The sequence below is a fragment of the Streptomyces sp. SS8 genome, from assembly GCF_054072955.1.
On record NZ_JBSVCZ010000032.1, the window covers coordinates 1 to 56931 of the forward strand.

Consider the following 56931-nt stretch of genomic DNA (forward strand, 5'->3'; position numbering starts at 1 on the left):
AGTGTCTGGAGTTCCGACGTGTGCTCTGCCGCTCGGGGGGCGGGGGGGCGCGCGCGGGCGACGGCGGGCCGGCCCCCGGCTGGGCGCGCGCGGGTCGGGGGGGGGCGGGGGCCGCCCGGGTGGTCGGCCCCGGGGGGGGGGGGGGCGGGACCCCGGGCACCCGCGGGCGGGGACGGGGGGGCCCGGCCCCCCCCCACGGGGGGCGGCAGCGCCGCCGCGCCCGCGGGCGTACCGGCCCGGGAGGCACCGGCGCGCGGCCGGCCGCGGTCGGCCTCCGCGCCGGCCGCGCCCGCCGCCCCGCCCGGCCCCGGCAGGGGCACGGCCCGTCCCCACGGGGCGCCGCAGGACCCCGGCCTCGACCTGGACGACCTGGCGCGCCGTCTGCTCGACCCGGTGGCCCGGCTGCTCCGTGCCGAGCTGCGGCGCGGCCGGGACCGCGCGGGCCGCCCCTACGACGGACGCCGCTGAAGGCACGGAACGAAGGACGGACGACGGACCGATGACGGACAGCATCTTCGCGACGAGCGTGTTCTTCCGGCTCTCGATCGGCGGTGACGACCTGGGCGCCTTCCACACCTGCTCCGGCATGGGTGCCGAGGTCGAGATCGAGAGTTACGCCGAGGGCGGCAACAACGGCTTCACCTGGAACCTGCCCGGGCGCGTGACCTGGTCGAACATCACGCTCACCCGGCCGGTCACCGCGGACACGGTGAAGATCGGCCGCTGGCTCGACGAGACGCTGCGGCGGGTGGAGCCCAAGGAAGGCGAGATCGTGGCGCTGAGACCGGACCTGACCCCGATCGTCGGCTGGCAGGTGTTCGGGATCGTCCCGGTGCGCTGGCAGGGCCCGTCCTTCGATCCCTCCAGCTCCCAGGCGGCGGTGGAGACCCTGGAGATCGCCCACGAGGGGTTGCGCCCCTCCTGACATCCGCTCACCCACACCTCCCCGGACACTCCCGCCCCGCTCCCGCTACCGGAAAGGAGACCCCCGCATGCCCCCAGCGGTCCGTACCGGCCGGGCCAGGGCCCAGCTGACCCTGAAGGAGCCCCCCGCGTCGGTCGGTGCGAAGCCCGGCGGGACGATCGCCCGGCTCGACCTCCAGTTCAACCCCTCCACCCTGCAGTTGCAGAAGACCACCGAGTGGCGCCGTTCCCCGTCCCGGATGGCGGGTCAGTCGGCACTGCCCGAGTTCGTCGGCAGCGGCCCGCGCACACTGAGCCTGGAGGTGTTCCTGGACGCGACCGCCACCCACGACGACTCCGTGGAGCAGGCCGTGGAGAAGCTGATGAAGGCGTGCGTGCCGACCCCGGCCAGCCTGAGCCGCGAGAAGCCGGCCAGCCCGTGGGTGCGGTTCGAGTGGGGCACCGCGCGGACGACCTCGTTCGACGGGGTGCTCTCCAGCCTGGCGGTGACGTACACGCTGTTCGACGTCGACGGCAGGCCGCTGCGGGCCACCTGCGCGCTGTCGATCGAGGAGGCGAGCGTCGACCCGCCGGGCCAGAACCCGACGTCCGGCTCACGCACCGCCCGCAGCACGCACACCGTGGTGGCGGGCGACAGCCTGGCCCTGCTGGCCTGGCGCGAGTACGGCGACGCGACGGCCTGGCGGACGATCGCCGAGGCGAACGGAATCGACGACCCGATGGCGCTCGTGCCCGGCACCGAGCTGGTGGTGCCGGGGCTGCGGGACGCGGGGGGCGGGGAGGAGCGGTGACCACACCCGAGGCACGGGGCGGCCGGTCCTTCGCGGCGGACCCCGTCGTGGAGACGCCCGCCCCCCTTCCGCCCGTCTGGGCCGCCCAGCTGGTGAGCTGTGTGGTGGACGAGAACGTGGGGCTGCCCGACGCGGCGCAGCTCACCTTCCGCGATCCCGACCACGAGTTCCTGAGGGCGACCGGCATCACCATCGGCACCCCGCTGCGGGTGTCGGTGGTGACCGTGTCCGGGCAGACGCGCGAGCGGCTGTTCGACGGCGAGGTGACGGCCCTGGAGGTGGACCGCGACCGCACGGGCTCGTTCACGGTGGTGCGCGCCTACTCCAGGGCGCACCGCCTCCAGCGGGGCCGGAAGGTGGTGGCCTACCGGAACATGACGGCCGCGGCGATCGTCCGCAAGGTGGCCGCCGGGGCCGGACTGGCCTGCGGAACCGTGCAGGCCGCACCGGTCACCTACCGGCAGCTGTCGCAGGCGAACGTCTCCGACTGGGACTTCCTGCAGTACCTGGCGGGCGAGAGCGGCGCACAGGTGCGCGTCGACGACCAGGGGCTGCTCCAGTTCACCCGGCCGCGGCCGGCCTCCGGCGCGCCCTCCCCCTCGACCCCGGCCACGCGGAACCCGATGGTGCTGGAGTACGGCCGGAACCTGCTGACGCTGCGGGCCTCGCTCTCGGCCGCGGACGGGGCCTCGTCGGTGGAGGTGCGCGGCTGGGACGTCACCACGAAGCGGCCGCTGGTGTCCCGGCATCCGTCGGTGGACAGCGAGACGGCGGTCCCGGGCCTGAGTCCGGCGATGGGCGCCCGGTTCGGCAAGGCGGCGAAACTGACCGTCACGGACACCCCGTACCGCACCCAGGCCGAGGCGACGGCGGTCGCGGGCGCCACGGCCGCCCAGGTCAGCGCGGGCTTCGCCGAACTGGAGGCGGTGGCCGAGGGCAACCCCCTGCTGCGGGCGGGCAGGCCCGTGGCGCTCGGCAACGTCGGGCAGGCGTTCTCCGGCCGCTACACGGCCACGGCGGTGCAGCACGTCCTGGACCCGCACGGCGGGTACCGGACGACGGTGTGGGTCGGTGCCGGCCCGGACCGCTCCCTGACCGGCCTGGTGACCGGTGCCAACGCGCCGTCCCGCGGCCCGCGCATGCCGGGTCTGGCGATCGGCGTGGTGACGGACGTGCGCGAACCGGACGGCGCCGAAAGCGGCGCGGTGCGGCTGAGGTTCCCCTGGCTGGACGACACCTACGTCACCGACTGGGTGCGTACCGTGCAGTGGGGCGGCAGGGGCGGCGGGGGCGTGGTCAGCCCGGAGGTCAACGACGAGGTCCTGGTCGGCTTCGAGCAGGGCCTGCTGGACAGCCCGTACGTCATCGGCGGGCTCTACAACGGTGTGGACCGGCCCTCGCCCCACGACGTACCGCTGGTCGACGGCACCAGCGGAAAGGTCAACCGCCGCTCCGTGGTGTCGCGTTCCGGCCACCGGGTGGAACTGCTGGACGTAAGCGCCCCGGGCCCGTCCGGACTGCGGCTCACCACCGGTGACGGACGCCTGGAAGTCTTCCTCGACGACCGGCGGGGCCGGATCGAGCTGGCGGTGCGCTCCGGCACGGGCCGGCCTCCCCTCACCTCCGTCCGGCTCGACGACAAGGGCATCGCCCTGGACGCGGGGCAGGGCGACGTGAGCGTGTCGGGCCGGAACGTGAACATCAACGGCAGCGCCGGGGTCAAGGTCGCCGGCCGTTCGGTCGACGTCACCGGCAGCTCGGACGTCACCGTCGACGGCGGTCTGCTCGGCGTCCTCAAGGCCCGGCTCATCCGGATCAACTGACCCCCCGCCCGCCCCCATCCGACACTCCCCGAGGAGCACCGCATGCCAGCCGCAGCCCGCACCGGCGACCCCACCGACCACGGTGGCCGGATCACCACCCCGCCGCCCGGCGCCGCCGCGGCGGTGGCGCGCGTGCTGATCGGCGGCCGCCCCGCCGCGGTCGTGGGCAGCCTGGTCGTCTGCCCGATCCCCCAGCACGCGGCCCTGGGACCGACCAACGTGATCAAGCCCGACCCGGCCGCACTCGCCACTGGAACGGTGCTCGTCGGCGGTCTGCCGGCCGCGTGGGCGCGCGGGCGGAGCGTGTGCGGCGCGATGGTCCTGACCGGCGAGCCGAACGTCCTGATCGGGGGCGCGTGATGAGCGAGCGGTTCATCGGCCGCGGCTGGGCGTTCCCGCTGCGGGTCGGGCCGACCGGCGGTATCGGCATGGTCGACAAGGACCGGGAGATCGAGGAGGCGATCCGCCTGGTGCTCGGCACCGCTCCCGGCGAGCGCCCCATGCGTCCCGAGTTCGGCTGCGGCATCCACGACTACGTCTTCGCCCCCGGCGACGGCGCCACCGCCGGGCGCGTCGCCCAGCAGGTGCGCGAGGCCCTCCGGCGGTGGGAGCCGCGCATCGCGGTGGACGAGGTGGTGGTCGCCTTCGACACCGTCGAGGCCGGCACCCTCTACATCGACGTGCGCTACACCGTGCGCTCCACCAACGACCGGCGCAACCTGGTCTTCCCCTTCTACACGATCCCCTCCGACGAGGAGACCGGGGAGAGGAGCGCCGGCTGATGGCCCTGCCCTCCCCCAACCTGGACGACCGGCGGTTCCAGCAGCTCGTCGACGAGGCGAAGCGGTACGTGCGGCAGCGCGCGCCGGAGTGGACCGACCACAACGTCTCCGACCCGGGCGTCACCCTGATCGAGACGTTCGCCTACCTCGTGGACCAGTTGCTGTACCGGCTGAACCGGGTCCCGGACAGGAACTACACCGCGTTCCTCGACCTGCTGGGCATCCGCCTGTTCCCGCCGACCGCGGCCGTGGCGGAGGTCGACTTCCACCTGTCGGCGCCGCAGCCCGACACGGTGGCGCTGCCCGCGGGCACCGAGGTGACCACCGCCCGCGGCGAGACGGACGAGGCCGTGGTGTTCACGACCACGGACGAACTGCGCATCGCGCCGAGCGAACTGACGCGCCTGGTGACCGCGCCCCGGGCCGGTGACCAGACCGACCGGACCGGTGCGCTCGCCGAGGGCCGGGACGTGCCCTGCTTCCAGGCGGCACCGGAGCCGGGCGACGCGCTGCTGTTCGGCCTGCCGACGGCGGTGCCGCGCTGCATCGTCGCGGTGCGGCTGGACAGCCGTGTGGAGGGCGTCGGCGTGGACCCGCGCCAGCCCCCGCTGGTGTGGGAGGCGTGGAACGGCGGCGGCTGGCAGCCGTGCGAGACCGGCCCGGACACCACCGGCGGGCTGAACCGGCCCGGCGAGGTCATCGTGTACGTACCGGCCGGACACACCGCTTCGGTGATCGGCGGGACGCGGGCCGGCTGGCTCCGCTGCCGCGTCACCGAGGCGGAGCCGGGCCAGCCGTTCTACTCCCGGTCCCCGACGGTGCGCGAGGCGGCCGTGTTCACCGTGGGCGGCACCATGTCCGTCGAACACGCCGAGACCGTGACGGATGTGCCGCTCGGCGTCTCGGAGGGGGTCGCCGGACAGACGTTCCGGCTCGGCCGCCCGCCGGTCCTCCTCGACGGCGAGCCCCCCGTGGTGGAGGTGTCCTCGGGCGAGGGGTGGCAGCGCTGGGAGGTGGTGGAGCACTTCGGCCGTTCCGGGCCCGCCGACCGGCACGTCCGCGTGGACGCCACCACCGGCGAGTTCGCCTTCCCGCCCGTGCTGCGCGAACCGGACGGCACGCTGCGGCAGTGCGGCGCCGTGCCGCCCAAGGGCGCCCGGGTGCGGGTGGCCCGCTACCGCACCGGCGGCGGCCCGGCGGGCAACGTCGCCCGCGGCGCGATCTCCGTGCTGCGCAGCTCCGTTCCGTACGTCGCGCGGGTGGTCAACCGGGAGGCGGCGCGCGGCGGAGTCGCCGGCGAGACCGTCGACAACGCCAAGCTGCGCGCGCCGGACGCGCTGCGGATGCAGGAGCGGGCGGTGACCGCCGAGGACTACGAGATCATCAGCCGCCAGGCGGCGCCCTCGGTGCGCCGGGTCCGCTGCCTGCCCGCCGGCGGCGCGGGCGCGGTACGGGTCCTGGTGGTGCCGGACGCGGTCGCCGACGAGGACGGCCGGCTCCGTTTCGAGCAGCTGATCCCCTCCGAGCAGGTGCTCCGGACGGTCACCGCGAGCCTGGACGAGCGGCGCCTGGTCGGCACCCGCCTCGTCGTGGAGCCGCCGGTCTACCAGGGCGTCACCGTGGTGGCCCGGCTCGCGGCGGCGCCGGACGACACCGACGGGGTGCGCGACGCGGCACTCACCGCGCTGTTCGGGTACCTCGACCCGCTGCGGGGTGGCCCCGACGGCACCGGGTGGCCGTTCGGGCGGCCGGTGCAGTACGGGGAGATCTTCGGCGTGCTGCAGCGCGCCACCGGTAACGCGCTGGTGGAGGACATCCGGCTGTTCCCCGCCGACCCGGTCACCGGGCGGCGCGGCGCGCCGGCGGACCGCATCGACGTGGCCGCGGGCGCGCTGGTCTTCTCCCACCAGCACCAGGTGGCCGTCACGGCCGTCACGGCCGTCGGGCCGGAGGCGCGGGGATGAGCCGCGCCTCCGTGCCCGGACTGCCGAGCAGGTACCCGATCGGCGGGCAGCTGCCCGCCCTGTACTCCGAGGACGACTTCGCGCAGCGGTTCACCGCCGGCCTCGACACCGTCCTCGCGCCGGTCTTCGCCACTCTCGACAACCTGCCCGCCTACCTCGACCCCCGGGTGGCTCCGGCCGACTTCCTGGCCTGGCTGGCGTCCTGGGTGGGGGCCGACGACGACCCGCGGTGGCCGGTGGAGCAGCGCCGCGAGGCGGTCGTCCGCGCGGTGGAACTGCACCGGTGGCGCGGCACCAGGCGCGGCCTGGTCGAGGGCCTGCGGCTCGCGCTCGGCGTACACGCCGAGGTGACCGGGGACGGCGGCGCGGCCTGGTCGAGCACCGCCGGCGCCGAACTCCCGCCCGAACCACCGCCCGAGACCCTGGTCCGGGTGTGGCCGGACCGCGGGAGGAGGGTGGACCCGGACCGGGTCCGCGAGATCGTCCGGGCCATGTGCCCGGTGCACACCGTCTGCCGGGTGGAGGTCCTGCCCGGCCCACCCGCCGACGAAGGGAGGTGACGTCATGCACGTGTGTCCCGCATGCGGGGCGTCCAACGGCCCCGGGGACGACTTCTGCGGCAACTGCGGCTCCTACCTGGGCTGGTCGGACACCCCACCCGCTCCGGGCAGGCGCTCGGAGCAGGCGGCACCGCCGGAGCCCCCACCCGCGCCGCCTCCCGCGCCCACGCCCGCGCCCGCGCCGCCTCCGGCGGACGCGTCCGCCGCGCCTCCCCGCACCCCGCCGTCGCGTATCCGGCCGGCGGGCCGTGGCCGCGGAGAGGCGAGCAAAACGGGCGCCGCGGGCTCACCCTCCGGCGACGACACGGGCCCCGGCACCGCGCCCGGCCGGGAGGAGAGCACGAACCCTCCCCCGCAGGCCGGCCGGGACCGCACCGAGCCCCCCGTCCCCGCCCCTGCCTCCGCTCCCGAGGCGGCGGCGCCGGCCCCTGTGGCGCCCGTACGCCCCGCGAAGCCGGTGGCTCCGCGCCCCGTCGTACGCCCCGCGGCGGTGCCGGAGGAGGCGACGGGGGCGCCCTGCCGCGCCTGCGGCACGCCCAACCCGCCGGGCCGCCGGTTCTGCCGGCGCTGCGCGACGGCGCTGGACCCCGCCCCCGAGCCCGCCCGGCCGCCGTGGTGGCGGACCGTGTGGCCGCCGCGCCGCCGGGTGCGGGCGGGCTCGGGCCGGGCGGTGCGGTTCCTGGTGACCCTGGCCGCGGTGGCGGCCGTGTGCGCGGGCGCTCTCCTGCTGCTGCCGGCCGGGCGCACCCTTTTCGAGGACGCCCGGGACAAGATGAGCAAGCCCAGGCCCGTGACCCCGGCGGACATCGAGGCGAGCGCCGAGATCCCCCGGCATCCGGCGGCGAACACCACGGACGGGCTGAGCAACCGCTACTGGGGCGCACCCGCACCGGGCGCCTCGGTGACCTACACCTTCCGCGAGCCGTTCCGGCTGGTCGATCTGATCATCGTCAACGGTCCCTCCAAGTCCCCCGAGGACTACGCCCGCCAGGCACGCGCGCTCCGTCTGGACCTGGAGGTGACGGAGCAGGACGGCACGAGACACCGCGAGGAACTCACCCTCAGTGACAAACCGGGCCCGCAGACGTTCCCCGTCGGGATCAGCGACGCGAAGACGGTGCGTCTGGTCCTGCGCTCGGCCGTCGACCTGACCCCGGGCCGTCATCTGGCCCTGGCGGAGGTGGAGTTCTTCCGAAGAGGCTGATCCCGCGCCGGCGCGTCGTCGGCGTCCGGGCCGAGGCGGGAAGCCGGGGCGAGGCGGCCGGGTCAGCCGCGCGGAGTCAGGCGGACGACGGACAGTCCGTGGCGCACCACCGCTTCCCTGAGTTCGCCGATGGTCGGCTGACGATCCACGTTGACGGTGATTCCGAGCCGGTCGGCCTTGCGGTGGCCGGTCTCGGCCAGCTTCTCGGCGTACTGCGCGGCGACGGAGTCGGGGTCCTCGTCGAGGACGGCGCGCATGGGGATGCGCTCGCCGTCGAGGGTGACCTCGATGTCGGCGCCCTCCCGGAAGTTGACTCGCCAGCCGCTGTCGGTGAACACGCAGAGGCGGCCGCCGACGTCCTGCCGGGCAGCGGGCACGTCGAACGCCCTGCCGGTCCTCCGGCCGGTGAAGTGCAGCAGCAGAAGGCGCTTCGCGACTCCTCCGCGGCCACGTTCGATCTGGGCCCGGACGACCGGGTTGACCAGCTTCATCAGTGCCTTGGGCGGGTGCCTGCGGGTGACGGCGGGCTGCTGGACCGGGGACATGGTTCGGCCTTTCCGACAGGGGTGGACCGGCAGGGAGCCGACCTGCCCGGGGTGGACCGGCACGGGGGCGGACCGCCGGGAGACGGAGCGGCCCGGCCGGGGCGAACCCCGTGCACGGTGAACGGCTGCCCGCGCGAGCGGGACGGACGGGTGGTCTAGGACGGCGCGGCGCCGGGCCGGGCGGCCCACGCCTCCCGCTCGTCGTGGGCGAACCGCTCGAAGGCGATGGGTGGCCGCCCCAGAATCCGTTCGACGTCGTCGGTGATGCCCGCGGCCAGGTTGAACCGGCAGGCGCTGTAGAGCGCGAGCATGACGGCGGCTTCGGCCCGCGCGGTCCCGAGGGCCCGGGTGTGGCGCCAGAACGCCACCGGGCCGGGCTTCGCGTAGCGCACCGGGCGCCCGAGCTCGCGAGAGAGGATGCTGGCGACCTCGGCGTAGGTGAGTGCCTGCGCCCCGGTGGGTGTCACCGCCTGCCCGACCAGGTCCCCCTGCACGAGCGAGCGGGCCGCCACGGCGGCGACGTCCCGGACGTCGACGAACGAGGTCCTGCCGTTCCCGGCCGGCACGATGATCTCTCCCCGCTCCCGGATCTCCCGAGCGTGGGTCGTGGACAGGTTCTGCATGAAGAACCCCGCCCGTACGAACGTCCACCCCACTCCGGAGGTCCTGAGCCAGTCCTCCAGCGCCCGGTGGGGGACGACGCGGTTGCGTTCGGCGCCCTGCAGGGACAGCAGGACCATGCGCCGTACCCCCATGTCGCGGGCGGCCTCCAGAGCGGGCAGCATGTCGCGCCTGACCTTGCTGATCTGCGGAGGACGCATCACGAACACCGACTCGACGCCGTTCAGCGCCTCGTGCCACGTGGCCGGGTCGGTGTAGGAGAACCACGTCGTCTCCACGGCCGGGTCCGTCGGGTGGGCGCCGCGCCGCGCCGCGCGGCGCGGACCGCGACGCCCCGGCGGAGCAGTTCGTCCACCACATGGCGGCCCACACGACCGCTCGCCCCTGTCACCAGTACCGTCATCTGCGCCTCCGAGCCGGGTCGTTCCTTCTTCGAGCCCCACCGGCCTGCCGGGCGCCGGCGGAGGCGTACGCGGTCACGAGGTCTCCGTCTCCTGCGACGGCAGCAGCGCCCCGTTCAGCAGTACGTCGACGAGGAAGCGCGGTTCGGCCAGGTCCGCGCCGCCCGGGCGTGCGAGCCCGAAGACGAAGTTGAAGAGGACGCCCGCCACCTGGTGGGCGGGCAGGCGAAGAAGACCGGCGTCCTGGCCGAGGACGTCGGCCAGTGCGGCGGTGATGGCCCCGACCGCGTCGTCCCGGCCCGGCCCGCCTCCGTCCGGGGGCGGCTGCCCGCAGGCGGTGGCGAACCGGTGGCCGGTCGCCTGGAGAGCGCCCACGACCGCGCCCATGCGCCCCAGGTGGGCGTACACCGCGTCGACCGAGCTCTCCAGGCGCGCGGACAGGGGCTGGTCCCTCGGTATCGCCGCGAGTTCGTCCAGCACCTGATCGGGCCTGGCGGCCTCGGCGAGGCAGGCTTCCATCAGGTCGTCCTTGTCGGCGAAGACCCGGAAGATCGTGGCCTCGCCGATGCCCGCCGCGCGGGCCACCTTCGCCGTGGTCACGGCGGTGCCGTACTCGGCGATCAGCGGGATGGCGGTACGGATGATCATCTCCCTGCGCTGCTCCGGGCTCATTCCGGGAGCTCTGCGCCGGGCGGAAGGCGTTGCGGACACGGTCGAACCCTACGGTGTGAGTACTCACTCCGGCAAGTGGACGTACGGCGGCTCTCCGCACGGGCCCGCTCGCGCCACCGCGGGCGGCGCACTCGCCCCCTCCCGCGCGGCCGCGGCCCCGCCCCTCCCCCCGCGCCTCAGGAGTCGTAAGCCACGCCCAGCACCGCGCAAGCGGCCCTGGACACGAGCTCGGACGCACCCGCGGTCAGGGTGGAGGGCAGCAGCATGTGGCTGATCGCCAGCCGCACGGCGAGGTCGGCCGCCTCCACGCGCCGCTCCTCCGCCACGTCCGGCACCACCTCGCCCAGCCAGTGCGCCAGCAGATGCCAGGCGCTCGTGAAGACGGGGTCGGGCCTGCTCGTCAGGAACGGCAGCAGCGCGTCCGTGCCACCGCGCACCGCGGTCAGTACCGCGCCGACGAAGGGGTTGGCTCCGGCTTCGGCCAGAGCGTGGGCGACCGCGGCCTCCAGCGCGGCGGCGACGTCGTCCCGGTGCTCGTCCAGCACCGCTGCGAGGCCCAGGAGGAACGCCTCGGTCTCGAGCCGCACCAGTGCCTGCCCTATGCCCGCCCGGTCGCCGAACTCCTTGTAGATGGAGGGCCGCGACACCTCCGCCCGCAGCGCGAGATCGGCCACCCGGACACGGTCCCAGCCGCCCTCGGCGGTCAGCGCACGGGCCTCGGCCAGCACCCGTTCCCGCATCTGCTTGCGCCATGCCACCCGGGGCGGATCGGCACGGGGCCCGGGCGGGGAGGGCGGACGGCGGTTGCGCACACCGGCAGTGTGCCACCGCGCCCGTGTCCGGTCACGGCCTCCGCGGCCGCCCTGCGATCTGACGGAGAGTCAGAACGTTTACACAGCGCACCTCTTTGTCAGCACTCCCGTGCCGTGACACTTTCGGCCCACCCCTCATGCGCACCTGCGCCGCTTCGCAGCCGGTGCGCGAAAACGCGTCCCATCGTCAGGGAGCCCCCATGAAGCCAGCGCCGTGTGACACCCGCACCTGGCGGGACCCCAAACGCCGCCTGTGGCCGCTCGCCCTCGCCGTCCCGACCCTGCCCTTCCAGGCAGGCGGTCTCGTCTCCCTCACGGGGGTGGACTCGTTCTGGTGGTGGGGGCCGTTCTTCGCCTTCGTCATCGTTCCGCTCGTCGACCGGCTGACCGGGGCGGACGGCGCCAACCCGCCGGAGGCGGCCGTACCGCGCCTGGAGGCCGACCACTACTACCGCTGGTGCACCTACCTGTACCTGCCGATCCAGTTCGGCGCCCTGGTGTGGGCGTGCGGCCAGTGGGCGAGCGGCCGCCTGTCGGTCGCCGACAGCCTGGGACTCGCCGCGACCACGGGGGTCGTGGCGGGCGTCGCCATCAACACCGCCCATGAGCTCGGCCACAAACGCGAACTGCTGGAGCGCCGTCTGAGCCGCATCGCGCTCGCGCAGACGTGGTACGGGCACTTCTACGTGGAACACAACCACGGCCACCACGTGCGGGTCGCCACACCGGAGGACCCCGCGAGCAGCCGCATGGGCGAGAGCTTCTGGCGCTTCCTGCCACGCACCGTCCTGGGCAGCCTGCGTTCGGCGTGGCACCTGGAACGGCGCCGGCTGAGCCGCCGCAGGCGCCCGGTGCTCGGCCCGCACAACGACGTGCTGACGGCGTGGGCGCTCTCGGCCGTGCTGTTCGCCGCGCTCACCGCGGTGTTCGGCCTGCGGGTCCTGCCCTATCTGGCGCTGCAGGCCGTGCTCGGCTTCTGCCTGCTGGAGACGGTCAACTACCTGGAGCACTACGGCCTGCTGCGGTAGCGGCGGCCGGACGGCCGTTACGAGCGGGTGGCTCCCCGTCACAGCTGGAACAGCAACAGCACGGTCAGCAACCTGCTCCTCTTCCAGTTGCAGCGGCACTCCGACCACCACGCCAACCCGCTGCGCCGCTACCAGACCCTGCGGCACTTCGACGAGGCACCCCAACTCCCCTCGGGCTACGCCACCATGATCGTCCTGGCCTGGTTCCCGCCCCTGTGGCGGAAGGTGATGGACCACCGGCTCCTGGCGCACTACGGCGGCGACCTGACCCGGGCGAACGTCCATCCGCCCCTGCGACGCCGTCTCCCCGGCGATGCGGACACCGGCCGGGAGGCCCGGGCGGACGTCCGCCGGGACATCCGGAAGGGCGGCTGACCGCCTCCCCGGAAACGCCCCGTCCCGTCCCGCTCCCGGACAGGAGGGGACGGGGCGGCGGCCGTACAAGACTGTCGTCGTGGTCGGTCCACACCGGCAGCGCCGCCGCGTCGGCCAGGGGCACGGGCCGCGCCCCAGTAGGCGTGGCACACGGTGCCCGCCGCGGTGTCGACGCGCAGGACGTGGCCGGAGGCGGGGGTGCGCGGTACGACGGTTCCGCCGGCCTCGTCGATCTCCACTCCCCCGTGGGACGGCCGTGAAGCGCTCCGGGCGGGCGGGGGCGGACTCCTCGGGGGTGCTGGGCGGGGCGGGGAAGCGGCGGGGTGCGGCGGAGCCGGCCGCACGGGTCGTCAGGGCCGGTGCGCGCGCCTCTCCTCGCGTACGACGACCACTCCTCCGGCCGGGATCTCCACACGGGAGCCGTCGCCCGCGGCGTCCAGGAGCGCGGTCCCCTCGACGGCGGCCCGGACGCTGTCGCCGGTGTGGTTGACGAGGAAGAGGTAGGAGCCGTCCGGGCCGGTGCGGCGCACCGCCTCGACCCCCTCGGGCACGACGGCGGCGGGACGCAGCCCGGCCTCCTCCGCGAGGCCCCGGACCAGTTCCCGCAGGGTCGCGGCGGACGCGCGGGTGGCCACGTACCGGGCCGTTCCCTCACCGTGGGCGTGCCGGGTGGCGGCGGGCCCGCCGCGGGCCGGGCCGCCGTCGGGGGCGTCGGCGAAGCGGAGCACCGGGTCGCAGCCGCGCGGCTCGACGCGTTCGGCCCACTGCCGGGCCGTCGAGCCGTCGCTCAGGCGGACCGTCTCCTCCGGTCGCAGCGGCAGGTACTCGTCCACGCGCAGTCCGAGCACGTCGCGCAGGGCGCCGGGGTAGCCGCCCGGGCGCACCCGGTCGCAGGAGTCCACCACGCCGCTGAAGCAGCCGACCGCGAGGTGTCCGCCCCGGCTCACGTACCGGGTGAGGTCGTCGGCGTGCTCGTCGGCGAGGAGGTAGAGGTTGGGCGCGACGACCGCCTTGTACGGCGCCAGGTCGGTGCCGGGCGGGACGATGTCGCAGGTGATGTTCGAGGTCCACAGCGCCTCGTACCAGTCGCGCACCGTGTCGAGGTAGCGCAGGCCGCAGGGGCGGGCCTCCAGTTCCAGCGCCCACCAGTTGTGCCAGTCGAAGAGCAGCGCGACGTCCGCCCGGACCCGTGTCCCGGTCACCTCGCCGAGCGCCGCCAGCTCCGCGCCCAGCACGCGCACCTCGCCCCAGATCCGGGTGTCCGTGCCGCCGTGCGGGAGCATCGCGCTGTGCCACTTCTCCGCGCCCGCCCGTGACTGCCGCCACTGGAAGAACATGATGCCGTCCGCGCCGCGCGCCAGGTGCGTCAGGCTGTTGCGGCGCATCTCCCCCGGTCTCTTGGCCACGTTGACGGGCTGCCAGTTGACGGCGGAGGTGGAGTGCTCCATGAGCAGCCAGGGGCGGCCGGCGGCCATGCCGCGGGCGAGGTCCGCGTTCAGGGCCAGGTCGATGTGGCCGTCCGGGTCGGCGGCGGGCAGGTAGTGGTCCAGGGAGACCAGATCGCACTCGCCGGCGAAGGCGTGGGCGTCGACCTTCTTCTCCAGCGTCCCCAGGTGGTTGGTGGTCAAAGGTGTGCCGGGCGCGATGCGGCGCAGCAGGGCCGCCTCGGCGCGGTGGCGGGCCAGGAGGGCGTCGGAGGAGAAGCGGCGGTAGTCCAGGTCCTGTCCCGGGTTGCGGAAGGCCGTGGTGTCGCGGGGCGGGTCGATCTCCTCCCAGTCGCCGTAGCGCTGGCCCCAGAAGTCGGTTCCCCACGCTTCGTTGAGGGTGTCCAGTGTGGTGTGGCGGTCCCTGAGCCACCGGCGGAACGCTGCGGCGCTGGTGTCGCAGTAGCACAGCGCGTTGTGGTTGCCCCACTCGTTGTGGACGTGCCACAGCACGACCGCGGGGTGGTCGGCGTAGCGGGTGGCCAGTGCGGTGACGACGGCGTCGGCGGCCTCGGCGTAGGCGGGATGGCTGGGGCAGAAGACCTGCCGGCTGCCGTGGGCCAGCCGGGTGCCCGCGGCGGTGACCGGCCGGGCGTCGGGGTGCAGCCGGGTGAACCAGGGCGGCGGTGCGGCGGTGGGCGTGGCGAGGTCCACTGCGATGCCGTTGCCGTGGAGCAGGTCGAGCACCTCGTCCAGCAGGCTCCAGTCGTAGGTGTCCGGGCGCGGCTGGATCCGGGACCAGGAGAACACGCCGACGGTGACGAGGTTGACGCCCGCTTCACGCATCAGGCGGACGTCCTCCCGCCACACCTGCCGCGGCCACTGCTCGGGGTTGTAGTCGCCGCCGTAGGCGATACCGCCGAGCCGGCGGTTCAGGGCGGCCAGGGCATGGGGCAGGGCATGGGTCACGACTTCACCGCCCCGGCGGTGAGTCCGGCGCGCCAGTAGCGCTGGAGGATGAGGAAGGTGAGCACGATGGGCACGACGGAGACCAGGGCTCCCACGATGGTGAGGGTCTGCAGCTCGGGCAGGCGGCTGGTCTGCGACTGCCAGGTGAACAGGCCGAGGGTGACGGGGTAGAGGGTGTCGTCCTGGAGCATGACCAGGGGCAGCAGGAAGTTGTTCCAGATGACGACGAACTGGAACAGGAAGACGGTCACCAGCGCCGGGGACATCATGCGCAGCGCGATGCCGCAGAAGATGCGCAGCTCCCCCGCGCCGTCCATCCGGGCGGCCTCGACCATCTCGTCGGGGACCGACGCCGCGGCGAAGATGCGCGAGAGGTAGACGCCGAAGGGGCTGACGATGCTGGGCAGGAAGACCGACCAGAACGTGTTGGTCGCGTCCATCTCGGCGAAGAGCAGGAACAGAGGCAGGGCCAGGGCGGTCGCCGGCACCAGGACACCGCCGAGGATGACGGAGAACAGCGCTTCGCGCCCGGTGAAGGTGTACTTGGCCAGGGCGTATCCGGCGGCCGCGGCCAGGAGGGTGGCGACGGCCGCGCCCACCCCGGCGTAGAGGAGGCTGTTGAGGAGCCACCGGCCGAAGACGCCTTCCTGCTGCTCGAAGAGCGCGGCGAGGTTGTCGCCGAGATGCCACTGGGCGGGCAGCAGCCCGGGCGTGGAGACCAGGTCGCTCTGGCTCTTGGTGGCGGAGACGAGCAGCCAGTAGACCGGCAGCAGCATGTAGCAGGCCGCCAGCGTCATGAAGGCCACGGCGGCGGCCACGGAGAGCCTGCCGGGCCCGCGCCGCCCCGGGGCCGTGGCGTGGGCGCCTTCGGTACGGGTGAGGAAGCTCATCCCTGTCTCCTGGAGGTGAAGTGCAAAAAGGCGAACGACAGCAGGAACGTCACGGCGGCCAGCAGGACCGACAGGGCCGCCGCTTCGCTGTAGTTGTCGCCGGAGGCCAGGGAGTACGCCGCCAGGTTGGGTGTGTAGGTGCTGGTCACGCTGGTGGAGATGGACCGGAAGACCTGCGGTTCGGTGAACAGCTGGAAGGTGCCGATGATGGAGAAGACACCGGTGAGGACGAGCGCCGGGCGGATCAGCGGCAGCTTGATCCGCAGCGCGATGGTCCAGTCGCCGGCTCCGTCGACGCGCGCCGCCTCCCCGATGTCGGCCGGGACGGCCTGCAGGGCGGCGTAGAGGATCAGCATGTTGTAGCCGGTGTACGTCCAGGTGACGACGTTGCCGATGGAGAACAGGATGGCGTCCGCGCCCAGCAGGTCGACCTGCACTCCGGCCGATCCGAGCAGTTCCACGACCGGCGAGAGCCGTGGGTCGTACAGGAAGGCCCACATCAGCGCCGCGACCACGCCCGGGATGCCGTACGGGACGAAGTACACCAGGCGGAAGAAGCGCTTGAGCCTGGCCACGGCGGAGTCCAGCAGCAGGGCGAGCGCCAGGGCGAACAGGAGCATCACCGGGATCTGCACCAGGGCGAACAGGCCGACGCGGACGACGCTGTCGGCGAAGAACGGCTCGCGTACGACGTCGGCGTACTGCTCGAATCCGGCGAACACCGAGTGGGTGCTCCCGAAGGTGCCCCCCACCCGCTCGGTCCTGTGCAGGCTCTGCCAGAAGGCGTAGCCGACCGGGACGAGGGTGAACAGGACGAAGGGGATGAGGAAGGGGGCGAGGAACGCGTAGGGGGCGAGGACCCGGCGGGGGCGTGTGCGGCGTGTGCCGGGCGGGGCGGCGGTGGATGTCACGGGAGGGCCTTCGGCGGGGTGCGGTCCCCGCCGCGGGTGCGGCGGGGACGCGGGGCGAGGGGCGATCGGTCAGTCGGTCACGTCGAGGGACTGCTTGCGCAGCGAGTCCACGCTCTGGGACTGGGTCCGCTCCAGGACGCCGCCGAGGGTTCCCTCGCCGCCGACGGCGCCGGCCGTGCCGTCGCTGAGGAAGCGGTAGGTGTCGGTCATGGTCGGCCCCCAGGTGAAATCGGTGTCCACACTGGCGGAGGCCTGCGCGAAGACGTCGAAGATCTTCTGCCCGCCGTAGAAGTCCACCGGCTGCTTCAGGGCCGGCAGGTCCAGGCCCGCCGTGGCCGCCGGGTAGAGGCCGCCTTCGCGGTTGAGGATCTCCAGCGCCTCGGGGTCGGTGTTGAGCCACAGCGCGAACTCGGCGGCTTTGGCCGGGTGTTCGGTGCCGGAGAGCACCGCCGTGGTGGAACCGCCCCAGTTCCCGGCCCGCTGGTCGCCGGCCTTCCACTGCGGCATGGGGGCCACCGCCCACTTGCCCTCGGTCGACTTGGCGTTGTCCCGGATGGTGCTGTAGCCCCAGGCGGCGCTGATCCAGGTGACGACCTCGCCGGAGTTCCAGGCCTTGTAGAGGGCGGGGGAGAAGCCCTGGAGGTCGGTGGCCACGAGCTTGTCGTCGATCAGCTTCTGCCAGTAGTCGGCCACCTGGCGGCTCTCCGGCCGGTCGACGGTGACCTTCCAGGCGTCGCCGTCCCGTTCGAACATGGTGGCCCGGTTCTGCCACAGCAGGCCGGTGAACCAGTTCGGGTCGGTCTGTGAGAAGTGGGTGATGTACTTGCCGTCCTGCCTGACCTCGCGGGCGGCTGCGGCGTACTCCTCCCAGGTGGTGGGGGCCTTGAGACCGAGCCTGTCGAAGACGTCCTTGCGGTAGAACATCGCCATGGGGCCGGTGTCCTGCGGGATGGCCCAGATGCCGTCCTCACCCCCGGCGCCGAAGTCCACCTGGGACCGGGTCCAGTCGACGAACTTCTCCTGGGCCTCGCCCACCCCGGGGCACTGGGCTATGTCGCGCAGGCCGCCCTTGAGGCGGAAGCTGGCCAGGGAGTCGTACTCGATCTGGCCGAGGTCCGGTGCCCTGTCGGCCTTCAGGGCGTTGGACATGTTCTGGTAGGTGCCCGCGTTGCCGGCGGGGGTCGTCTTCAGCTTCACCTGAACGTCGGGGTTCTGACCGTTCCACAGGTCCACCGCTTCCTGCATGCCCGGCACCCAGGACCAGTACTGCAGCGTGACCTTGCCCGAGGAGGGCTCGCAGGAGGCGTCGGCCGCGGCATCGTCCTTGCCGCCGCCGCAACCGGTGGCCGCCGTGAGGGCCACGACCACCGCGCCGATCATGCAGCGTCTGGCCATGGGTGAGGGGTGAGCGCGCATCGCCATGAGGTTGCTCCTTGGGCTGAGAGTCCGCTCCGACGAAGCGGTGGGCGCAACCTTCACGACAGGAACCGGCAGAAGTCAATACGCCGGAGAAGGTAAATCGACTTCGAGTTCGCTTCGTGACCACCTCGAACGGCGGAGAAGAGCTCTCCATACCCATGATGAACTGCTGTTTTTCTTCGCACACCAGCCTCGCGCAGGTCGGGGCCTCGTCATGCGGAATCGATTACGCTACGGTGTCCGCCAGGCCGTGGCGATGCCGTCCGAGGGGGTTTCCGAGGGGGCTTCCGAAGGGGTGGAGCCCCGGTGGGAAGGGAGACCGGTCAGGCCGAGGCGCGCGCGACGAACTCCGCCTTCACCCGGATGGTCCGGTGCACGCTGCGTCCGTCGAGCCTCCCCCTGAGCAGCCTGGCGGCGGCCCGGCCGACGTCCTCGGCCGGGTAGCGGATGGTCGTCAGCCGCGGATGCACCAGGGAGGCGAAGGAGGCGTCGTCGTGGCCCACCAGCGCCACATCGCCCGGTATGTCGACGCCCAGTTCTCGCGCCTTGTCCATGGCGCCGACCGCGATGACGTCGTTGGCGCAGAACACCGCGTCCGGCCGGTAGCGCCGGCGCATCAGCTCGGCGAATCCCTCGGCTCCCGCCTCACGCGTGTGCTCGCCCCTGATCACCAGCTCCCGCGGCAGGGAGGTGCCGAACTGCCGGGCGAGCCCCCTGAGGAGCTCCAGACGCGGGTCGCCCCCCGTCGCGTCCCGCGGCCCCGCGATCATCGCGATACGGCGCCGCTGCGCCGCGGTGACCCTCTCCAGTGCCTGCCGGGTCGCGGCTCGCGCGTCGGGGGTCACCAGGTCGACGGGGCCGAAGGGGACGTCCGCGCTCACGACGGCGGGGATCCCGGCGTCGGTGAGCGTCCGGATGTCCCGGGGCAGCAGCCGGAACGGTGTGATCACGACACCGGCGAAGCGCTGCTGCACCGCCTCGGCCAGCAGCGCGCGCTCCTCCTCGCGGCGGGCGCGGGTGTCGCAGACGACCACGTGGATGCCCAGGCCCCGCAGTTCCTCCTGGAGGATGGCGGCGAGCTGCGCGAAGAACGGGTTGGCGATGTCGGGCACGATCAGCGCCACCAGGCTGGACCGGCCCGTCCGCAGACTGCGGGCCGCCGTGTTCACGGTGAACCCCAGCTCGTCGATGGCGCTCTCCACCGCCGCCCGGGTCGCGGGGGCGACGGGCCTCTTGCCGGACAGGACGTAGGAGACCGTGGCGGAGGAGACTCCCGCCACACGGGCGACGTCCGCCATGGTGACCCGTTCTCGCACTGCTCACGCTCCCTTCGCGCCGTCACCCTACTTCAAGGGATCCATTCGGACGGATCCGTTCTCACCTGGCGGTTTCCGTCCCTGCCCGGCGATGAACGGTCACCGTGCGGTGCGTTCGGCAGCCCCGCTCCGCCGGTCAGCGCCGCGCGGCCTCGTCCAGGCCGCAGCGGCGCTGGAAGGCGGCGGCGACGGCCATCAGCGCGGCGGGGAGGACGGTGAAGCCCAGGAGCAGTGCCGTGAGCGCGGAGTCCGGCTGCGTCACGGTGTGCCCTTGCGTCGTGGCGACGAAGCCGCCGACGGCGAGGGCCGCGGAGTACACGTAGGGGCCGAGGGCCGTCCCCGTCGCCTCGGTGGCCGTCCAGACTCCGGTGTACGCGCCGGCGCGGGCCGTGCCCCGGCTCTCCGCGGCGGCCACCGCGTCCGGCACCATCGAGAATGCCAGCAACTGCAGCCCGGCGAAGGCGGTGCCGAGGGCCACCACCACCACGACCGTGAGGGTCACGCCGGCCGTCCCGCCCAGCAGCAGGGCCAGCGAACCGGCGATGAACACCCCCTGTGCCAGCAGCAGTCCGCGCTGCTTGCCCGTCCGCCGCGACAGCCACAGCCAGCCGGGCCCGGCGATCACGGCCGGGGCGAGGAAGGCGCCCATGAAGACGGTGGTGAGGCCGCCGTCCCCGAAGACGTACCGGGTGTAGAAGGGCAGCGCCGCCAGGAAGAGGTGCGTGGTGGTCCCGGTGAAGAGGTAGGAGAGCACCAGCGCCCGGAAGTCGCGGTCCCGTCCGGCCAGACGCAGGTCCGCCAGGACGGAGTGCGCGTGCCCGTCGGGCGGGCGGAAGCCGCAGCGGCCGGTGAGCCGCCGGACGCCGGCGAGGCCGATCACTCCGGAGGCCACCATGCCCGCCGCCAGCAGCGCCGCCATCCGGGAGTAGTCCCCGCGGCCACCGGAGGCGACCAGGGCCGGTGCGGCGACTCCGGACGCGAGCAGCCCCAGGGTCAGGAAGAGCATCCGGAACATGAAGACCCGGGTGCGCTCGTGGTAGCCGATCCGCAGATCGGAGGGCGTCGTCAGATACGGCACCTGGAAGCACGCGAAGAGCAGGTTGCCGGCAATGAACCAGCCGCCGACCCACAGCGCGGCCCCCGGCCCGGTGAGACCGGCGGGCACGGTGAACAGGGCCGCCAGGGACAGCGGCAGCAGCAGTCCCCCGCGGAGCATGCCCCGCCGGTGCCCGGCGCTGCGGGCCTGCCGGTCGGAGAGCGTGCCCAGCAGCGGGTGGACCACCGCGTCGACGATCTTCGGCACCAGGAGCGTCAGCCCGGCCAGGAACGGCGAGACGCCCAGCGTGTGGGTGAGGAAGTACAGCAGGAGCAGCCCGGGGACGGTGACCCACACGCCCATGCCGACCGAGCCGGTGGCGTACGCCACGAGGTCTCCGGTCCGCGCACGCCGCGGAGGACCGGCCCGCTCGTCGGCCTCCCGCGCCGGCACGTCGGAGGCGTCGGGCCCGGGAACGGCGGGAACGGCGGTCACGGCCGGTCTCCGTGGCGCCGGACGACACCGGCGGCCGGCCCCGCGCCCTCGAAGGCGCCGGACCGGACGCGGCCGGCCAGGGTGCGTGCGACGATCCGGTCGGTCAGCCACGGCAGATGGCGGGCCAGGAAGATCTCCACCGCTCCCCGCCGGGTGGTGGCCAGATCGCGGCGGGCCCGGCGGCCGAGCCCGGCTCGGAGCACCGTCTCCACCACTCCCTCCAGCGGCTCGTACCGGCTCATCCCCTCCAGCGACAGCCCGGCCGCGGCGGTCGAGTCGTGGATGGGGCTGCGCACCGCCGAGGGGTAGACGCAGCTGACGCCGACATGGGTGCCGATCTCCATGCGGAGCGCGTCGGCGTACGCCACCAGCGCGCGTTTGGAGGCGCCGTACGCGGCCGCCAGGGGCAGCTGCAGGACGGCCATCCGCGAGGAGACCATCACCACCCGGCCGCGGGAGGCCACGAGGGCGTCCACGCAGGCGGCCGTCACGCGCCAGGTGCCGAGCAGGTTGATGTCGAGCTGGCGGCGGACCTCGGGACCGGGTGGGAGTTCGGCGGGAGCGGGCCCGCCGATTCCCGCGTTGTTGATCAGCAGGTCCAGACCGCCGAGCCGGGCGAGGGCGTCGGCCACCGCGTCGGAAACGGCGTCGTCGTCGGTGATGTCGCAGGCCAGGACCTCGACCGGGTCGTCCGGCCCGGGGGCGAGGTCCAGACCGACGACGTGCGCGCCGAGCTCCGCGAGCCGGGCGGAGAGCGCCCGGCCGAAGGTTCCGGAGGCGCCCGTGACGAGAACGCGCAGGCCGCGCGCGTCACGCCGACCGCCGCCCAGCAGAGCGGCGAGAGCGGCCCCGACAGGGGTGCGGGCGGCCGCGGCGGCGTGGGGGCCGGTGTTCATACGGTGCTCTCCTCGGTGTTCTGCGCGCGGGACGCCGGTGCGGTCCGGCGGCCGGCGGCACGGCGTGCGCGGGCGCGTCCGGCCTTCGTCTCCCGGGACAGGTCGGCCAGGTAGCGGTCGAAGTCGATCCGCATCCGCGGTCTGCGGTCGCTCCCCCAGCGCGCGGTGGCGTCGCGCAGATCGCGGTCGGTGGAGCGCCGCTGCTCCGCCGCCGGGGGAAGGGCGTAGGCGCCGGACAGACGGGCGGCGGCCAGTTTGGCCTGCGCCTCGACGACGGGGAGGGCGGCGCCGGTCGACTGCATCAGCCCGACGAAGGCGAGATCGGGGTCGTCCAGGTGGAACACCCTTTTGTACAGCGGCAGTCGCTCGGGGTCCCCGCCCGTCCAGCGGGCGGGGAGGAAGGGGATGGTGACGCGGTATCCGGTGGCCCAGACGATGACGTCGACCGGGTCGGAACGGCCGTCGGTGAAGACGACCCGGTCCCCGTCGAAGCGGTCGATACCGGGCCGTGCGGCCACCTCGCCGTGGGTGAGGCGGTGCAGGATGGTGTCGCTGACGGTGGGGTGGTTCTGGAGGAGACCGCCGGCGGGGGCGGGGAGCCCGTAGCGCTGCGGGGGACCCACGGCCAGACCGAGGAGGGTCTCGGCGATCCGCTGGCGGATCCGCCAGGGCAGGAAGGCCAGGGCGCCGCCGGTCGCGTCGGCCGGACGGCCGAACAGGTACTTGGGGACGACGTGCACCCCGCGGCGGGCCGAGAGCAGCACCGGGCCGCGAGCGATGTGGGAGGCGTCGACGGCGATGTCCATGGCGGAGTTGCCCATGCCGACGACGAGCACCCGGCGGTCCCGGAAGATCTCGGCGGTGCGGTATTCGTGCGCGTGGATGCGGGTGCCGGAGAAGCTGCCGGGGTAGCCCGGTTCGGGCAGCCGGGGGTCCCAGTTGTGGCCGTTGGCGACCACGACGGCGTCGTAGCGGGCGGTGTCGCCGGTGTCGGTGGTGACGCGCCAGGCGCGCCCGGTGCCAGGCGCTTCCCCGGCCGCTGGACGGGCCGGCCGCGGATGCCCGGCGGTGCTTCCTGCCTCGTCCTCGCGTTCGACGCGGGCGACCGTGGTGGCGTAGCGGATGTGCGGGACGAGGCCGAAGGTCTGCGCGTAGTCGGCGAGGTAGCCGGCCACGAGGTCGGCCGACGGGTAGTCCGGCCACGAGTGCGGCATGGGGAAGTCCGCGAACTGGGTGCGGCCCTTGCTGGTGTTGAGGTGGAGCGAGGCGTAGGCCGGGGACAGACCGCTGCTGTTGTCGCGTGCCCACAGCCCTCCGGGCCGGTCGCCCTTCTCGTAGGTGACGGTGTCGAGGCCGGCGTCGAGGAGTGCCTTGGTGGCGGCGAGGCCGGCCGCTCCGGCGCCGATCACGGCGACACGGCGGGGAGGGGGCATGGTGGCGTCTCCTGGGGCGGTACGGGGGGCGGTGAGGGCGAGCGCGGTCACCGAGTGCGGGCAGGGCGCCGGCGGGGCCCAGGACGCGCCCGGGTCCGCTGGGGCGGTGGTGGCGGTCGGTCTGTGGTGGGACCCAACCGTAGGTGCGTCCCACCGGCCGGGACATGGCGTGCGTCACCCGTTTCGGCCCCCGCGTTGTTGCCGGTCACAAGGGCGGGCAGGATGGCGGAATGCACGCGCACGACGGCTGGCCCCCGGTGGTCGACCTCATCGAGCGGGTCGTCGGCGAGGACGACCTGCTGCCCTCGGTCGTGGCCGCCGTCCGCACGATGGTGCAGGAGATCGCGGCCCTGCCCGCCGCCGACATCGCCGGGCACACCCGCGCGCTGCTGGCCGCGGCCACCCGGGCCCTGGCGGCCCGCCGGGGGCCGACGGAGGCGGAGCTGTCGTTCGTGGAGGAACTGGCGGTGACCCGCGCCCGCCAGGGCGTGTCCATCGAGGCCGTGCTCGCGGCCGTGCACGTGGCCGAACGGGCGATCTGGTCCCGCGCCCGGGAACTGTCGGGCTCGGCGGGGGTCGCGCCCGAGCGGCTGCTGGACGCACGGGAGCTGTACGACGACTGGGCCGAGGCCGTACGGGTCCGGCTGATCACCGCCCATCGCGCCACCGGCACCGGCCAGGGCCCGCCGAGCGGTGAGCGGGAGGCGGCGCTGCTGCGGCGGCTGTTCGCCGGCGGTTCGGCGGCGGCGCTGGCGGCCGCCGAGGCGGGCCTGCCGGCGGCGGGCGGGCTGTGGGTGCTGGTCGCCCGGCCGGAGGACGCCCGGGCCGCGGCCGTCCCGGACCGCACACCCCGCGACCCGGGTGCCCGGTCGCTGTCCGCGCCGGTGGACGGCCTGCTGGTCGCCGTGCACGCCCGGCGGCCCCCGGACCGCACCGCCCGCACCGTGGTCCGACCGGGAGCGGCGGCCGGACTCGCCGGCCCCGGCGACCCGGAGGGGCTGGCCCTCGTACGGCGTCTCGCGGTGGACGCCCTCACGGCGGCCGAGTCGGTGGGACGGCCCGGCGTGGTGCACGTCGCCGAGGTGGCGGCCCTGGCCGCAGTGGTGGACCGGGCCGATCTGGCGGCGGCCCTCCTGGACCGCCACGGGGCGGCGCTGGCCGGGCTGGGCGCGAACGCCGAGCCGGTCACCCTGGCCGTCCGTGCCTGGCTGGAGGCCGACCGGGATGTGCGGGCGGCGGCCGAGCGGCTGTTCGTCCACCCCAACACGGTGCGCAACCGGGTCCAGCGCTTCTCCTGTGTCACCGGGATCGACCCGGCCGGGACCTTCGGGGCCGTCGACGCCTGGTGGCTGTGCCGGGCCTGGCTCGACCGGTCCTGACGGCCACCGGTCCCGCCGGGTCGCCGGTGGCCTGCGCCGGCGTCCGCGAGCGGCGCGCCCGGGGTCGCTGTCATGGGTCAGGAGGGCGGGGCGGAAGTCCACACCGTTCCGCGGGCTTCGTACTCCAGCATGCTCTCCAGCCCCAGTGCGGCGTCGGCGCCCAGCTCCCGGCGGACCAGCCACAGGGCGAGGTCGAGACCGGAGGTGACACCGCCGGCGGTCACCAGGTCACCGTCGTCGACGACCCTCGCGCTCTTCAGCAGCCCTCCCTGCTGTTCGAGGTCGGCACGGGCACGGTGGTGGGTGGTGCAGGGCCGGCCGCGGGTGATGCCGGCGGCGGAGAGCAGCATCACGCCGGTACACAGGGCGGCGATGGTCAGCCCCGGCCTGCGAGCCTCGGCGAGGGCGCGGGGCAGTTCACCGCGCCGGATCTCCGCCCAGACCCCGGGATCCTCTCTGCGGGCGTACCCGCCGCCGGGGACCACCAGGAGGTCCGCCTCCTGCGGGGCCCAGCGCTGGTCGGTGCGGAGCCTGGTGCCGAAGGCGGCGGTGATCGCCCGGGGGCTGTCGAGGGCGACGTAGCGGACCTCCACGTCGCGGTCGGTGAAGTGGTCGGAGGCGCTGAGCACTTCGTAGGGGGCGGCGAGATCGAGTTCCTCCACGCCCTGGAACAGCACGACGTGCACGCGGAGCGGGTCACCGGGCCCGGAGGTCGCGGTGGCCGCGGTGGCCGCGGTGGCCGCGGTGGCCGCGTCGAGGGGGACACCGGTCGCCAGGCCCGCGGCGCCCAGGGCCGTGGTGGTGCGCAGCAGAGTACGTCGGTTCACAGGATGACCTCTTCTCAAGGTGGGGTACATGGCCCGGGGCGCCTGCCCCGTCAGCGGGCGAGCGGCTCGTCCGCGAGGTACGGGGGCGCCGGCTGGTACTGGAGGACACGCCGTACCGCACGCGCGTGGTCGCGGCCGTGCAGGTGTCCGACGAGCCAGAGGGCGCCGTCGATACCGGCGGAGACGCCCTGGCTGGTGAGCAGCCGGCCGTCGACGACATAGCGGGCGTCGGGGACGACGGTGACGTCGCCGCGTGCCGCGAGCGCCGCCTCGTACTGCCAGTGGGTGGCGACGCGGCGGCCGCGGGCCGGTCCGGCGGCGTGCAGGAGGAAGGCACCGGTGCAGACGCCGACGGTCCAGTGGGCCCGTGCGGCCCGGTCGGCGACCCAGTCGGTCACGCGCGCGTTGTGCGGCTCGACTTCCCGGGCCCCGAAGCCGCCCGGGACGAGCAGCACGTCCAGCGGCGGGTGGTCGTCCAGGGTGTGGTCCGGCAGGACGCGCATGCCGTTGGCACAGCGGACCGGGTCGCCGCGCTCGGCGATGAGCAGGGTGGTATCGGCGCCGTCGCGCAGGTCGGCGGAGGTGGCGAAGACTTCGAAGGGGCCGGTGAAGTCGAGTTCCTCGGCGGTGGGGAAGAGCAGGATGCCGTACGCGGTCATGGGCGGGCCCCTCGGGTCGTGCGGCAGGCCGGGCGGATTCCGGACGGGCGGGCACCGTCGGCGGTGACGGAGGACTGCGTGATCCGCTCCTCCCCCACGATGCCGAACACCCCGACACGACCGGCGAGGTCCTGCTCCCCGACGCCGTCGTAGAGCACGGTGTGAACGCTCAGTGGCCGCGCGGGCCGGGAGGCGGACGGCGGAGGTGACGCGGTGGCTTCGGGCGGGGGCGGCATGAAGGGGCTCCGGGAGGACGTGGGCGGCGCGCTCCCGGGCGGATCCGGGGCGCGGAGGCGCCTTCAGTCTTCCGGCGGCCGGTGGCCGGCGGCACCGGCGTGCGTGCCCATGGGACGCAAGATACGGCCACGCCGTCCCGGGGGCGTGCCCCGCTCACGTGCGGAAGGCCGCCCGGTAGGCGGAGGGGGTCGTGCCGACCTGGCGGGCGAAGTGGTGGCGGAGGGTCTCCAGGGATCCGAACCCGGCCGCTTCCGCCACCCTCGTCAGCGGCAACGACGTCGTCTCCAGTAACTCCCGGGCGCGCTGCACGCGTTGGGTGAGCAGCCAGCGCAGCGGCGTGGTGCCCGTCTGCGCGCGGAAGTGCCGCGCCAGGCTGCGCCGGCTCATCATGGCGTGGGCGGCGATGTCGGCGAGGCTGAGAGGCTCACTCAGCTTGCCGCGCATCCACTGGAGCGTGGGGCCGAGGTCCGAGGAGTCGTCCCGGGGCGTGCGGTACTCGATGAACTGCGCCTGGCCGCCGGTGCGCTGCGGCGGCATCACCAGCATCCGCGCGGCATGGGCGGCGGCGGCCGCACCGTGGTCGGCGCGGACCATGTGCAGACACAGATCAAGGCCGGCGGCGACCCCGGCGGAGGTGAGCACCTGACCTTCGTCGACGTAGAGCACGGACGGGTCGACGTCCGTCCCCGGGTACCGTTCGGCCAGCGCTCCGGCGAACCTCCAGTGCGTGGTGGCGCGCCGGCCCTCGAGGAGCCCGGTGTGTGCGAGGACGAAGGCCCCCGTACAGATGGACGCGACCCGGGCCCCGCGGGCCGCGGCCTCCCTCAGAACACGGACCACGCGCGGATGCGGGACATGGTCGGCGGGGACTCCGGGGACGATGACGGTGTCCGCGGCGCGGGCGTCGTCCCAGCCGTACGCCGAGGAGACCCGGAACGGCTGTGACGGGCCGGCCGTCGCGGTCACCGGCCGGTCGGCGCAGACCCGCACCTCGTAGGCCGGTGAGCCGTCCGGGCGAGTCACGAAGGCGAACACCTGGCAGGGGATGGAGAGATCGAAGGCCGACACCCCGTCGAGCGCGAGGACCGCGACTACATGCATGCCAACGGAGCCTAGGAGAAGGCCTGTTCGGCGGGAACAGCGGACGGCGCCACCTCCCCCGCCCCGCCGGGCGACACGCGGTCCGGAAACGTCCCGATCGGCCCTCGGGAGTGGTCGCCGAAGGCCACCTCGGAGGTGTCGAGGTCCTGGTACAGCGAAGTGTCCGGGCGGCGTTGCGGTCCTCCGGCCAGTCGAGGGCGTCGACCGTGTAGTCGCCACTGCTGGAGGAGCCCCCGCTGTGGACAACGGATCCGTGTGAGGCCCACAGGCACGGCGTGTACTCGTAGTCGGCCGGGTCGGGCCCTCGCACCCGGGCCCCAGACGAGAACCGGATGGTCCATTCCGTCACCGCCGGGGCCGGCCGACCTGTCGGCGGTCACCGCGTAGGGACCGGCATCGGTGACGTCATCCACCGGAGGCAGCGCCCGGCCGGGGGATCGGTCGGGCCTCCCTCGCTCTCGGCCTCGACGAGCACGTCGTCGACGTCGGCTTCTCCAGAACGCTGTTGGCGTCCAGCGAGCACGGCAGCCGCAGGGTGCGGCCGCCGACCGACGCGGGCAGGCGGAACGACACAGCGCCCGAGCGGTGCGGGCCGGACGGTGGGCGATGTTGCCGAGGCAGGGTCCAGCAGCCCGCTGTTAGCCCTCCCGCGTGGTCTCGGACCGGATACACACGCCGGTGCCCCTCATAAGACCGGAGGACCGACGAGGAGAGCAGCCGGGGCCGCGGTGCGGCTCGGTCACCCTCCACGGCAGTAAGTGACTTCACCGCCTTCCGCCCGCTCCACACCCTCGGAGTAACCTGACCGCCGGGTGCGGCCGTCGGCGTCCGGCGTTCGGTGCGGGTCCGCTCCGCGACGGCGAGAAGTGGTTCAAGCATGGAGGCAAAGGACGTAGTGGACGGGTATGGCTGGGACGTCGACCTGACGTTGCGTCCGGTACCACTCGGCACGGGGGGCACGCACCCCGTGTCCGTGGTCACGGCGGAACTCCGAACCATGCTCGAGTCCTACGGTTTCGACGAGTTCGACGCTCCTGTCGTAGTGTCCGCGGAGTTCAACTTCGACCGGCTCGGCGTGCCGGCGGGTGCGGCCGTCCGTGATGAGCGCCGCAACTTCTGGCTGGACGACGGACATCTTCTGCGCAGCCACACCTCCGCCGGTGTCGCCCAGCTGATCGCGCACACCGAAACGGACGATTTGCGTGCGTTCGTGGTGGGTCCGTGTTTCCGGCACGAACGGCGGTCGGCCCGGAGCGCCTGGCAGTTCACCCAGATGGATGCGGTACTGGCGGGACGTGAGGTGCGCCCGGCGCATCTCACGCACCTGTTGACGCTCCTGGGGCAGGAGGCTCTCGGCACCGACTGGCCGATTCAGATCCGCCCGGTGATGCGGGGCGGCCGGCTCAGCGGATGGAGTCTCCACGCCGGATGCCGCTGCGCACCCGATGGCGAGTGTGCCCTGTGCCGCGGATCCCGCTGGCTGGAGCTGGCCCAGGGCAGCGTTCTACCGGCGCCCGTCCTCGACAGGTCCGCACTGCCCCTCGACGAGGGGCAGGCGGTGGCGTGTGGGCTGTCGCTCGACCGGGTGGTCCTGCTGCGCTGGGGGCTGGACGACATCGGCCTGCTGATGACCCCGGAACCCGCTGTGATCCAGAGTTGGGGGGCACCGTGAGGACAACACTGATCCCGTACCCGTCCCGGATCTCCCGCAGCCTGGTCTCAGCTGCCGAGACAACCTCCCTGCTGCGCGAGCGCGGTGTGGAGGCACTCGCCCTTGACGGAGGTATCAGGGTGAAGGCTCCAGCGGAGTGGGCCATGGTCCACCACGCCTGGGGACTGGACGGCATAGTCGAAGCAGCGGCCGCAGAGGCGTCGCCGCCCCTGCCTCCCGTCCCCTCGGAAGGTCCCGGAGCCGAACCCCGTACCTGGACCGACATCCCGGAAGGGGCGGTCGCCGCGCGTGTGCCACTCGGAACCGGCCGACGCGAGAAGCCGGGATCCGGGTGGGGCGTGACCCCGGCGGAAGCTCGTGTGGTCTGGGGCGCCGAGATCGCGGTGACTACCGTCGGCGGCCGTGAGCACCTTCAGGTGACCCTTGAGACCCCTTCCGTCGAGGAAGCGGCCGGCGAACACGTTCCCCGGCGTCTGGAGGCGGCGCTCCGCGCCGTCCTCGGCGAGTCCGCGGCGGAGGACCTCATGCCGGCCCGCCTGACGTGGGGCCGTGGAGCGAAACGGCCGTCCCGGGTGCTGAACGGCCTGTGGGAGAAGTGGGGGGACGTGTGGGGATCGGAGCCCGACCACTCCCTGCTGGTCCGGGTGGCACGGGCATGGGGCGGCCTGCTGACCGACGGAGGTCGGCTCGAACTGCCCTGGTGGCGCGGCGTCCCGGAGGATGTGGAGTGTGTTGCCGACCTGGCCCGGTGTCTGGGTGCCAGGGACTGCGGAGCCCGATCCCTGCCGGCTTTCCGCCGCCATTCGCCTCCCAGACGCCCGGCGGTCCGGCGGGTGGCGCCCGCTCTCGCCGCGCTCGGCCTGTTCGAGGTCCGGACGCCCTGTCTTCAAGAATCCGAAGCCCCCGGCGAGGGCAGGGGCCACCACCCGGGCGGACCACCGGCGGGCCCGCGGGTCCGCGCCCCTGGGGTGTTCCTGCGCACCGACCTGGTCACCGGGATGCTGGCTCCGAGGCAGGGGCTGCCGGGTCCCGCGCACGGCGATGGACAGCCCTGGGGCGCGTTCGAGATCGGGACCGTCTTCTCGGCGTCCGAGAGTGCGGGTCCGCCCGCCGAGCGGCTGCATCTCGGTATCGTCGTACGTCTCGGAGGGCGAGTCGGCCGGTCGGTTCCGGCGGCACTGGCGATGGTGCGGCGGGCGGTCGACGCGGCGGCCGACGCGCTCCGGGTTGACCTGCGCGTCGAGAGCGTCCCCAGCGGCGCCACCGAGGCCCCGCTGCTCGGCGCGGAGGGAGAGGTGGTCGGCCGGCTTCGGCTGCATCCGCCGGCCGGCGGGCGGCGGGCGGGATGGCAGGGGGCGGTCTCCGCGGAGCTGGCCTTGGACCAGGTGTGCGCGGCCGCACGGAAGTGGCCCCCGCGTACCGGGCGACCGCGCGGGGCCAGGGTGATCGACCGCACGTTCGTGGTCGGCTCGGGCATCAACGCCGCCCAGGTGCTGTCGGTGGCGCTGTCGGTCGAGGGGATCCGGGACGCCCGGACCGTGGAGGACTTCCCCGGCGCACCCTACGGGCCTCTTCGGCACAGCCTGACGGTGCGGCTCTACCTCGGTGCCGGCGCCCGGCCGTCCGAACGACCGGAGGTACTTGAGGTCACCAAGCGGCTGAAGCGTGAGCTCGGGGCCTGTCCACGCGAGGAGTGGCGTCCCGGCTCCAGGGCGGGGCGATGACGCGGAACACGGCGCGGCTCGCACACGATCTTCGGGATTGATCGCTGAACAGCGATGTTGCCAGTGGTATTTGACGGTTATCATCACGCGGGTGACCTGGAATGAACAGACCTATGGCGCCCGTTGGGCGAGTGCCTATGACGAGCAGCCCTGGCCCGATCCGAAGGAAGCCGTGGACTTCCTCGCCGAACTGGCCGGGGAGGAACCGCTGCTGGAACTGGCCATTGGCACCGGCCGCATAGCACTGCCGCTCAGCGAGCGGGGCGTCGAGGTCCATGGCATCGACATTTCCGAAGCCATGATCGCGCGTCTGCGTGAGAAGCCCGGCGGCAAGGACATACCTGTCGAGATGGCCGACCTGCGCGACTTCACGACCTCGCGCTCCTACCAGACCGTCGTTCTGGTGCTCAACACGATCTACGCCCTGGCCAACCAGGAGGAGCAGATCGCGTGCTTCCGCCGCGCGGCGAAGGCCCTGAAGCCCGGTGGCCGGTTCGTCGTCGAGGCGTTCGTCCCCGACGTCACACGTTTCCACCGGGGGTCGCGAGCCCACGTCTATGACGTGGGGGTGGGACACGTGACCATCGAGGCCGACGTCCACGACCGCGCGCAGCAGACCGTGCTCGAGCAGCATGTGCGCATCAGCGAACAGGGCATCAAGCTGCTCCCGGCCTTCCTCCGCTACATATATCCCAGCGAGATGGACCTCATGGCCAACCTCGCCGGCCTCGAACTCGAGCACCGCTACGGCGGGTGGCGATGTGAGCCGTACAACGCCGAGTCGGAGAACCAGATCTCCGTCTACCGCGCGCCGTCGGCCTCGTGATGAGCCCCGGTTCTCCCGTCCCGCCGGACATGCCGCCGAGCCACCCGGTGTGGCGCAGCGGCGAGATCGTTCCCTGGGATCAGGCGACGGTGCACGTCAGCTCGGTCGGTCACGCCTCGGTGTCCGCCTCCTTCGAGGGCATCCACGCCTATCGCGGGTCGGACGGCGGCCTCGCGGTGTTCCGGCTGCACGACCACCTGCGGCGGATGCTCAACTCGATCTCCTGGGCGGACATGGTGTCACCGTGGTCGCTCGAGGAGCTGGCCGAGGCCGTCGTCGAGCTCTGCCGCCGCAACGAACGCCATGAGGACACATACATCAGGCCGTGGTGCTTCGCCGCCGGAGTGCACCGCGAGCAGATGGTGCCCGCCGGTACCGAGGTGGAGATCGTCATCGACGTCTGGCCCTTCCGTTCCAAACTGGGCATCGACGTCACGGCGAAGGCCGCGGTGTCCTCCTGGACGCGTTTCGGGGCCAACTCGATGCCCCCTCAGCTCAAGGCCTTCTCGAACTACCACAACGGACGGCTCGGCACCAACGAGGCGAGGGCGCGGGGGGCGGACTGGCCGATCTTCGTCAACCAGGAGGGGCACCTGACGGAGAGTTCGGGGGCGAACCTGGCGATCGTACGCGACGGTGTCCTCATCACGCCCTCCCTCGCTTCGGGAGTACTCGACGGGATCACCCGCGCAACGGTCCTCCAGCTGTGCCGGGAGTCGGGGATGCCGAGCGAGGTCCGGGCGATCGGCCGCGCCGAGCTGCTGCAGGCCGAGGAGGTACTGTTCCTCGGCACGGCGGCGGAAGTGCTGCCCATCGTCGAAGTGGACGGACGACCGGTGGGAGACGGGACGGCAGGCCCCGTCACGACCCGGGTGGCCGAGCTCTACCACGACACGGTGCGCGGGAGGGGCGGTACGGGCGACGGAAGGCCGTCGCATCCCGAATGGCGGGTTCCGGTCTGGTGATTCCCTGCCCGGCGGACCGGAACGGGCGCCGCGGACCCGGAAGGGCCTGGAGCCCTTCTCCGGCCCCCTGGCCGGTCCGCGTCCGCCCGGCCCGCCACGGCGACCGGGGGCCGTCTGCGTGTGGCGGGCTCCCCCACCGGACCGGCGGCTTCGGACGACGGCGCGGCGGCTCCCGCTTCAGGCCTCCCCCCCGTCCTCCCGGTAAGGCCGGACGGCTCCCCGGATGAGCCGCGGGTAGTTCTCCTCGTCGATTCCGAACACCCGGGCCGTGGCAAGCCGGACCAGGAGGACGGGGTGGACGCCGATCCCGTAGAGCCTGCGCACGTCTCCGGCCAGCAGGGCCCGGCGGTGATCAGAGGGAAGCGGGATGCCGGCCAGCGCCGCGGCCGGGTCGGTCCGCAGTCTCCGCGCGAAGTCCGGGTCGGTCCCCAGGCGCCGGCAGAGGCGGTTGAGTTCGGCCGCCCGGGCAACGGTGTCGATGTCAGTTGTGCCATCCGGCGAAGGCATGCCCCTCCCCTGGTCTGTACGACATGGACGCCAGTCGCAGATGGTCGGTGGCCCCCCGCACGACCAGCCAGGCCAGGATCTCACCGGCCACCGTACCCGCCCCGGCCAACACGTCGGGGGTGATGGCGGCGGCCAGTTCGTCGGTCGCCGCCGCTGTCAGGTGGTCCACCACCACGGCCGCCCACCCGGGATCGGGCACGGCCCACATACGATCGTGTCCGAGGGCGGGCCCGCCCACTTCGAGGGAGAAACTGCCGCTCGCGATCACTGCGACGCGCCCCACGTCGGAGGTCCGGACGGCGGCCCGCAGTTCCTGTCCCAGGCGCAGGCACCGGCCTGGTGACGGAAGTGGCGCGAGCAGGGTGTTGACGTGAACCGCGACCACTGGAACGCGGCCTGCGGGATCGAGGAACCACCAGGGCACGACGACCCCGTGGTCGACGGACGCGCCGATGCTCACCGCCGGATCGAAGTCCCGGGACAGCAGGTGCCGGTGCACGTGCCGCGCGAGAGCGCACGCGCCGGGCATCGGGCGCGGGGGCAGGCCTGGCACCGGGTCGGCCGGTCCCGTCATGTCTCCGACGTGCACGGCGAGGGTGGGGACGGCGTCGAGTCCGTAGGTGGTGAAGTGGTCCCCGCTCACGATGAGCAGTGCGTCTGGCCGTGCGCCCTCGACGATGTCGCGGAGCACCGCGTACCGCTTCGCCACGGGTCCCCCCGGGTCGTCCATGGCGACCCGGGGGAACACGGGTGTGTGCGGCATCCCCGCTGCCGCGACGACCTCACCCATCGGTACCGGGACGAGGGAGCGAGGCAGCGCGGTAGACGCCGTCCAGCAGAGCCGCCATCTCCACCCCGTCCTCCGGCGGGGCTATGAGTGGGCGTCCCTGCTCCACCGCCGCCGCGAAGTCGGCCACCTGCCGCCGGTGTGAGATGCCGTAGTAATCGATGCCGGGCGTGGGTGCCGCGGCCTCCTCCAGATCGGCCGCCGCAGCCGCCGCGGTCAGCGCGGCACCACCGGAAACACGGTGCAGCCGAGCGGGGTGGTCGACGTCGAACTCGACCGTTCCCCGCGAGCCCACCAGTTCGATGCGTGTACGCCACCGGGTGGAACTGCCCGTGGTGGCCGAGAAGACGACGGGCAGCCCGTCCGCGCTGAGCAGCGCAGCGATGGTCGACTCGGTCTCCTGCACTTCCCCCGTCCTCGGCACCACGGCACGGGCGGAGTCCACACTCAGCGGGCCGACCAGGCTGCGTACGACGTCGAGGCAGTGGTAGCCCTGGTTGATCAGAGCCGACCCGCCCTCCAGGGACCAGGTGCCGTGCCAGTAACTGGAGGTGTAGTACTCGGCCGGGCGTGAGGCCTCCAGGGAACCGCGCACCAACACGAGTTCGCCCAGCAGGCCTTCGCCCAGCCACTCGCGTACGAGCCGTACCACCGGGTCGTACAGATGCTGGGACACGGTCGCCAGCACGAGGTTCGACTCCGCGGCCAGCTTCACCAGGCTCCGGGCCTCATCGGCCGTGAACGCCAGGGGTTTCTCCACGAGCACGTGCTTCCCCGCGCGCAGGGCCGCCTCCACCCAGCGAGGGTGGGTGGCGTGCTCGGTGAGGACGGACACCGAGGTCAGGTCGGGACGCCGGAGCAGAGCTTCCGCCGACGACTCCACCTCGGCGACGCCGTGCCGCGCGGCCAGGGCTGCGGCCGGCCCCGCCCGGAGGTCGCAGGCGACCGCGAGTTCCCAGCCGGGCCCGAGCGCCCGCACCGCGTCGGCGTGGTTGTCGGCCACCCGCCCGCACCCGAGCAGGCCGTGCCGTCGTGGGCGGCTCATGACACGTATCCGTTCACCAGCCAGCCTCCGTCGACCACCAGCGCATGACCGTGCACGTAGTCGCTGTCGGGCCCGGCCAGGAAGAGTACGGCGCCGACGACGTCCTGGGGGCTGCCCCGCCGTCCCGCGGGGATCCGCCCCACGATGTCGTCGTGCGCGAGCTGGCCGCTCTCGATCGCCGGGTGAGGGGTCTCGATCTGGATCATCCCGGGTGTCACGGCGTTGACGTTGATTCCGTGGCCGGCCCATTCGAGCGCCAGGGAGCGGGTGAGTCCCAGGACCGCGGCCTTGCTCGCGGAGTAGGCCGCACGGCCGGGAAAAGCCGTATGGGACAGCAGTGAGGTGAAGTTGACGATCTTCCCTCGTCCCTCGGCGATCATAGACGGCGCGACGAGACGCGACATCGTCATCGTGCCCACCGCGTTGGTGTCCAAGAGCCGGCGTGTCCGCTGGGCGTCGAATCCGGTCGTCTCACCGAGGTCGAAGACTCCCGCGGCGTTGACGAGGATGTCGACGCCGCCCAGGTCGGCGAGCAGCTCGTCGACCACCGCCCGCGAGGCGTCCTCGTCACCGACGTCGAGCGTGTACGCGTGGGCGTCGGCGCCGAGGGACCGGAGTTCCCCGCGCACCGCGTCGATCTGTGCGGAAGTGCGCGCCGCGACCGCCACGGACCCGGCACCCTCACGGGCGAAGGCCAGTGCCACCTCGCGGCCGATGCCCCGGCCGCCGCCGGTGACCACGACACGTGCGCCTTCGAACCTTCGTTGTGCCATCGTGTTCGTCATCGTCCTCACCGCCGGGTCAGCAGAGCGAACCAGTGCCACTGGTCGGGTTTTTCCGCCGTGGGGAAGTTCCGGAAACGGCGCAGCTCGTCGACGGCGAACAGCGGCATGAAGGTCGACAGGATGTCGTCGGAGGTCAGCCGGATCGGTCCGGTGCCGGGCACCATGCGGTCCGAGAAACCGACGATGGCCATCCGGCCTCCGGGCCTGAGCACACGCGCCGCCTCCGCCGCGTACGCGGCACGGGCCTCGGGGCGGATGTTGTGGAAGATGAACGAGTCGTGCACGAAGTCCGCCTCGCCGTCCGGCAGACCGCTCTCCAGGATGTCGGCCTCGACCCAGTCGACATGTATTCCGTAGAAGCCCGCCAGGGTCCGGGCAGCGTGCAGGGCCCGTGGTGAGTTGTCCACACCGGTGACGCGGTAACCGTGCTGAGCGAAGAAGACCGACTGCACTCCGGCGCCGCACCCCAGGTCGACCACGCGTGATCCGGGCTCGATCGTGAGCGAGGTGACCAGTTCGGCGACGGGCGGGCTCACCGCGCCCGTGACCCAGGTGATCTCCCCCAGCGTCTCGTCATCGTACTTGCTGGAGAAGTTCTCGATCCAGCGGTCGGTGAATGCCTTCACTGGCGACTGCCTTTCATCGTGCCGGGCGGAACCGGGCGCTCGGTGATCCGGACGTGTGCCGTCGCCGCCGTGGACGGCGGGGTGGCCAGGACCAGATTTCTGACACCGTTCCGCTCGTCGTGCTCACGGAATCCCGCGAATCGGTAGGTGACGTACATGGGACGGTTGACTTCGGTGCCGACGAAGTCCGCGGTGAGCGGTACTCCCCGGCGAGAGGCGGTTTCCGCCAGTTCGGCGACGATCGCGGGCACGAGGTTGCGGCCCATCACACGGCAGGACAGCAGGAACAGGCGCAGCCGCATCTCCCGGTCGGTGACGCGTACGACCACCACACCGATCGTGCCGTAGTCGCCGAAGTCGTCCACGAGGTCGAGAACGAGCACCAAGTGTCCGGGGTCCGCGGCGAGCGCACCGAGTTCCTCCCGGCTGAAGGCGATGCCCGTGGTGTTGAGCTGGTTGGTGCGTGCGGTGAGTTCCGCCGCCCGGGCGAGGTCTGCGGGACGCGCGTCCCGGATGGCCAGTCGCAGGTTCAGCGAGGCGAGGAACTCGCTCTTGGTGCCGGCGAAGGACGACTCCCGTGCCCGGCGCCGCTCCTCGCGCCGGTAGAGCTCGCGGCGTGAGGCGGATCCGGCCGGAAGGGAGTCCGCCGCGGGGATGTCGTCCCGGGTGAGCAGGGTGCCGACGTCGCGGCTGTCCAGGCACCGCACCTCGGGGTGCCTGGAGGCCACCTCGGCCCGCTCGAAGGGATCGTCGTCGACGAACAGCATGGTGTCGGTCGCAACGTTCAGGGAGGCGGCGATACGTTCCATCGCATCGGACTTCGGGCTCCACGAGATCTCGGGACAGAGGAAGAAACCGGCGAGCCCCGCGGCCTCCAGGACGGGCATGGCCACGGCCTCGTCGTTCTTGCTCGCCACCGACTGGAGCACCCCGCGCCGGTCTAGGTCGTGGATCACCCGTACCGCCGAGGGGCGCGGCGTTCCGTCCGAGCCCTCGACCAGCGCGCCGTCCCAGAGGGTGTTGTCGAGGTCCCACACGACCACTTTCACCTGGGGGGTGGTTCGTGACCGGCTCATGCCGTCCCTCCCGACCGGCTCCCGCCGTCTCTTCGGGCCGCGGCCCGGTCGTGACGGCGCTGCCGCCACTCGGCGAGGCTCTGTGTCATGAAGGCGTCCGTCAGGAGCTCGGTGTTGCCCTCGATGATCTCCATGGCGCGCGCGTCCTGGACGCGGCGGTCGACGACGGTGCCGGCCAGCAGGCCGCGGGCGCCGTGGACCTGCGCCGCCGCCCGTGCGGCCTTGGTGGCCGCCGCTGTCGCGGTGAGCTTCGCGGCGATCACCAGACGCTCGATGTCGGGGTCGTCGCGCTCCAGCGCCTCGGCCGCGTCCCTCACGCAGTGCCGGGCCGCCACCGTGGCGAGCGCCGCGTCCGCGGTCATGGACCGGACAGCGCCGAGATCGCTCAGCGGCTTGCCGAACTGCCGTCGGGCCGTGGCGTGGGCCATCAGGGCGTCGCAGCACGACTCGGCCAGCCCCAGCGCGCCGGCGGCCACGCACAGTCGTCCCAGACGCAGTACCCGGGTCGCCACCTGGGCGACGGCGAAGCCCGGCCGTGCGACCATCCGGTCGGCGGGAACGAGTGCCCCGTCCAGATGTACTTTCGCCAGGTGCGACGTGGCGAGGCCGCGCATGGGTTCCTCCCGCTCGATGCGCACCCCGGGGTCGGAGGCGAGCACCGCGAAGGCGACGTCGCCTCGTTCGGCCCTGGCGAAGACGAGCAGGAGGGAGGCGTACCGGCCGAAGCACACCCACCGCTTGGTCCCGTCCAGACGCCAGCCGCCCGCTTCCTCCACGGCTGAGGCGCCGAGCGCGCGGGCGTCGCTGCCGGCCGCCTCGTCGGTGAGCGCGAACGCGCCGAGGGCCTCTCCCCTGGCCAGCGGGCCCAGATGTTCGCGCAGGGGCGCGGAGCCCCACCGTTCCACGGCTCGGCAGACCATGGCGTGAGCGGTCAGCAGGGTCTGCGCCGAGGGGGAGTGACCGGCCAGTTCACGGCATGCCTCGGCGTACTCGGGAACGGTCCACGAGGTTCCGCCCGCTTCCCGCGGAAGCATGGCGCCCAGCACCCCCGTCGAGGCGAGGGCGTCGACGAAACGGCGCGGCACGCCTTCCGCGGAGTCCCAGACCGCGAGGTCGTCCGCGTGGTCGCGCAGCAGCCTGGAGAACGCTCCGAGCCGGTCTTCCGTCATGGCAGCCGCGTCCCCAGCTTGCGCTCGACGAAGTGCTGGATGCCGTCCAGCGTGTCGAAGTTCGCGATGTCGAGGTCCTCGTCCCCCACCTCGACGCCGTACTCGCGCTGGATCATGTCTATGAGCTGCACGGCGACCATCGAGTCGAACATCCCGCTGCTGATGAGGGGTTCGTCATGCGCGATGTCGTGGACGGACTCGACGTACCTGCTGAGGAAGCCGAGCACATCGGCACGGACGTCGGGGTGCGCGACGGCGTCACGCATGGCTGCCTCCTGGCGTGGTGTAGTCGTAGAATCCGGCGCCGCTCTTGCGTCCGAGACGGCCCTGCGCGACCAGGCGCTCCAGCAGCGGTGCGGGGGCGAACCTGTCCCCGTAGTGCTCGCACAGCACCAGCAGGGTGTCGCGCACGGTGTCGAGACCGATCAGGTCGGCGGTCTGCAGGGGGCCGGACCGGTGGCCCAGGCAGCCCCGGAACAACTGGTCGACCTTCCGCGCGTCCGCGACCCCGTCGTCCAGTGTCGCGATGGCCTCGTTGACGAAGAGCATCAGACTGCGGTTGATGACGAAACCGGCGTGGTCGGCGACCACGACCGGCTTCTTGCCCATGTGCCGTAGCAGATCCATCACCACTGCGAGTTCCCCGGCTCCGCTGGAGGGCGTGCCGACCACCTCGACGGTGTCGATGAGAGCCACCGGGTTCATGAAGTGAACGCCGACGGCCCGGCGCGGGTCGCCCAGTGCCTTGCCGAGCGTCTCGATGGGCACGGCGGAGGTGTTGACGGCCACCACCGTCGACGGAGGGAGCACCCGGCCGAGTTCGGTGTGCACCTCGATCTTCGTGGCGGGGTCCTCCACGACGTTCTCCACGACCAGCGATGTCCCGGCCAGGTCCGAAAGGTCCCGGGTCACCGAGACCTCGGCCAGGGCACGCCTGCCGCGGCGGAGGGTCGCCAGCCGTTCGAGGGCCTCGATCCCGGCCGGCGCCCGGTCCAGGGCCGCGGAGTCGATGTCGTGGACGACGGCCGGGACGCCGGAGCGGGCAAGGGCGTGGGCCACGCTCACTCCGATGGTGCCGGCGCCGACGACGCCCACGGGCTGGTTCGTCCACGAGGTCATACGGCCTCCTCCGGTCCTTCGCACGGCTTCCGCGGCTCTTCGCCCGTGCGCATCCACTGCTCGATCGAGGCCACCATGTCGTCCAGCCGTGCCCGGTGGAAGACGACTGCGGGCGGAACACGGCGGCCGAGGGATTCCGTGAGCCCGGAGATCAGCCGAAGACCCATCAGGGAGTCGCCTCCGAGGTCGAAGAAATGGTCGTCATCGGCGGGTTCGACGCCCAGGATCGCCGCCCACGCCTCTCGCACCACCGCGCCGACGTGCCCGGCGGTGGCGGTAGCGGTGTCAAGCGGTGCGCTGCCCGCGGCGGCGCGGTCCGCGGCAGGGTCGTCCGACCGACCGGCCTGAACCGGGGGGACACGCACCTCGGGCGGCGCTATCGCGTCCTCCGAGACGATGATGCGCTGCGGGCGTGAGGCGGTGGGCGGCAGTGCCACGGGCCGGGCTCCCAGGTCGCACACGGCTTCCCAGTCGAGTGGCGCGCCCGCCTCCCAGCAGCGGGCCAGAGCTGTGAGGTAGACCGCGACATCGTCGCGGTCCTCGAAGTCCCGGCGCACCGTCGCGACCGCGACGGCGGGGTCGAGTCCGGACTGCCGGGCGATGGTCCGCAGCTGTCCCGGGCCCACCTCCACCAGGATGTCGCAGCGTTCGGCCAGTGTGCGGATGCCGTCCCCGACCTGGAGCGTCCTGGACAACTGGTCCGCCCAGTACCCCGGCGTGGCCATCTGCCCGGTGTCCCAGGTGCCCGTGGTGTCGACGACGATGGGTCGCTCCGGCGGCCGTACGGCGCCTTTGGCCAGATCTTCCACCGCCGGGCGGAGGGAGTCCATGACGGGCGTGTGCAGGGCCAGGCCGTCGGCCACAGTCCGGTGGCCGATCCGCCGGTCGTCCAGCGTCTTCCGGAACAGGTCGATACCGGCCGGCTCCCCGGCCACCACGCACGAGTGCGGCGACGTACGGATGGCCACGTGCACGGCGGGCGGGAGTTCGGGCAGGTCCCGGGCCGCCGCCAGGACTCCCAGCATGGCGCCTTCCGGTGCGCGGGAGAGCAGAGCGGCCCTCTCCAGCACGATGCGGTAGGCGTCGTCCTCGCCGACGGCGCCGGCGGCGTAGGCGGCGGCGACCTGGCCCAGACTGTGGCCGAAGACCGCGGCCGGCCGCAGTCCCGCGTCCCTGAGGGAGTGGAACAGCGACATCTGCAGCGTGAAGAGTGCGGCGTGCGCGGCGACCGGCCCGCCGAAGGTGCCCGCGGCGCCGTCCCGGCGCAGCATGGCCCGCAGGTCGATCCCGCTTCCCGGTTCGGGCCGGCGGCGTGCGGGGGCGAGCAGTACGGAGAGGTCTGCGTCGGTCAGTTCCTGCGCGCGCGCGACCGCCCGGTCATGATGGTCCCCGAACCCCGGCACCCGGTCCCGCAGACCGTGGCCCATGCCCGGGTAGTGGTCGCCTATGCCCGAGAAGACCAATCCGACGCGGGGGCCCCGCCGGGCCCGGCGGGGTGTGGCGTTCCGCAGAGCGCGTACCGCCTCGCCGGATGTGGCGGCGACCACGGCCCGTCGCCAACGGCGGGCCTCACGGCCGGTGCACAGCGTCCGGGCGACTCCGGCGAGGTGCTCACCGGTGGCCACCGCGTCCGCGATCGCACCGGCGGTCTCGGAACACGTCTCGGAACCGGCTGCGGAGACGGGCAGGACATAGGGGCCCTTTGCGGCCGGTTTCTCCGGGGCCTTTGGAGTTCCCGGAGGCTGCTCGAGCACCACGCTCACGTTGGTGCCCCCCAGACCGAAGGAGTTGACCACCGCACGCCGCGGCTCGTCTTCCCACGCCTTCGGCGAGGTGACCAGGAAAGGCCCGCGGTCCGTCACGTACTCGGCTGCCGCTCCCTGGTGCAGGCTGGGGTACTGGACACCTCGTTCGACGGAGAGGACGGCCTTGATCAGGCCCGCGATACCGGCCGCCTCACGCAGGTGCCCCATCTGGGACTTGACGGAGCCGACCCCGGAACGGGGCAGGACACGGGTCAACGCGTCCCATTCCACGGCGTCGCCCAGCGCGGTGGCGGTGCCGTGGGCCTCCACGTAACCGATGTCCTCGGCCCGGAGTTCGGCGATCTCGAGCACCTCGCGGACCAGGGCCTGCTGACGGCTGCTGCTGACGGAGGAGAACGCCTCCTTGCGGCCGTCGTTGTTGACCGCCGTGCCACTGATCACGGCGCGGACCGGCCAGCCGCGGTCCCGCGCGTCCTCCAGCCGCGCGAGCACCACCACGCCGGCTCCGTCGCCGGGCACGGTGCCGTCGGCGTGGGCGGAGAACGGCCGGCAGGCGCCGCTGGGGGAACCGATGCCTCCCGGGTGGACGGGGTAGCCGCTTTCCAGGGGGACCCGGATCGCGGCCGCACCGGCCAGAGCCACCTCGCACTCGTAGGACTCCAGTGCCTGCGCGGCCAGATGGACCGCCAGCAGCCCGGTCGAGCAGGCGGACTGCACCGTCATGCTGGGACCACGGCAGTCCAGCCGGTAACTGACCTTGGCGGCGAAGTAGTCCTTGTGGTTACCGGTCTCCAGCAGGTTCCCGTCGGTTGCCTCGGTGATCCCGTTCTGCTCCAGCAGCCGCTCGTGCCGGTTCGTCCCGCATCCCGCGTAGACCCCGATCTCCGTGTGCGGCCCGCTGCGGACACCGGCGCCTTCCATCGCCCGACGCGCCAGGTCCAGGAAGATCCGGTGCTGGGGGTCGGTCAGCAGCGCCTCGCGGGGGGACATCCCGTAGAGGCCGGGATCGAAGTCGAACGGCTCGGCCGGCGTGGCGGAGGCGTTCACCCAGACCGCTCCTGCCGGAAGCGCCCGCACCGGCGCCGACGGCTTCCGCTCGACGGCGTCGCTCCCCGAAAGGAGGAGCGCATCCAGAGCGTCCTCGTCCGAAGCGCCCGGGAAGGCGAACGCGAGCCCGATGACCGCGATCTCAGTCACGCCTGCTCCTCCCCCGCGCGGCGCGACGACGGAGCCGGGCCTCCTCGCGCGCCGCACGGCGCCGTTCCGCTTCGGCGCCAAGGCCGGAGGCACCCTCGTCGCCGTGCGCGGCGCGGTCAGGGCCCGGCACGGCCCGCGCGGCGCGCACCATGTCGGCCTGCTCCTGGACGGTGGCCCGCCCCATCAGGTCGCCCAGCGGCACGACGATGCCGAACGCGTCCTCGATCGCCGCTCGCAGCACCAGGACGCGGAGTGAGTCACCGCCGGCCTCCGTGAAGGGCAGATCCGTACCGACCTGTTCGACCCCCAGTACGGAGCTCCAGAGAGAGACGAGCCCGGCCTCCACCTCGTCCACCGGTGAGGCCCCCTCGAACGTGCCGCCCGACGGGGGTTTCAGGGCCGACCGGTCGATCTTGCCGCTCAGCAGCAGGGGCAGATGCCGGACGAACACGATCAGTCGCGGCACGCAGTGGGCCGGGAGCCGTTCGGCCAGCTCCGCGCGCAGTTCCGTGACCGTGGTGCCCGCGCCGTCGTCCGGCTGGACGAAGGCGACGAGCTGAGCCCCCTGGTCCTTGTCCGGCTGGCCCACGACCGCGGCCTGCCTCACGCCGGGGAGGGCCTTCAGGACGGACTCGACCTCACCGGGGTCCACGCGCAGGCCGCGGATCTTGACCTGGAGGTCGCGCCGGCCGCCGTACTCGAGGTGGCCGTCGGGCAGGAAACGGGCGAGATCACCCGTGCGGAACATGCGCCGGCCGTCGACCTCGACGAAGCGCAGCTCCGTCGCGGCAGGATCGCCCAGGTATCCGGTGGCCAGTCCGGGGCCGCCGGCGTACACCTCGGCCCAGCATCCGGGCGGGACCCTGCGGCCGTCGGGGTCGAGCAGGCGGATGGTCGTGTCCAGCGGAACGCCGATCGAGCAGACGTCACCGTCACGGGGCCCACTGCGGTGGGTGGCGTAGTCGTACTCGGTGAGTGTGTAGGTGTTGTGCACCTGCGGCCCCGCCTCGCGTATCCGCGCCTCGAGCGCGGTGTCCAGTGCCTCGCCGCCGACAAAGACGTGGCGCAGTTCCCCGAGCCGTGAGAACTCGGGCGAAGAGCTGAGGATGCGGAGCATCGACGGCACGAAGCTGACCACGTTCACCCGTTCCCGGGCGAGGAGTTCAAGCAGGTAGCGATCGTCCTTCTCACCGCCTGGCCGGGCGATGACGGCCGTCCCCCCGCTCGCCAGCGGCCACAGGAACTCACGGAAGCTGATCGGTGACTTGAGCAGGTGGCGATCGCCGTCGCCGAAGGCGTAGAGCGACTGTTCCAGTGCGATCCGCGAGGTGTGCATGCGGTGTGGTCTCACCACGCCGCGCGGAGTACCGGTGGTGCCCGAGGTGAAGATCACGTAAGCGGGGTCCTCCGCACCGACACCGCCGTCGTCCACGGCTGTCACGGACGGAGCGGCTTCCGCGGCCTCCACCTCGACGATCCTCCGGATCGCGTTCGGTACCTGGTCGCGGCCGGCGCGAGTCGTCACCGCGGTGTCGAGCCCGGCCCGGTCGGCCACCGCTTCCCGGTACGCGGCGGGGAAGACCGGATCGAGGTAGCAGACCGCGCCGCCCGCCATCAGGATCCCGAGCAAGCCGGCGAAGAGCTCGGTGGACCGGGGTCCGACGAGGCCCACGATGCTCCGGGGCTGGACGCCCGCACCGGCAAGTCCCCGTGCCACCGCCGTCGCCCGGGCCCGCAGCTCCGCGTAGGTGGTGGTCCGGTCGCCGTCGACGAGGGCGATCCCCCCGGGGCGGCGCTCGGCGGTTTCCAGGAAGAGCCGGTGGAGGGTGGTGTCGGGGTAAGTGGCCGCACGACCCTGATGACCCTCGAGAAAGACGACTTCCTCGCGGGTCAGGATGTCGACCGACTCCACGCTCGCGTCGGGTCGGGCTTCGAGGGCGCCGAGCGCCTGGCCCACGTGTGCCAGGAGTCCGGCCAGCCGGGCACGGTCGACGGTGGCGTCGATGGGCGCGAACGTCACGGAGCCGGGGGTGACCCGGCAGTGCAGTTGCGCACCCGCGGGCGACAGATCCGCGGATGTCACCCGGACCCTGACGGGGCCGGCCTGCGCACCGGGTTCCGGGTCGCGGGCGAGTCCGAGCAGTGCCGCATGCGGGTCCCAGCCGCTCGGCGACCAGACCCTGTCCTCCGTCTCGGTCGTCCATCCGCACCCGTAGCGCCGGGCAACGAGCCCGGCCAGCACCGCGAGCAGATGCGCCGGGGGAACACCGTGCCGTTCGGCCAGCGCGTGCAGCCCGGCCGCCCAGGACGCGGTCATCGGGGCACAGGGCGTGCCCGGTTTCGGGGAAGCGGGGGGCGCCGGGAGGACGCCGGCCGACGCCGTCATCGTGACATCGCCGCCTCCGCGGCCACGCGGCCCGTGACGGCGCCGTAGGTGACACCGATGATCTTCGACGAGCTGTCGCCCACGAAGAACAGACCTGGGACGGTGCTCTCGAGGTCGTGGCTCAGGTCGAGGGCCGGGAAGACGCGTTCGACGACCGGTGCGGCGATCACGGCGTGCGGGCCGACCATACCGGGGGCGAGTGCGTTGAGCCGGGTGATCATGCCCTCGACGTCAGAGCTCAGCGACGGGCCGAGGAGGTCCCTCAGATCCGTCCCCGTGGTCTCGAGCAGGGTCGGCGGCACGGGTGGCTCCGGGATCGGCACTCCGAGGAAGTCGCCGACATGCTGCACCACCGGACGTCCCCGGCCCGCTTCCATCGCCGCCCGGGAGAAGGCGAGCGCGTACTCGGTGCCGTCTACGCCGTCGGGCACGGTCACACTGGTGACGACGCCGAAGTTCGACTTCGTGGTGGGTGTGGTCAGGCAGTGCTGGCCGTCCAGCGCGAGGCCGCCCGCGAAGTCGTAGACCATCAGGCGTCCGCTCGGGCACACGCAGAAGGTGCGCACGGAATCACCCTGGTCGTTGAGGAAGGTGTGCTTGGGGTTGTGGCAGGCCTCGGTGAGCGGTGCGAGGTCTTCGCGCCAGGACTCGATACGGACGCCGAGATCGACCTTGCGTGGGGACGAGTGTCCGACGCCGAGGGTGCCGACCACCTCGCGTACCCACTGGAGGCTGAGCTTGCCGGCTCCGACGATGACGTTGCGGCCGGTCACACGGGTCTTCTCCCCGGCTGCGACGACGAAACGTCCCCGGTCGTCGCGCTCGATACCGGTGACCCGTGTGCCCAGCAGGAGCCGACCTCCCATTCGATCCAGTTCCCGGAGGAGTTCACCCACCACGGTGAGTGACTCGTCCACCGTGATCTCCTGAGAGGGTGCGGCGTCGGTGTGCTGGAAGACGGTGTGCGCCACGCGGTTGCGCGTGCCCGCTCCGGCGGGGTCGGCTGCCGGGGACTCCTGTTCCTCCGGCAGGGTCACACGGGTCAGTCCCCAGGAGTAGAACTGCTCGTAGACCGAGGCTATGAGGCGGCGGGCCCTGTCGAAGTCGCCCAGAGTCCGTTCCAGGCCGCTGTAGGCCCGTGTCGTACCGTCGGAGGCCTTCTCGATCTTGGAGCGTGTGAGGCCGTTGATGTACCCGAGGTTGGTGTCGAAGTGGAAGGCGGCGCCCCCGACTCCGGTCAGACACGTGCAGCGCCGGCACTGCATACGGAACTTCTCCAGGTCACGGATCGGCCGGCCGGAGGCGGCCGCGCGGATGCGGGGGCACAGGCTGGCGTGCATGCCCTGCCCCGCCTCGACGACCAGCACCCGGCCGCCCAGTGTCGCCGCCCTGTGGCCTGCGAAGAGGCCCGCGGGACCGGCGCCGACGACGATGACGTCGTAGACATCCCCGAGATCCGGTTCCCGGAGGCCGTCGGAACCCGGGTGTGCTTCAGTTCGGCTCATCGTCCCAGCTCCATCGCCCATGCCCGGCCCTCCTGGAGGAAACGAGCGTGCAGCGGCCGGTAGAAGAGGTGGTCCGTGGCACGGCCCTGCCGCCGTATCCGCTCCTCCATCCACAGACAGAAGAGGGGGACGAGCGAGCCCACTTCCCGGACGCACTGGTCCGTGGCCGCCGCGTAGTTCCGCAGCGCCTCGACGATCGCCGCGCCCATCGGCGACGCCGGGTCGAGCATCTCACCCACCAGCGAGGCCATGTCGCGGCTCCGGTAGCCGGAGTCGGCGGCGAGCACGGACGTCATGGCGAGGTTGAGCACGTCGATGGCCTGCACGCCGCGCTCCTGGCAGTCCTCCCAGTCGACCAGTCCGAGCCTTCCCCCGTCTCCGGCGCGGAGGTTCCAGGGGCCGAGGTCACCGTGGAACAGGCCGATCCTTGTGTGGGACAGCGTCTTCACCAGCGACGCCGGCAGTTCGCGGTACCTCGCACCGAGGTACTCCTCGACCAGCGGCCGCGCATCGCCGTCGAAGGGGTGGCCGTGCTCGTGCAGCGCGGCCACCGCGTCCGCGGCACGGATCAGCAGTCCGGGGGCCTCGGCGCCGGCGGCGGACAGCACCTCCGGGAAGTCGACGCGCGGCACCCACGACATCACGAAGCCGCTGTCCAGCCGCTCCACCGGCGTCGGTGTCTCGAAGACGGGACGCGTCCACGCCTGGCGGGAAAGCACCTCCCACTCCCGGTCGACCATCGCGTCGGACGGGTTCAGGGGAACCTTCGCGATCCATGTGGGACCGCCGTCGATGTCCAGCTCGACGAACAACCGGCGTGAGACGGTGCGCGCCCCACGGGGCACGAAGTGACGTGTGGTCCACGCAACGCCAGGACGCAGACGGGCGACCAGGCCGGCAAGCTGCTCCAGTACCCGGCCGAGGACACGGTCGACGGGTGCGTCCTCGGCCACGGCACCGTTCCCGATCAGATCAAGCACATGCGACCTCCGACAACGTCCGGCTCAACCCCTGGAGGACGGTGGTGACGGGCGGGCCGTCGAGGACACGCCGCAACTCCACGAGGCCCTGGGCACGGTCGTCCTCGGCGAGATCGAAGAAACCCTGGACCGCCTCGCCCATGGTCCTGCGGAATTCGCTCAGACCGTGTGGGTCCTCCAACAGCCGCCGTGCCTGGGCGACGATGCAGCGGGTCCCCTCGAAGTCGTCCTCCGTCAGGGGGTATTCCATGCCGGGCACGGCGAGCGAGGTGCCGACGCGGGAGAACGTGGTGCCCTCCAGCATGCGCATGTTGACCACATGCCCGTAGTGCTGTTCGGGGAGGGCCAGGGGGAGCTGCTTCAACGCCATCGACTCATGGAGGGCCGTGAGCCCCGGAGTCATCATGTACTGCGAGGCGGAGGCCACTTCGCGCAGGAAGGGACGCTGTGAGAGACAGGTGAACACAGCGGTACGCCCGTTGACCGTGATCGACTTCTGCCGGGGGCCCCGGAAGGCTCCGCCGCACACGAGGACGTTGTCGAGGTGGTGCCAGTCCGTGAGCAGGTCCCGCACCCACAGGTCGGCCAGTTCGAGGTAGTCGTTGTTCTCCTCGAAGTCCAGGAAGAAGTTCTTGAAGCCACCGAGGTTGATCACCAGATCGTGCCGTTCGCCGGTGTCCGGCGACGCGGCGTCGTGAAGTCCCTCGCTGTCAATGATCGACCCGGTCACGTGAAAGGCGGTACCGCACAGACCCTGTACTTCCTGGACCCGGTCACGCACTCCCGGGAAGTTCTGCAGGATCGAGTGATCGGCCAGCACATGGGCGGCCAGGATCTGCTCGTGCGGGCTGAGCCGCCTGAGGTGGGCCGTGAGGTCGCCGTAACCGGACACCGGGGCGGAGGCGCACAGATCGGCTATCTCCTGCAGGGACCTGTCGTGTTGCCAGAAGCTGAACAGGCTGTCGACCATGGCCACGGGCCGTCCGGCGGCGACGGCCCTCATCACCAGATCGGCGTCCATCACCGAGACGACCAGGTCGCATGCGAGCAGTTGCGGGGATATGTCGGCCGATTCGCCGCTTATCTCGTGGATCTCGTCGAATATGCCGGGGTTGGCCCGTGCGAAGGCGGCGGCGAAGGAGTCACCGACGAACACACGTCGGTGACCGGGCAGTGACCTGGCCACGGCGCAGGCTTTTGAGACAGGCCCGAAACCGCAACTCTGTGCGCCTATGACGATGTTCACTGCTGCCTCTCAGGAAGGGAGGTGGGGTGATCGCGCGACTCGTCGAGCCGGGTGGCGATGCTTTCGACGACGTGCGCGGTATCGATGCCGTAGAAGGCGAAGAGGTCCTCTTTCTCCGCGACGGGGGGATACCGGTTGTCGATGGAGTGGAAGCACATGCCGCCCCGCCGGTCGGCGAGGACTCGGGCGGTGGCCTCTCCGATCCCCCCCGAGCGAACGTGTTCCTCGACGATGCACACGACCCGCGCCTTCGAGGCGGCCTCGCGTATCCGGGACTCGGGGAAGGGCGAGACCACGGTCAGGGCCAACACCGACGCCGTGACGCCGCGCCGGGCGAGCTCGTCCGCGGCGTCGAGCGCGACGGCCACGGTAGCGCCGGCGGATATCACCATGACCTCCGCGGTGGCAGGCCCGCGCAGCAGTCGGCCCCGGGCGATGTCGTGCGGCACGGTCTCGTCGAAGACGAGGCGGTCGTCACGGGCGCCCAGGCGGACGTATGCCGGGCCCGTACGGGACAGGGCCTCGCGTACCGACCACGCGGCGGCGTGGGCGTCCGCGGGACAGAAGACCTGGGTGTTGGGCATGTTGGCGAAGCTGACCAGGTCTTCGGGTGCGTGGTGGGTCGGCCCGAGCGGACCGTAGCCGAGGCCGCCTCCAACTCCGATGAACGTGACGGGAAGGTCTGCGTTGCACACGTCGTTGCGGACCTGCTCCAGAGCCCGGCGCGTGAGGAACGGGGCCATGGCCGCCGCCACCACGCGCCGGCCCGTACGCGCGATTCCCGCGGCCACGCCCACGAGAGTGGCCTCGGCGATGCCGACGTCGATGAAGCGATCGGGATGGGCTGCCTTCAGCCGCAGGCCGAGGGCATGGCCGTCGGCGACGACCATGACGAGGGAATCGTCCGCGTCCGCCGCCTCGGCAAGGCACTCGGCCACCGCCGGCCGCATGGGGGCGCTTGTCACGTGAACTCCTTGCCCCGGTCCAGTTCCGCGAGCGCGGCGCGGAACTGGACGTCGTCCACTGTGCCGACGTGCCAGGCCGGGTCATGCTCCATGAACGACACACCCTTGCCTTTCACCGTGCGCGCGATCAGGACGCGCGGCCGGCCCTCGTCGGGCGCGGCCAGGGACCGCGCGAGCGCTTCCGGGGCATGGCCGTCCACGTGTTCGACGTCCCATCCGAAGGCCTCCCACTTCTCGCGCAGCGGCTCAAGGGCGAGTACGGCCTCGGTCGGCCCCTCCTGCTGGAGACCATTGCGGTCGACGACGGCCACCAGGGAGCCGAGCCGCTGGTGACCTGCGAAGAGCGCGGCCTCCCACACGGACCCCTCGTCGAGCTCACCGTCGCCCATGACGACGAAGGTGCGTCTGGGGGAACCGTCCAGACGGGCGCCGATCGCGAGTCCGGCCCCCAGGGCCAGTCCGTGCCCCAGCGCACCGGTGGCGCCGTCGAGCACGGGTGTCGACTCCACGGGGTGTCCGGGGAGGGTCCCCTCGGGGATCTCCAGGCCGAACTCCTCCAGGAGACCGTAGAGGGCCCACACCGCGTGTCCCTTGCTGAGGACCACACGGTCCCGCTCGCGCGTGTGGACGGTCGAGGCGCTGACACCGGCCGTCCTCAGGACGGCGAACAGGATCTCGACGACCGAGAACGAGGAGCCGAGGTGGACGGAGCGCGAGCGGGCCAGGTCGAGGATTCTTTGCCGCACCCGACGACAAGTCGGCTCCACCGTGCATGTCTCCTTGGGTGCTCGTTCTATGTAACGCTGCTTGCCGAACTGGATCTTAACCGCACCGAAGGCTACATCGTCAGGTACAAGTTGTCGTCTAATCTTACGTGCCTTCAAGGGGCTTGACCGCTTCCCCGACTGGTGGAGGACCATGTCCACACAGAACGTCACCGGACCAGAACGTCAACGAGCGTTCTGGACCTACTACCTGGCCTCCACCGCGAGTGATCTGGGATCGGCCGTGCGCATGCTCGCGCTGCCGCTGGTCGCCGTACTCGTACTCGATGCCACCGCGCTCGAGGTCTCCCTGATCACAGGAGCCGGTTTCGCGGCCTGGATCGTCATCGGGCTCCCGGCCGGTGACCTGGTGGCGCGGTTTCCGCTGCGCCGGGCCCAGGTCGCGATGGACCTGGCCCGGGCCCTGTGTGTGCTCTCGCTCCCGGTCGCCTGGGCCTTCGACTCTCTGTCGGTGGCGCACGTGGCCGCCGTCGCCTTCCTCATCGGTCTGGCGGACGTGGTCTACGACGTCGCCAACTCGACCTTCATGCCCGCGGTCGTCCCCCGCGAGGACCTCATGCGGCGCAACAGCCTGCTGACCGGAACGCAGTCGGTGACGACGCTGGGCGGACCCTCGTTCGGCGGCGTCCTCGTCCAGGCGGCGGGTGCCGTGCCCGCGCTGCTCATCGACGCGGCCAGCTACGTGGTCTCCGCACTGCTGCTGCGTACTCTGCCGGAACGCCCGCCCGCGGCCAAGGCGACTGCGGGGGAGGCCATGCGGACGCGCATCGCGGTGGGCTGGTCCTACGTCAGGAACCACCCCGTCATGGCCCCCCTCATGTGGGCCAATGCTTCGGTGAACTTCGCCGCCGGGGCCCAGTTGGCGCTCTACCCGGTGCTGCTGGCCCGGACGCTCGAGGTGGCGCCGGCCCTCATCGGCGTGCTTCTCGCCGGAGAGGGGGTGGGTGTGCTGATCGGTTCGCTGCTGGCCACTCGGACCGTGAGCCGCCTCGGCACCTCGCGGTCGAGCCTGGTCGGAGGCTTCGGCGTGGTGGCGGGCGCGGTACTGGTGGCCGCCTCGGTGACATGGTCCCCGCACGATCTCCTGCTCTACGGCGGCTTCTTCCTCGGCAACGCGCTGTGCGGGGGCACGGCCGTGCTGATCGCGGTCAACAGCCGGACGTTCATCCAGGCCACGTGCCCGACAGAACTCCTCTCCCGGGTGACGGCGACCATACGGTTCGTCACGTGGGGGGTGATTCCCGTGGGAGGGATGCTCGCGGGCTTGTCCATGAACTACCTGGGCGCTGCTCCCACACTGTGGTTCATCGCGATCGCGGCGGCCGCCACACCGGCGGTCCTGGGCACCAGCGCGATCGGCAGGACCCGCGACCTCGAGGAGATACCGGGGAACGGTTCCTGAGCCCCGGGTGTAAGTACGCCGCGCCCGGACGGCCCATGCGGGCGCGGTGGGCGTTTCCGGCCGGGCCGGTGGCGGAACTCCGCCGGTACCCAAGATCGAAGGGCGCGGTCTCCTTCCGGAATCCGCGCCCTCCGAAGCGGCGATCAGATGGCCTCGTTGACGGAGACGATCTCGATGTCACGCTCCGCGACCAGCTCGTTGACCATGCTCTCGATGCTCATCCTGTCCACCCCCTTCCAAGATTGACTGGCTGAGACTCTACCCCAGGTATAGCGGGTCCACCCGGTCAAAGATCCAGCAATAGAGCGGCAGTTCACGAAGAAGCGTCGACGGCCCGGAAGGGGATCCCGCTCCTGTCCCGGTCGGCGAGCAGCCGGCCGAGACGCTCGTGCACCTCCTCCAGGACGGCCCGTGCCCGTCCGGCGGAAGAGGCCGCGTCCTCTCGAACCACCACCCTCGCCTCCACCCCGGCAAGCGTCCGGCCGCGCATCTCGGGACGCAGGCTCACCAGCGGTTCTCCCACCGGCGCCCGCTCCTCACCGACCGGCGCGTGCGCGACTCCGGGCACGCCCTCCATCGCCTCGAGCACCTCGAGTTCGCCGAGGACCAGTTCGCCGCCGTCCAGGACGCTGCGGCCGGCTCGTCCCACGTAGTCGAAGGTCAACTCGCCCGGCACACACGGGGAGGAGGTCCGGCGCACGAGGTCCCCTGTGCGGTAGCGGATCATGGGCTGTATTTGCGAGAAGGGGTGAAGTTCGGTCAGTACCAGCTCACCGACGTCCGAGGCCGGCTCGTCCCTTTCCCTCTCGAGCACCTCGGCGATGACGACGGGATCGAGGTGGTAGTGCCCGCACTCGTAGCACAGGGTGGCGCCGCCCAGCACCTCGGACATGCCGAAACGCTCGACCAGCCGGGCCTCCCAGTGTTCACGCAGCAGTTCTCGCTGCCCGGGCAGGAGGGCACTGTTGTAGACGCTGATCACTTCGATACCGAGGTCTGCGGTGGGGATCCCCCGCCGGAGTACCTCCTGGGTCAGCAGGACCGCACCACCGGGGCTGGCGGACAGAACGCGCCGGAAGCCATCGCTGAGAAGGTTCAGTGACGGGCTGGTGAGGAGGTCCACCGAGGCAGCCAGCCCCTCGTTGGAGAACAGATCCACCGCGAGTCGCATATCGTCCGTCTCGATGGGGAGCGCCGATCCGTGGATCGTGACCGGTGCCCCACTGACCTGCAACATCGGCGGTATCGGCTTCCCCGTGCGGGCGGCCGTGGCGGACCTCACGCTCCGCAGGTACTCGGAGTAGGCCTTGATCTCCTCCCTGCCCCTGACCCGGAAGAACGGCCAGCCCGTGGTCCCGGTCGAGTGACCGACGTTCACCGGCACCCCACCGGGACGCAGCGTGGACGGAAGGTGTTCGAGCAGGCCCTTCTTGGTGACTGTGGGCAGGTGTTCCAGCTCCAGTGCGCGCCCCTCCCAGTGCCGCGCGTAGAAGGGAACCTCACGGGCCGACTCCAGGGTCGGCCCGAGGAGCCTCAGACGGAACCGGTCAGTGGGACTCTGAGCGTTGCCTGTGGAAGGGGTGTTCCTCACGCTGCGGTTCTCCATTCTCAGCCAAGGCGGGGAGGAGACAACATATTTGATCGCCTGTGGCACCATGTCCCGGAGCCCCCGACAGACAGAGCCTTCCACATGGACATTGACCTCAACGATCCCCAAATCCTGAGGGATCCGTACCCCGTGTACGCGGAGATCCGTGAATCGGGTCCGTGCGTGTGGAACGAGTCCTCGAAGGTCTGGATGGTCGCACGCCACACCGATGCCGTGACCGTGCTCGGCGACGGGGAGACCTACTCCTCGTCGGTACTCGCCGAGGACCCCGGTCCGTGGTTCGGGGAGGCGCCCACGATGATCGCTTCCGACGGGGACACCCACAGGCGGTTGCGGTCGGCGGTACGCCATGCGTTCACGGCACGCCAGGTGAGGCGCCGTACCGAGGTGGTGCGCACGGTGGTGCGCGACCGGTTCCGGGACGGCCGGGTGGCGGAGCGGCTCCGATCCGGCGAAGCTGTGGACATTGTCTCGGAGGTGGCCGCCCGGGTGCCGATCCTCGTCACCGCCGAGTTGCTCGGGATACCGGACGACTGGCTCAACACCTTCACCGATGTCGCGACGGCGCTGGTCGTCTACACGGGCGCCGGTGAGGCTTCCACCGATTCCGTGGACGTGTCCGTCACCAGGTCCGCCGCGGTCGCCGCCAACGAGACCCTCTGGAGGTGGACCCGGGAACGTCTTCGCGTCCGGCCGAACGGGGACCACGACGTCCTGTCGGCCCTGTCCCATGCGGTACACGCCGGCGATCTCACGATCGACGAGGCGGTGGCCACCGTGGTGCTGCTCATCCTCGCGGGCACCGACTCCACCATGAAGTTCCTGGCGATGGCGATCCGCCTGCTGACCGTCCACCCCGGTACGAGGGAGCAACTGGAAGCCCTGGGGGACACCACCACCGACATGGTCGAAGAATTCATCCGCTTCGCGGGGCCGGTACAGCTCGACGCGCGCCGGGCGACCCGTGACCACGATCTGGCGGGCTCCGCGATCGCCGCCGGCGACGACGTATGGGTTCTCACGGCGGCGGCGAACCGTGATCCCCGTGTCTTCCCTGATCCCGACCGTCTCCGCCTCGACCGCCTCCCCGTGCCCAACCTGGGCTTCGGCTGGGGCCGTCACCACTGTCTGGGCGCCCCTCTCGCACGGCTGCAGGCAGTCGCCGTGCTCGACGAGTTCCTGCGGCTCCCCCGCGACCTGGAAGTCGTCTCGACCGAGTGGGGGCGGGGGATGTTCGTGCGTGGCCCGGTCTCACTGATGCTCCGTGCTGCCTGACGTCGAACTCCGTACGGGCGACTCCGGAGACGTTCTCGCCTCCCTCACCCCGCCGGCTTCACTGACCGCGGCACTCATGTCCGCGCCGCAGCGACGGCGCTACTCCCGTCTGCGGACCGAGCAGAGCAGACGCGACTTCCTCGCGGTCCGCGCACTCGCACGCCGACTGGTGGCGGACGTGACGGGCGACTGTGCCGAAAGCATCGTGCTGGCTCAGACCTGTCCGGCCTGTGGTTCCGAGGAGCACGGGCCGCCGCGCGTCGTGAACCGGCGACTCCATGTGAGCTGGGCGCACAGCGGCGGCGAACTCGCCGTGGTCGTATCGGACCGGCACCGTGTCGGCGTCGACGTGGAGCGCGTCGACCGGCTCTCGGTGACCCCCGGCCTGCTGACGGCCTCCCTTCCGGAAGCGGAGGCGGAGCAGGTGGCCGCGGCCCGGAACGTCCCGCTCGCGTTCCTGCGGCTGTGGACCATGAAGGAGGCCCTGGCCAAGCTGGGCAGCGACATGCTGGCCATGACCCGTCTCAGCAGGCAGCGGCTCGCCGACTCCGTCGGGGCCGTGGACTACTGGACCGAGGATCGCGAGAACTCGGTCATCGCGGTGGCTGTGGCCCCTGAGTCATGAGGCGGAGGCCGTGCGGGGGCGGCCAGGGGCGTGCGCCCGCCGCCGACCTGCGGACAAGCCGCCCCGCTCGCTGAGCAACCGGTGTGGGCGTGTGACACGGAGGGGAGTCTCCCCGGAGTCCACGGGGGACGTTCGGCCGATTCGCCGGCGGGTCCCGGGGACGACCGGTGTCCGCGGCACCCGTGGGAGCGACTGGGCGCGGCCCGTTCCGTACCCTGGCGGCATGCGCGTACGCCCCACCTTGAGCTGGACGCCCACCGGGGACCTGCCGCCGGGCACCACGGACCTGGCGCCGGTCACCGATGCGCTGAGCGCCGGCGGCGTGCTGGTGCTCAGCGGGGCGGGCATCTCCACGGAGTCGGGGATCCCCGACTACCGGGGCGTGGACGGAAGCCTGAACAGGCACACTCCGATGACCTACCAGGACTTCACCGCCAGTGCCCGGGCCCGGCGCCGGTACTGGGCGCGCAGCCATCTCGGCTGGCGCACCTTCGGCCGTGCCCGCCCCAACGCCGGGCACCGGGCCGTGGCAGCCCTGGGGCGGCACGGGCTGCTCTCGGGTGTGATCACCCAGAACGTCGACGGTCTGCACCAGGCCGCCGGCAGTGAGGGCGTCGTGGAGCTCCACGGAAGCCTGGCCCGGGTCGTCTGCCTGTCCTGCGGCGCCCTCAGCCCGCGCTGTGAACTCGCCCGGCGGCTGGAAGAGGCCAACGCCGGCTTCGAGCCGGTGGCCGCGGGGATCAACCCGGACGGCGATGCCGACCTCACCGACGAGCAGGTCGGGGACTTCCGCGTGGTGCCCTGCGCGCTCTGCGGCGGCGTCCTCAAGCCGGATGTGGTGTTCTTCGGCGAAACCGTTCCGCCGTCGCGGGTCGAGCACTGCCGCGGACTGGTGCGCAAGGCGTCCTCGCTGCTGGTCCTGGGCTCCTCGCTGACGGTGATGTCCGGGCTCCGGTTCGTCCGCCAGGCGGCCGGGGAGGGGAAGCCGGTGCTGATCGTCAACCGGGATCCGACCCGGGGCGACCGGCACGCCCTCACCCGGGTCGCGCTCCCGCTGGGAGCGGCCCTCACCACCGTGGCCGGCCGGCTCGGCGTCCCCGTCGACGATCAGGGTGCCGGCCGCGGATGAGACTGCGACGGGCTGCGGGCGGTGACCGAACGGCTGCCGTCGAAGGGGGCGCGAGGGGCGGGGGCCTGCCTCAGGCCGGCTTGCGCCACACGGAGACGTGTTCCGTGGAGTCCTGGGTGAACGGCGTCCCGTCCCAGTCCGCGACGCGCTGTTCCGGTTCGAGCCCGGCGATCCGTGCCATCAGGTCGAGTTCCGACGGCCAGGCGTACCGGTGCCGGGAGCTGCCGCGGCGGTAACGGCCGTCATCGCCGTCGCGGGTGAAGTGG

The 56931-nt window shown here is 72.4% G+C and carries 50 protein-coding genes and 2 pseudogenes (1 of these 52 only partly in view); 18 read left to right on the plus strand and 34 right to left on the minus strand.

The window, feature by feature from the left end; genetic code table 11:
* Positions 1-499: 499 nt before the first annotated feature.
* The 8 genes from ACW69E_RS24500 to ACW69E_RS24535 all read left to right on the plus strand — a co-directional run bounded on the left by ACW69E_RS24500 (position 500) and on the right by ACW69E_RS24535 (position 8048).
* Positions 500-925 carry a phage tail protein gene (locus tag ACW69E_RS24500; protein ID WP_457500461.1) on the plus strand — a complete coding sequence of 142 codons (426 nt, stop codon included), beginning with the start codon at positions 500-502 and terminating at the stop codon, positions 923-925.
* 67 nt (positions 926-992) lie between these two features.
* Positions 993-1715: a CIS tube protein gene (locus ACW69E_RS24505; protein ID WP_457500462.1), complete on the plus strand. Its 723-nt coding sequence runs from the start codon at positions 993-995 to the stop codon at positions 1713-1715.
* Complete coding sequence (locus tag ACW69E_RS24510; protein ID WP_457500463.1) at positions 1712-3538, plus strand: VgrG-related protein; 1827 nt, start codon at positions 1712-1714, stop codon at positions 3536-3538. The genes ACW69E_RS24505 and ACW69E_RS24510 overlap by 4 nt, the downstream gene beginning before the upstream one ends.
* Before the next feature lie 42 nt (positions 3539-3580).
* A complete protein-coding gene (locus ACW69E_RS24515; RefSeq protein ID WP_457500464.1) occupies positions 3581-3898 on the plus strand; it encodes a PAAR domain-containing protein in 318 nt (105 codons plus the stop codon).
* Entirely contained in the window at positions 3898-4320 is a 423-nt protein-coding gene (locus tag ACW69E_RS24520) for a GPW/gp25 family protein (RefSeq protein ID WP_457500465.1), read from the plus strand. Before ACW69E_RS24515 ends, ACW69E_RS24520 begins: the two co-directional genes overlap by 1 nt.
* The gene (locus ACW69E_RS24525) at positions 4320-6284 is read left to right on the plus strand and encodes a putative baseplate assembly protein (RefSeq protein ID WP_457500466.1); all 1965 of its coding nucleotides are present in this window, start codon (positions 4320-4322) and stop codon (positions 6282-6284) included. Before ACW69E_RS24520 ends, ACW69E_RS24525 begins: the two co-directional genes overlap by 1 nt.
* Entirely contained in the window at positions 6281-6844 is a 564-nt protein-coding gene (locus ACW69E_RS24530; protein WP_457500467.1) for a phage tail protein, read from the plus strand. Before ACW69E_RS24525 ends, ACW69E_RS24530 begins: the two co-directional genes overlap by 4 nt.
* 457 nt (positions 6845-7301) lie before the next feature.
* Complete coding sequence (locus ACW69E_RS24535; RefSeq protein ID WP_457500468.1) at positions 7302-8048, plus strand: NADase-type glycan-binding domain-containing protein; 747 nt, start codon at positions 7302-7304, stop codon at positions 8046-8048.
* Between the two features lie 62 nt (positions 8049-8110).
* Here ACW69E_RS24535 and ACW69E_RS24540 read toward each other — a convergent pair whose 3' ends face one another.
* From ACW69E_RS24540 to ACW69E_RS24560, 5 genes and pseudogenes are all read right to left on the minus strand, one after another.
* Positions 8111-8593, minus strand: a complete 483-nt coding sequence (locus tag ACW69E_RS24540) for a hypothetical protein (protein ID WP_457500469.1) — start codon at positions 8591-8593, stop codon at positions 8111-8113.
* 155 nt (positions 8594-8748) lie between these two features.
* Positions 8749-9519 (minus strand): annotated as a pseudogene (locus ACW69E_RS24545) (NmrA family NAD(P)-binding protein); the annotation flags it as partial.
* On the minus strand, positions 9438-9617 hold the full coding sequence (locus ACW69E_RS24550; RefSeq protein ID WP_457500510.1) for an NAD-dependent epimerase/dehydratase family protein: 180 nt from the start codon (positions 9615-9617) through the stop codon (positions 9438-9440). The gene ACW69E_RS24550 and the pseudogene ACW69E_RS24545, both read right to left, overlap by 82 nt.
* Before the next feature lie 73 nt (positions 9618-9690).
* Entirely contained in the window at positions 9691-10287 is a 597-nt protein-coding gene (locus ACW69E_RS24555; protein WP_457500470.1) for a TetR/AcrR family transcriptional regulator, read from the minus strand.
* A 176-nt stretch (positions 10288-10463) separates the two neighbouring features.
* Positions 10464-11099 carry a TetR family transcriptional regulator gene (locus tag ACW69E_RS24560; RefSeq protein ID WP_457500471.1) on the minus strand — a complete coding sequence of 212 codons (636 nt, stop codon included), beginning with the start codon at positions 11097-11099 and terminating at the stop codon, positions 10464-10466.
* 200 nt (positions 11100-11299) lie between these two features.
* Here ACW69E_RS24560 and ACW69E_RS24565 point away from each other — a divergent pair.
* Positions 11300-12502, plus strand: a pseudogene (locus tag ACW69E_RS24565) (alkane 1-monooxygenase).
* Positions 12503-12852: 350 nt separating this feature from the next.
* On the opposite strand, the gene ACW69E_RS24570 reads toward ACW69E_RS24565, so the two are convergent.
* From ACW69E_RS24570 to ACW69E_RS24605, 8 genes are all read right to left on the minus strand, one after another.
* The gene (locus ACW69E_RS24570) at positions 12853-14895 is read right to left on the minus strand and encodes a beta-galactosidase (protein WP_457500472.1); all 2043 of its coding nucleotides are present in this window, start codon (positions 14893-14895) and stop codon (positions 12853-12855) included.
* Positions 14892-15785 carry a carbohydrate ABC transporter permease gene (locus ACW69E_RS24575; protein ID WP_457500473.1) on the minus strand — a complete coding sequence of 298 codons (894 nt, stop codon included), beginning with the start codon at positions 15783-15785 and terminating at the stop codon, positions 14892-14894. Before ACW69E_RS24575 ends, ACW69E_RS24570 begins: the two co-directional genes overlap by 4 nt.
* Entirely contained in the window at positions 15782-16696 is a 915-nt protein-coding gene (locus ACW69E_RS24580) for a carbohydrate ABC transporter permease (protein ID WP_457500474.1), read from the minus strand. The genes ACW69E_RS24575 and ACW69E_RS24580 overlap by 4 nt, the downstream gene beginning before the upstream one ends.
* 69 nt (positions 16697-16765) lie before the next feature.
* Positions 16766-18118: an ABC transporter substrate-binding protein gene (locus ACW69E_RS24585; protein WP_457500475.1), complete on the minus strand. Its 1353-nt coding sequence runs from the start codon at positions 18116-18118 to the stop codon at positions 16766-16768.
* Positions 18119-18438: 320 nt separating this feature from the next.
* Complete coding sequence (locus tag ACW69E_RS24590; RefSeq protein WP_457500476.1) at positions 18439-19431, minus strand: LacI family DNA-binding transcriptional regulator; 993 nt, start codon at positions 19429-19431, stop codon at positions 18439-18441.
* 136 nt (positions 19432-19567) lie between these two features.
* Positions 19568-20962 carry an MFS transporter gene (locus ACW69E_RS24595; RefSeq protein ID WP_457500477.1) on the minus strand — a complete coding sequence of 465 codons (1395 nt, stop codon included), beginning with the start codon at positions 20960-20962 and terminating at the stop codon, positions 19568-19570.
* On the minus strand, positions 20959-21858 hold the full coding sequence (locus ACW69E_RS24600) for an SDR family NAD(P)-dependent oxidoreductase (RefSeq protein WP_457500478.1): 900 nt from the start codon (positions 21856-21858) through the stop codon (positions 20959-20961). Before ACW69E_RS24600 ends, ACW69E_RS24595 begins: the two co-directional genes overlap by 4 nt.
* Positions 21855-23291 carry a flavin-containing monooxygenase gene (locus ACW69E_RS24605; RefSeq protein ID WP_457500479.1) on the minus strand — a complete coding sequence of 479 codons (1437 nt, stop codon included), beginning with the start codon at positions 23289-23291 and terminating at the stop codon, positions 21855-21857. The genes ACW69E_RS24600 and ACW69E_RS24605 overlap by 4 nt, the downstream gene beginning before the upstream one ends.
* A gap of 230 nt (positions 23292-23521) precedes the next feature.
* Between ACW69E_RS24605 and ACW69E_RS24610 the strand changes: the two genes are divergently transcribed.
* A complete protein-coding gene (locus tag ACW69E_RS24610; RefSeq protein WP_457500480.1) occupies positions 23522-24670 on the plus strand; it encodes a helix-turn-helix domain-containing protein in 1149 nt (382 codons plus the stop codon).
* 77 nt (positions 24671-24747) lie between these two features.
* On the opposite strand, the gene ACW69E_RS24615 is transcribed toward ACW69E_RS24610, so the two are convergent.
* The 3 genes from ACW69E_RS24615 to ACW69E_RS24625 all read right to left on the minus strand — a co-directional run bounded on the left by ACW69E_RS24615 (position 24748) and on the right by ACW69E_RS24625 (position 27494).
* The gene (locus tag ACW69E_RS24615; RefSeq protein ID WP_457500481.1) at positions 24748-25497 is read right to left on the minus strand and encodes a DJ-1/PfpI family protein; all 750 of its coding nucleotides are present in this window, start codon (positions 25495-25497) and stop codon (positions 24748-24750) included.
* A 50-nt stretch (positions 25498-25547) separates the two neighbouring features.
* Positions 25548-26156 (minus strand): DJ-1/PfpI family protein, encoded by a 609-nt coding sequence (locus tag ACW69E_RS24620; RefSeq protein ID WP_457500482.1) that lies wholly within the window; start codon positions 26154-26156, stop codon positions 25548-25550.
* Positions 26157-26546: 390 nt separating this feature from the next.
* Positions 26547-27494, minus strand: coding sequence for a GlxA family transcriptional regulator (locus ACW69E_RS24625; RefSeq protein WP_457500483.1), 948 nt, complete (start codon positions 27492-27494; stop codon positions 26547-26549).
* 877 nt (positions 27495-28371) lie between these two features.
* Here ACW69E_RS24625 and ACW69E_RS24630 point away from each other — a divergent pair.
* The 4 genes from ACW69E_RS24630 (at position 28372) to ACW69E_RS24645 (ending at position 32681) form a co-directional block, all read left to right on the plus strand.
* Positions 28372-29166: a tRNA ligase subunit PheS family protein gene (locus ACW69E_RS24630; protein ID WP_457500484.1), complete on the plus strand. Its 795-nt coding sequence runs from the start codon at positions 28372-28374 to the stop codon at positions 29164-29166.
* Between the two features lie 338 nt (positions 29167-29504).
* Positions 29505-30890 (plus strand): hypothetical protein, encoded by a 1386-nt coding sequence (locus ACW69E_RS24635; RefSeq protein ID WP_457500485.1) that lies wholly within the window; start codon positions 29505-29507, stop codon positions 30888-30890.
* Positions 30891-31062: 172 nt separating this feature from the next.
* Positions 31063-31716 carry a class I SAM-dependent DNA methyltransferase gene (locus ACW69E_RS24640; protein WP_457500486.1) on the plus strand — a complete coding sequence of 218 codons (654 nt, stop codon included), beginning with the start codon at positions 31063-31065 and terminating at the stop codon, positions 31714-31716.
* 29 nt (positions 31717-31745) lie between these two features.
* The gene (locus ACW69E_RS24645; RefSeq protein WP_457500487.1) at positions 31746-32681 is read left to right on the plus strand and encodes an aminotransferase class IV; all 936 of its coding nucleotides are present in this window, start codon (positions 31746-31748) and stop codon (positions 32679-32681) included.
* Positions 32682-32858: 177 nt separating this feature from the next.
* Here ACW69E_RS24645 and ACW69E_RS24650 read toward each other — a convergent pair whose 3' ends face one another.
* The 16 genes from ACW69E_RS24650 to ACW69E_RS24725 all read right to left on the minus strand — a co-directional run bounded on the left by ACW69E_RS24650 (position 32859) and on the right by ACW69E_RS24725 (position 50760).
* Positions 32859-33188, minus strand: coding sequence for a hypothetical protein (locus tag ACW69E_RS24650; protein WP_457500488.1), 330 nt, complete (start codon positions 33186-33188; stop codon positions 32859-32861).
* Positions 33163-33951: a DODA-type extradiol aromatic ring-opening family dioxygenase gene (locus ACW69E_RS24655; protein WP_457500489.1), complete on the minus strand. Its 789-nt coding sequence runs from the start codon at positions 33949-33951 to the stop codon at positions 33163-33165. Before ACW69E_RS24655 ends, ACW69E_RS24650 begins: the two co-directional genes overlap by 26 nt.
* Positions 33952-33970: 19 nt before the next feature.
* Positions 33971-35020, minus strand: coding sequence for a Gfo/Idh/MocA family protein (locus ACW69E_RS24660; protein ID WP_457500490.1), 1050 nt, complete (start codon positions 35018-35020; stop codon positions 33971-33973).
* Positions 35017-35793: an SDR family NAD(P)-dependent oxidoreductase gene (locus tag ACW69E_RS24665; RefSeq protein ID WP_457500491.1), complete on the minus strand. Its 777-nt coding sequence runs from the start codon at positions 35791-35793 to the stop codon at positions 35017-35019. Before ACW69E_RS24665 ends, ACW69E_RS24660 begins: the two co-directional genes overlap by 4 nt.
* 17 nt (positions 35794-35810) lie before the next feature.
* Entirely contained in the window at positions 35811-36431 is a 621-nt protein-coding gene (locus tag ACW69E_RS24670; RefSeq protein WP_457500492.1) for a class I SAM-dependent methyltransferase, read from the minus strand.
* Entirely contained in the window at positions 36428-37507 is a 1080-nt protein-coding gene (locus ACW69E_RS24675) for an HAD-IIIC family phosphatase (protein ID WP_457500493.1), read from the minus strand. Before ACW69E_RS24675 ends, ACW69E_RS24670 begins: the two co-directional genes overlap by 4 nt.
* Complete coding sequence (locus ACW69E_RS24680; protein WP_457500494.1) at positions 37504-38676, minus strand: acyl-CoA dehydrogenase family protein; 1173 nt, start codon at positions 38674-38676, stop codon at positions 37504-37506. Before ACW69E_RS24680 ends, ACW69E_RS24675 begins: the two co-directional genes overlap by 4 nt.
* On the minus strand, positions 38673-38942 hold the full coding sequence (locus ACW69E_RS24685) for an acyl carrier protein (protein WP_457500495.1): 270 nt from the start codon (positions 38940-38942) through the stop codon (positions 38673-38675). The genes ACW69E_RS24680 and ACW69E_RS24685 overlap by 4 nt, the downstream gene beginning before the upstream one ends.
* A complete protein-coding gene (locus ACW69E_RS24690; RefSeq protein ID WP_457500496.1) occupies positions 38935-39795 on the minus strand; it encodes a 3-hydroxyacyl-CoA dehydrogenase family protein in 861 nt (286 codons plus the stop codon). The genes ACW69E_RS24685 and ACW69E_RS24690 overlap by 8 nt, the downstream gene beginning before the upstream one ends.
* Complete coding sequence (locus ACW69E_RS24695; protein WP_457500497.1) at positions 39792-42758, minus strand: type I polyketide synthase; 2967 nt, start codon at positions 42756-42758, stop codon at positions 39792-39794. The genes ACW69E_RS24690 and ACW69E_RS24695 overlap by 4 nt, the downstream gene beginning before the upstream one ends.
* Positions 42751-45075, minus strand: coding sequence for a non-ribosomal peptide synthetase (locus tag ACW69E_RS24700; protein WP_457500498.1), 2325 nt, complete (start codon positions 45073-45075; stop codon positions 42751-42753). Before ACW69E_RS24700 ends, ACW69E_RS24695 begins: the two co-directional genes overlap by 8 nt.
* Positions 45076-45140: 65 nt before the next feature.
* The gene (locus ACW69E_RS24705; RefSeq protein ID WP_457500499.1) at positions 45141-46649 is read right to left on the minus strand and encodes an FAD-binding protein; all 1509 of its coding nucleotides are present in this window, start codon (positions 46647-46649) and stop codon (positions 45141-45143) included.
* Positions 46646-47629: a phosphotransferase gene (locus ACW69E_RS24710; protein ID WP_457500500.1), complete on the minus strand. Its 984-nt coding sequence runs from the start codon at positions 47627-47629 to the stop codon at positions 46646-46648. Before ACW69E_RS24710 ends, ACW69E_RS24705 begins: the two co-directional genes overlap by 4 nt.
* Complete coding sequence (locus tag ACW69E_RS24715) at positions 47622-48815, minus strand: hypothetical protein (RefSeq protein WP_457500501.1); 1194 nt, start codon at positions 48813-48815, stop codon at positions 47622-47624. Before ACW69E_RS24715 ends, ACW69E_RS24710 begins: the two co-directional genes overlap by 8 nt.
* Positions 48816-48871: 56 nt before the next feature.
* On the minus strand, positions 48872-49840 hold the full coding sequence (locus ACW69E_RS24720) for a transketolase family protein (RefSeq protein ID WP_457500502.1): 969 nt from the start codon (positions 49838-49840) through the stop codon (positions 48872-48874).
* Positions 49837-50760, minus strand: coding sequence for a transketolase (locus tag ACW69E_RS24725; RefSeq protein ID WP_457500503.1), 924 nt, complete (start codon positions 50758-50760; stop codon positions 49837-49839). Before ACW69E_RS24725 ends, ACW69E_RS24720 begins: the two co-directional genes overlap by 4 nt.
* Between ACW69E_RS24725 and ACW69E_RS24730 the strand changes: the two genes are divergently transcribed.
* On the plus strand, positions 50759-52027 hold the full coding sequence (locus tag ACW69E_RS24730) for an MFS transporter (RefSeq protein ID WP_457500504.1): 1269 nt from the start codon (positions 50759-50761) through the stop codon (positions 52025-52027). The two genes, ACW69E_RS24725 and ACW69E_RS24730, sit on opposite strands and share 2 nt — an antisense overlap.
* 313 nt (positions 52028-52340) lie before the next feature.
* Here the strand turns inward: ACW69E_RS24730 and ACW69E_RS24735 are convergent, their stop codons facing one another.
* Complete coding sequence (locus tag ACW69E_RS24735) at positions 52341-53618, minus strand: hypothetical protein (protein WP_457500505.1); 1278 nt, start codon at positions 53616-53618, stop codon at positions 52341-52343.
* A gap of 147 nt (positions 53619-53765) precedes the next feature.
* On the opposite strand from ACW69E_RS24735, the gene ACW69E_RS24740 reads away from it, so the two are divergent.
* The 3 genes from ACW69E_RS24740 (at position 53766) to ACW69E_RS24750 (ending at position 56665) form a co-directional block, all read left to right on the plus strand.
* Entirely contained in the window at positions 53766-54911 is a 1146-nt protein-coding gene (locus ACW69E_RS24740; protein WP_457500506.1) for a cytochrome P450, read from the plus strand.
* A gap of 76 nt (positions 54912-54987) precedes the next feature.
* Positions 54988-55536, plus strand: a complete 549-nt coding sequence (locus tag ACW69E_RS24745; protein ID WP_457500507.1) for a 4'-phosphopantetheinyl transferase family protein — start codon at positions 54988-54990, stop codon at positions 55534-55536.
* Positions 55537-55759: 223 nt separating this feature from the next.
* On the plus strand, positions 55760-56665 hold the full coding sequence (locus tag ACW69E_RS24750; protein WP_457500508.1) for an NAD-dependent protein deacetylase: 906 nt from the start codon (positions 55760-55762) through the stop codon (positions 56663-56665).
* A 70-nt stretch (positions 56666-56735) separates the two neighbouring features.
* Here ACW69E_RS24750 and ACW69E_RS24755 read toward each other — a convergent pair whose 3' ends face one another.
* Positions 56736-56931: the 3' portion of a class I SAM-dependent DNA methyltransferase gene (locus ACW69E_RS24755; RefSeq protein ID WP_457500509.1), read on the minus strand. The gene runs 545 nt beyond the window's last position; only the last 196 of its 741 coding nucleotides appear in the window; its start codon lies off the right edge, out of view — the gene reads right to left on this strand; the stop codon is at positions 56736-56738.

Bases quoted from the DNA above. Each gene is read 5' to 3' on its own strand.
- ACW69E_RS24500 (WP_457500461.1), top strand. From the start codon at position 500: ATGACGGACAGCATCTTCGCGACGAGCGTGTTCTTCCGGCTCTCGATC.
- ACW69E_RS24505 (WP_457500462.1), top strand. From the start codon at position 993: ATGCCCCCAGCGGTCCGTACCGGCCGGGCCAGGGCCCAGCTGACCCTG.
- ACW69E_RS24515 (WP_457500464.1), top strand. From the start codon at position 3,581: ATGCCAGCCGCAGCCCGCACCGGCGACCCCACCGACCACGGTGGCCGG.
- ACW69E_RS24520 (WP_457500465.1), top strand. From the start codon at position 3,898: ATGAGCGAGCGGTTCATCGGCCGCGGCTGGGCGTTCCCGCTGCGGGTC.
- ACW69E_RS24525 (WP_457500466.1), top strand. From the start codon at position 4,320: ATGGCCCTGCCCTCCCCCAACCTGGACGACCGGCGGTTCCAGCAGCTC.
- ACW69E_RS24530 (WP_457500467.1), top strand. From the start codon at position 6,281: ATGAGCCGCGCCTCCGTGCCCGGACTGCCGAGCAGGTACCCGATCGGC.
- ACW69E_RS24540 (WP_457500469.1), bottom strand. From the start codon at position 8,593: ATGTCCCCGGTCCAGCAGCCCGCCGTCACCCGCAGGCACCCGCCCAAG.
- ACW69E_RS24550 (WP_457500510.1), bottom strand. From the start codon at position 9,617: ATGACGGTACTGGTGACAGGGGCGAGCGGTCGTGTGGGCCGCCATGTG.
- ACW69E_RS24555 (WP_457500470.1), bottom strand. From the start codon at position 10,287: ATGAGCCCGGAGCAGCGCAGGGAGATGATCATCCGTACCGCCATCCCG.
- ACW69E_RS24575 (WP_457500473.1), bottom strand. From the start codon at position 15,785: ATGAGCTTCCTCACCCGTACCGAAGGCGCCCACGCCACGGCCCCGGGG.
- ACW69E_RS24585 (WP_457500475.1), bottom strand. From the start codon at position 18,118: ATGGCGATGCGCGCTCACCCCTCACCCATGGCCAGACGCTGCATGATC.
- ACW69E_RS24600 (WP_457500478.1), bottom strand. From the start codon at position 21,858: ATGAACACCGGCCCCCACGCCGCCGCGGCCGCCCGCACCCCTGTCGGG.
- ACW69E_RS24605 (WP_457500479.1), bottom strand. From the start codon at position 23,291: ATGCCCCCTCCCCGCCGTGTCGCCGTGATCGGCGCCGGAGCGGCCGGC.
- ACW69E_RS24610 (WP_457500480.1), top strand. From the start codon at position 23,522: ATGCACGCGCACGACGGCTGGCCCCCGGTGGTCGACCTCATCGAGCGG.
- ACW69E_RS24620 (WP_457500482.1), bottom strand. From the start codon at position 26,156: ATGACCGCGTACGGCATCCTGCTCTTCCCCACCGCCGAGGAACTCGAC.
- ACW69E_RS24625 (WP_457500483.1), bottom strand. From the start codon at position 27,494: ATGCATGTAGTCGCGGTCCTCGCGCTCGACGGGGTGTCGGCCTTCGAT.
- ACW69E_RS24630 (WP_457500484.1), top strand. From the start codon at position 28,372: ATGGAGGCAAAGGACGTAGTGGACGGGTATGGCTGGGACGTCGACCTG.
- ACW69E_RS24645 (WP_457500487.1), top strand. From the start codon at position 31,746: ATGCCGCCGAGCCACCCGGTGTGGCGCAGCGGCGAGATCGTTCCCTGG.
- ACW69E_RS24650 (WP_457500488.1), bottom strand. From the start codon at position 33,188: ATGCCTTCGCCGGATGGCACAACTGACATCGACACCGTTGCCCGGGCG.
- ACW69E_RS24655 (WP_457500489.1), bottom strand. From the start codon at position 33,951: ATGCCGCACACACCCGTGTTCCCCCGGGTCGCCATGGACGACCCGGGG.
- ACW69E_RS24660 (WP_457500490.1), bottom strand. From the start codon at position 35,020: ATGAGCCGCCCACGACGGCACGGCCTGCTCGGGTGCGGGCGGGTGGCC.
- ACW69E_RS24665 (WP_457500491.1), bottom strand. From the start codon at position 35,793: ATGGCACAACGAAGGTTCGAAGGCGCACGTGTCGTGGTCACCGGCGGC.
- ACW69E_RS24675 (WP_457500493.1), bottom strand. From the start codon at position 37,507: ATGAGCCGGTCACGAACCACCCCCCAGGTGAAAGTGGTCGTGTGGGAC.
- ACW69E_RS24680 (WP_457500494.1), bottom strand. From the start codon at position 38,676: ATGACGGAAGACCGGCTCGGAGCGTTCTCCAGGCTGCTGCGCGACCAC.
- ACW69E_RS24685 (WP_457500495.1), bottom strand. From the start codon at position 38,942: ATGCGTGACGCCGTCGCGCACCCCGACGTCCGTGCCGATGTGCTCGGC.
- ACW69E_RS24690 (WP_457500496.1), bottom strand. From the start codon at position 39,795: ATGACCTCGTGGACGAACCAGCCCGTGGGCGTCGTCGGCGCCGGCACC.
- ACW69E_RS24700 (WP_457500498.1), bottom strand. From the start codon at position 45,075: ATGACCGCGTCCTGGGCGGCCGGGCTGCACGCGCTGGCCGAACGGCAC.
- ACW69E_RS24705 (WP_457500499.1), bottom strand. From the start codon at position 46,649: ATGAGCCGAACTGAAGCACACCCGGGTTCCGACGGCCTCCGGGAACCG.
- ACW69E_RS24730 (WP_457500504.1), top strand. From the start codon at position 50,759: ATGTCCACACAGAACGTCACCGGACCAGAACGTCAACGAGCGTTCTGG.
- ACW69E_RS24725 (WP_457500503.1), bottom strand. From the start codon at position 50,760: ATGGTCCTCCACCAGTCGGGGAAGCGGTCAAGCCCCTTGAAGGCACGT.
- ACW69E_RS24745 (WP_457500507.1), top strand. From the start codon at position 54,988: ATGTCCGCGCCGCAGCGACGGCGCTACTCCCGTCTGCGGACCGAGCAG.
- ACW69E_RS24750 (WP_457500508.1), top strand. From the start codon at position 55,760: ATGCGCGTACGCCCCACCTTGAGCTGGACGCCCACCGGGGACCTGCCG.